Raw genomic sequence first — 44361 nt, forward strand, 5'->3', positions numbered from 1 at the left:
GACAGGGGCGATCAGTCATACCGGACCTGGCGACCAGGAACCCCCTCGACGAGGGAGCGCGAGGAAGGTAACGGGGCGTCATGGCCACACATCGCCGCCGGGCGGCGCTCACGGGGGGCCACATGGCCACACATCGCCCGTCGGGCGGCGCTCACGGGGGCGTCATGGCCACACATCGCCCCGCAGGAGGCGGCCGGGGGCGGGAACGGTCGGACCTGGCCGACGGATCCCGGCCGACCGATCCACAGACGACGACGGGCCGCTTTCGAGGGGAGCGGCCCGTGCTGGTGTCCGGAGGGGGACTTGAACCCCCACGCCCGATAAAGGGCACTAGCACCTCAAGCTAGCGCGTCTGCCATTCCGCCACCCGGACAGGTGCCGTGCGGCGCCGGAGCGCCGCGAGCGGTGGAAAACTACCACGGGTCCCGGGGCGTCCCCGACCGCTCGCCGCCGGGCCGCCCGCCGGCCCGAGCGCCCACCCCGGCGCCCCGCCCTGACGGCCCACCCCGACGCCCCGCCCCGACGCCCCGCCCCGACGCCCCGGCCCGACGCCGCGGCGGGGCCCCCGACGCCCCCGCCGGTAGCGTGCCGGGCATGACGGACCCCACCGGCACGCCGTCCGCCCCCGACACCGGCGCCGCGACCGGCGTCCCCTCCGCGGCGGACGAGGTCGTCGACATCGCGCGCGACCTCATCCGGATCGACACGTCGAACTACGGCGACGGCAGCGGGCCGGGGGAGCGGGCCGCCGCCGAGCACGTCGTCGGCCTGCTCGAGGAGGTCGGGCTGTCCCCGGAGCTCCTGGAGAGCGACCCGGGGCGCGCGAGCGTCGTCGTGCGCGTCCCCGGTGAGGACCGCGAGCGGGGCGCCCTCGTCGTCCACGGCCACCTCGACGTCGTCCCCGCCCGCGCGGAGGACTGGAGCGTCGACCCCTTCGCCGGCGAGGTGCGCGACGGCCTGCTGTGGGGCCGCGGCGCCGTCGACATGAAGGGCATGGACGGGATGATCCTGTCCGTCGTGCGCCAGATGGTTCGCGAGGGCCGCACGCCGCCGCGCGACCTCGTCGTCGCCTTCTTCGCGGACGAGGAGGCGGGCAGCGTCAAGGGGGCGACGCACCTCGCGCGCACGCGTCCCGACCTCTTCGAGGGCGCCACCGAGGCGATCAGCGAGGTCGGCGGCTTCTCGATCGACGTCGCCGGGCAGCGCTGCTACCTCCTGCAGACCGCGGAGAAGGGGATCGCGTGGGTCCGGCTCGTGGCCCACGGCCGCGCGGGGCACGGCAGCCAGGTCAACGGCGAGAACGCTGTCACGCGCCTGGCCGCCGCCGTCGCCCGCATCGGCGCCCACCGGTGGCCGACCGAGCTGCGGCCCTCCGTCAGCGCCTTCCTCGAGGGGGTCCGCGACGTCACGGGCGAGCCGCTCGACCCCGAGGACTTTGACGCGCTCACGCGCACGCTCGGGACGACGGCCAACTGGGTCGGCGCCACCCTGCGCAACACCTCGAACCCCACGCAGCTCGAGGCCGGCTACAAGCACAACGTCATCCCCGGGACGGCGACGGCGCTCGTGGACTGCCGCACGCTGCCGGGCCAGGGCGACCACGTCCTCGAGGTCGTGCGCGAGCTGGCGGGGCCGGGCGTCGACGTCGAGGTCGTCCACGCCGACGCCGCCCTCGAGACCGACATGGAGGGCTCGCTGCCCGAGGCCATGGTGGGCGCGCTGCTCGCCGAGGACCCGGGAGCCCGCGTGCTGCCCTACTGCCTGTCCGGCGGCACCGACAACAAGGCGCTGGCCAAGCTGGGCATCCGCGGCTTCGGCTTCGCCCCGCTCCAGCTGCCGCCGGAGCTCGACTTCGCCGGCATGTTCCACGGCGTCGACGAGCGCGTGCCCGTCGAGTCGCTGCGCTTCGGCACCCGCGTCCTCGACCGGCTGCTGCGCACCTGCTGAGGCGGCGCTACGCGGGGTCGGCGGGAGCGCCGCCGAGGCCGGTCAGCGCCTCCAGCGGCGCGAGCCGGACGACGCCGGTGGCCAGCGCCCGCAGACGGGCGTCACCGCTGACGAGGGCGTCGGCCTGCAGCAGGGCGACGGCCACGACCTCGGCGTCGGCCGTCGCCCACCCGTGCTCGCGGGCGAGGCGCCAGGCGGTCCGCCGCGACACCCGGTCGCCGAGCAGCCGCACCCGCAGCGACGTGAGCTCCTCGAGGAGCGCCATGGCCCGCGTCTCCTCGAGGTGGCCGGCTCGCACCGCGCCGAGGGCCAGGTCGAGCACCTGCGAGCGCAGGGCCGCCGTGCCGACGAGCGGGTGCACGGGGGCGCGACCGGCCTCGAGGAGGCTCAGGACTGCGGGCGCGTCGACGGCGAGGCGCGGCGTCGCCGGCATCTCCGTGGGCCCCGCGCCCACGGCCTCAGGCCGTCCGCTGCATCCGGATGATGCGCCGGCGCAGGACGACGCGCCGCAGCCCGCCGACGTAGAGGCGCACGCCCGCGAGCTCCCACTTGCCGTACTCCGCCTCCTCCGTGAGGAGGGCGCGGGCCTGCCCGCCGGAGGTGCCCCGGGGCAGCACCACCTCGCGGTACTCGAAGGTGGAGGCGCGGGGGCGACCGGGTGCGCGCCCGCCCCGGGCGCCGTCCTCCTCGGGCGCCGAGTGCGTGGGCCGCTCGGAGGGCTGGTCCCCGCCCCGGGGGGTGCGTCGGCTCGCGTCCATCGCCCGACATGGTGCCACGGGGGCGCCCCCGGACCCCCGACGGCACGGCGGGCGAGGGCGCCGGAGCCCGCCCCGCAGGGCGCGCCCGGCCGAGGCGTGCGGGGCGCGGGCGGCACCTGCTCGCACCCGTCGCCGACGACCCTCGCGCGCGGCTACGGTCCTCCCATGAGCACCGAGCCCCGCGCGGCCCTGGCACGTCTCGTCGGGGCGCTCGAGGCGCACCTCGACGCCGTCGAGCGACGTCGCTCCGAGACCGACCCCGTCGTCAAGGACGCCTACCAGTCGCTGTCGGACGCGTTCGAGACCTACGACGAGGCGCTCTACGACGCCTTCGACGAGGTGACGCCCTTCGTGCTCTTCGACGACTCCGACGAGGACGACGACGACCTCGACGACGACGACGACGAGGACGACGACGACGACGAGGACCTCGAGGACGACGACGAGGACCAGGACGACGACGAGGACGACGACGAGGACGACAGCCGCCCGCGCCTGTAGGCGCGGAGCCGTGCGGGCGCCGGCGCCCGCACGAGCGGGCGGCGACGGTCGCCGGGCGACCGGCGTCTAGGGGCGCCCGACAGCCGTCCGGGCCGAGGACACCTCGTCCAGCGCCGCGCGGATCGGGGCCGGCAGCCGCAGGTCCTCGCCCGCGAGCGCGGCGCGCAGCTGCGCGGCCGTGCGGGCGCCCGTGACGGCGCTGGCGACGCCGGGGCGGTCGGCCGCCCACGCGAGGGCGACCTCGAGCGGGGAGCGCTCGAGCCCGTCGGCGGCGGTGCGCACGGCCTCCACGACCCCGCGCGCCGAGGGGTCGAGGTGCGGCTCGACGACGTGCACGAGGTGCGGCGAGGCCGCCCGGGAGTCCGCGGGCAGCGCGTGGCGGTACTTGCCCGTCAGCACGCCGCCGCCGAGGGGGCTGCGCGCGAGCAGGCCCACCCCGCTCGTGGCGGCGGCGTCGCGCAGGTCGACGTCGGCCCAGCGGGCGACCAGCGAGTGCTCCACCTCGACGGCGACGAGCGGCGCCCCGCCGGCCTGCGCCAGGGCGGCGGCGCGGGCGGTCTGCCAGGCGCCGTGCTCGGCGAGGCCCGTGTAGCGCGCGCGTCCGGAGCGCTGGGCCTCCGCCAGGGCGGCGAGGGACTCCTCGACGGGCGCCCCGCCGTCCCCGGGGCCGTCGTCGCCTCTCTCGGCCGCGCTCCGCGCGGTGGGGCCCCGGTCGGTGCCGCCGAGCAGCAGCAGGTCGACGTGGTCGGTCCGCAGTCGCGCCAGGGAGTCGTCGAGGTCGGCGAGGAGGCTGCGCCGCGAGCCGTCGGTGCGGCGCGCGGCGCCGAGCCCGCGGGAGCCGACGCGCAGGGCCAGCACGAGCTCCCGGCGGGGGACGACGTCGTCGAGCAGCGCGCCGAGGAGCTCCTCCGCCTCGCCGGAGCCGGAGGCCGCGGTGCTGACGAGCGTGCCGCCGGCGTCCGCGAAGTCGCGGAGCTGCTCGGAGGCCTCGTGCTCGTCGGTGTCGCGCCCCCACGTCAGGGTGCCGAGCCCGAGCCGTGAGACGCGCAGGCCCGACCGTCCGACGCGCCGGGTCTCCATGGCGCTCGACCCTAGCCGCGGACCGGGCGGGCCCCGGTGAGCCCGGCGGGCGCCGCACCGACCCGTCCGCCGGTGGCGGGCCGTGGGCCCCGGCGTCGCTAGTGTCGGCGCCGTGCGTCTGGGCGTCGACCTCGGTCAGGGTCCGCAGGTCTCGGCCGCGGGGCCCGGTGGTGAGGGCGAGGACCCGTGGGCCCGCGTCCGCCTCGCCGAGGAGGCCGAGCGCCTCGGGTACGCGGTCGCGTGGGCGGCGGAGGCCTACGGCACCGACGCCGTCACCGTGCTGTCCTGCGTCGCCGCGCGCACCACGCGCATCGGCGTCGGCAGCGCCGTCCTGCAGATCCCCGCCCGCAGCGCCGCCATGACGGCGATGACGGCCGCCTCGCTCGACGCGCTCTCCGGCGGCCGCTTCCACCTGGGGCTGGGGGTCTCCGGCCCGCAGGTCTCCGAGGGCTGGCACGGGGTGCGCTTCGACGCGCCGCTGCGGCGCACGCGCGAGCACGTCGAGGTCGTCCGGATGGCGCTGCGCCGCGAGCAGGTGCGCTACGACGGCCGGCACCTCCAGCTGCCCCTGCCCGACGGGCCCGGGCGGGCGCTGCGGCTGTCCGTGCGGCCGCTGCGCGCCGACGTGCCCGTGTACCTGGCGGCCGTGGGCCCGAAGAACCTCGAGCTCGCCGGGGAGCTCGCCGACGGCTGGCTCGGGATCCTCGTGACGCCCGAGCACCTGCCGGACGCGCTGGGGCACCTGGGGGCGGGTCGGCGCCGCTCGGCGCAGCCGGACGCTCCCCTCGACGTCGTCGCGTCCGTCGCCGCCGCGCCCTCGGACGGGGCCTCGGTCGCCGAGGACGACGAGGCGGGGCGCCTGGGAGCCCTGCGGGCCCGGCTCGCCCTCTACGTCGGCGGCATGGGCAGCCGCGAGCAGAACTTCTACAACGCCCTGGCCGTGCGGCTGGGCTACGAGCGGGAGGCCGCCCTCGTGCAGGACCTGTACCTCGACCGCCGGCACCGGGAGGCCGCCGCGGCGGTCCCGCGGGGCCTCCTCGAGGCCACGAGCCTCGTCGGGCCGCCCGCCGCCGTCCGCGACCGCCTGGCCGCCTACGCCGAGGCGGGCGTGACGACGCTCTCCGTCCTTCCCGACGGGCGCGACGGGGCCGTGCGGGTCGCCGTGCTCCGCACGGTCGCCGAGGCGCTCGACGCCAGCGGGGCGGGCTCCTGATGGGGTGGGTCGAGGCGCTGGTCCTCGGTCTCGTGCAGGGGCTCACGGAGTTCCTGCCCATCTCCTCCAGCGCGCACGTGAGCATCGTCGGCCAGCTGCTCTTCGACGGCCGCGACCCCGGGGCCGCCTTCACCGCGATCATCCAGCTGGGCACCGAGGCGGCCGTCGTCGTCTACTTCTGGCGCGACATCGTCCGCATCGTCCGGCAGTGGGCGCTCTCGCTCGTGGGCCGCGTGCCGCGCAGCGACCCGGACGCGCGGATGGGCTGGCTCGTCATCCTCGGGTCCATCCCCATCGGCGTCCTCGGGCTCCTCTTCCAGGACCAGATCGAGACCCAGCTGCGCAACCTGTGGATCACCGCCGTCATGCTCGCCGTCTTCGGCGTGCTCCTCGGCGTCGCCGACGCGCGGGCGTCGACCCGCAAGGACCTGTCCGACCTGTCGGTCCGCGACGGCCTGCTCTACGGGTTCGCCCAGGCGCTGGCGCTCGTCCCCGGGGTGTCCCGCTCCGGCGGCACCATCACCGCCGGCCTGCTGCTGGGCTACCGCCGCGAGGCGGCCGCGCGCTACGCGTTCCTCCTCGCCATCCCCGCCGTCGTCGCCTCGGGCGGCTTCCAGCTCGTCTCCGAGCTGGGGGAGGGCGGCGCCGCGTCGGTCGCGTGGGGGCCGACCGTCCTGGCGACCGCCATCTCCTTCGGGGTGGGCCTCGCCGTCATCGCGTGGCTGCTGCGATTCATCAGCACCCACACCTTCCGCGGGTTCGTGGTGTACCGGCTCGCGCTGGCGGCCGTCCTCGCGCTGCTGCTGCTGACGGGCGTCGTCGACGCCGCGCCCGTGGTGGCGCCGGCCGTCCAGCCCTAGCCGGCGGGCCCTACAGCCAGCCCGACCGCCGGAAGGCGCGGTGCAGCACCAGGCAGACGGTGACCATGAGCAGGAGCGCCGCCGGGTAGCCGTAGCGCCACGCCAGCTCGGGCATGAACTGGAAGTTCATGCCGTAGATGCCGGCGATGACGGTGGGCACGACGGCGAGGGCCGCCCACGCGGAGATGCGGCGGGCGTCGTCGTTCTGCTGCAGGCCCACCTCGGCGAGGTGGGCGCTGTGGACGTCGCCGAGCTGCCGGTCGGTCCCCTCGACCGACTCGGCGGCCTGCTGGGCGTGGTCGGCCACGTCGCGCAGGAAGACCCGGGCCTCCTCGGGCACGAGGTCGAGGTCCTGCTGCCACAGCCGCCGCACGGGCTCGACGAGCGGGCGGGCGGCCCGGATCATCTCGAGCACCTCCCGCTTGAGCTGGTAGACGCGCGCCGTCGTCCCGGCGCCGCGGTCGTCGGGGCTGAAGACTTCCTGCTCCAGGTCGCTGACGTCGACCTCGAGCTCGGAGGCGATGGCGACGTAGGCGTCGACGACGACGTCCAGCACCCCGTGGAGGACGGCGGCGGGGCCGAGCGCGAGGAAGTCCTCGTCGAGTCGCCCGCGGGCGCGCTCGACCACGCCCTCGTCCTCGCGCGAGACGGTGAGCACCCAGCGGTCGCCGAGGACGACGAGCACCTCGCCGGTCTCCACCGCCGAGCGGCTGTCGTCGTAGCGGACGGGGCGCGCGCTGACCAGGACGGAGCCGCCCTCGTCGCCCGGGTAGCGCTCCAGCTTGGGGCGCTGGCGCCCGGTCTCGAGGTCCTCGACCGCGAGGGGGTGCAGGTCGAGGACCTCCGCGTAGCCGGAGAGGTCGCCCTCGCCGGGGTCGGTGTGGTGGACCCACACGAAGCCCGCGCCCTCGGCGCGGGCCCGGGCCAGGGCGTCGGCGGTCTCCGCCGCGCCGGGGACGTGCCCGGGGGGCGGCGGGAGCGACGACGCGCCGGCGCGCGCCGGGACGTCGACGTCGTGCAGGCGGGTGCCGTCGCAGGTGCGGACGATGGCGCTCACGGGCTCCTCCGGAGGGGTCGTGGCCCCGGCCGGGGCTCGGCGCGCGCGAGGGGCGCGGGTCGGTCGGCCCCGGCCGGCGCGGGGCGCGGCCGAGGACGGCGCCTATGGTGGCGCCCGTGCCGACCCTCCTGCTGGTCCGACACGGGCGCACCGCGGCCAACGCCTCGGGCGTGCTCGCGGGGCGGACGCCCGGCGTCGGCCTCGACGACAGCGGCGCCGCGCAGGCCGCGGCCCTCGGGCAGCGACTCGCGGGCGTCCCCCTCGCCCGGGTCGTCGCCAGCCCGCTGGAGCGCACCGTCGCGACGGCCCGCGCCCTCCTCGCCGTCGGCGGGACGGTGCGCCGCCCGCGCCCCGACCTCGTCGAGGAGCCCCGGCTGCTCGAGTGCGACTACGGGGAGTGGACCGGTCGCGGCCTGCGCGAGCTGGCGAAGGAGCCGCACTGGAAGGTCGTGCAGGGCCACCCCAGCGCCGCCCAGTTCCCCGGCGGCGAGTCCCTGCGCGACGTCCAGGCCCGGGCGCTCGCGGCGGTCCGCGAGCACGACGCCGCGGTCGCGGCGGAGCACGGCGCGGACGCCGTGTGGGTCGCCGTCTCCCACGGCGACGTCATCAAGGCGGTGCTCGCCGACGCCCTGGGCCAGCACCTCGACAGCTTCCAGCGCATCGTCGTCGACCCCGCCTCGGTCTCGGTCGTGCGGTACACCCCGCTGCGGCCCTTCGTCGTGCGCACCAACGACACCGGCGGCGACCTCGCGTCCCTCGCGCCGCCGCCGCGGCGCCGGCGCCGGGCGGCGGCGTCGTCCGACGCCGCCGTGGGCGGCGGGGCCGGGGCCTGAGCCGGCCGGTGGCCGGCGCGGGCGCTGGGTAGTCTCGACGGCATGCCAGCGCAGGTCTTCGACTACGACCCGCCGGACCGCTTCGTCGCCGGCACGGTGGGGCCGGCGGGCTCGCGCACCTTCTTCCTCCAGGCGCGGGCGCGCAGCACCGGGCCCGTGCCCGTCGTCGTCTCGGTCGCCCTCGAGAAGCAGCAGGTCGCCACCCTGGCCGAGAAGGTCGAGGAGCTCCTCGACGAGGTGGTGCGCCGCAGCGGCGGCGAGGCGCCCGTGCCCGCGGTCACCCCCGTCGGGGCGGGCGACACCGAGCCGCTCGACACCCCCATCGAGGAGGAGTTCCGGGTCGGGACGATGAGCCTGCAGTGGGACGGCGACCGCGGCGTCGTCGTCATCGAGTGCTTCTCCGTCGAGGAGGACGAGGCCGGCGGCGGCCTGGGGGAGGGGCCCGAGCCCGACGCCCGGTCCGTCCTGCGGGTCTCCCTGTCCGGCGCCAGCGCCCGCGGCTTCGCCCAGCGGGCCTCGGCCCTCGTGGCGGCCGGCCGCCCGCCCTGCCCGTTCTGCCAGGGCCCGCTGGACCCCGAGGGCCACGTCTGCCCGCGCGCCAACGGGTACCGCCGCTGACCGGGGGCGGCGGGACGCACGCGGGCCCGCGGTCCGGCGTCCCGCGCGACGGCGACGCGCTGGCGGACCTGCTCTCGCGCGGCGACCTCGAGGTCGTCGGGCGCATCTCGGGCTCCTCGAACGTCACCCTGCTCGCCACCTGCCGGGACGGCGGCACGGCCGTCCGCTGCGTCTACAAGCCCGTCCGCGGCGAGCGGCCGCTCCACGACTTCCCCGACGGCACGCTCGCCGGGCGCGAGGTCGCGGCCTCGCTGGTCTCGCGCGCGGGTGGGTGGGGCGTCGTCCCCACGACCGTCCTGCGCGACGGCCCCCTGGGGCCCGGGTCCGTGCAGCGCTGGGTGCACCCGCCGCGCGACGCCCCGCTGGACGAGGAGGCGGCCGAGGACGGCGTCGTCGACCCGTACGGCGCCGTGGACCCCGACGACGAGGACGGCGACGACGAGGACGGCGAGGGGCTGCGCCCCCTCGACGACGACGCGGGGCCGGACGAGACGGACGACGACCTCGACGACGAGCACCTGCTGGGCGAGCCCGGCGCCGGGCTCGTCGACGTCGTCCCCCAGGGCGAGGTGCCCGCGGGGTGGCGCGGCGTCCTCGAGGCGTGGGGGCCCTACGGCGAGCCGGTGACCCTCGTCCACGCCGACGACCCGCGGCTGCTGTCCGTGGCCGTCTTCGACGTCGTGGCCAACAACGCCGACCGCAAGGCCGGCCACCTGCTGCTGGGACGCCCCGCGGCCGCGGACCCGGCGTCCGCCGCGGCGCGGGCCGACGGCCCGCCCGTGCACGGCATCGACCACGGCCTCGTCCTCCACGCCGAGGGCAAGCTGCGCACCGTCCTGTGGGGCTGGGCGGGGGAGCCGCTGCCCGACGTCGAGCTCGAGGCCCTCGACCGCCTGCGGGCGGCCCTGCGCGACGGCCTCGAGGACGAGCTGCAGGCCCTCCTCACCGGGCGGGAGGTGCGGGCGCTGCGCACGCGCGTCGACCGCCTCATGCGCGGCGCCGTCATGCCGCAGCCGCCCGAGCACCGCAGCGCGGTGCCCTGGCCCGTCTTCTGACGCACCGGCGGTCCGGCGCGTCCGGAGGCTCCCGCGGCGCCGACTAGGGTCGCGCCGTGAAGTCCTGGTCCTCCCCGCACCTGCCGCACCTGCCGGGCACGGGAGGGCCCGTCTCGCTGCACGACAGCGCCTCCCGCAGCGTGCGCCCCACGACGCCGGGCCCGGTCGCCGGGCTCTACGTGTGCGGCATCACCCCCTACGACGCCACCCACATGGGGCACGCGTCGACCTACCTCGCCTTCGACCTCCTCGTCCGCGCGTGGCGCGACGCCGGGCACGAGGTCCGGTACGTCCAGAACGTCACCGACGTCGACGAGCCGCTGCTCGAGCGCGCCACCGCGACGGGCGTGGACTGGCGCGACCTGGCCGTCCGCGAGACCGACCTCTTCCGCGAGGACATGACGGCGCTGGGCGTCGTCCCGCCGGACGTCTACCTCGGCGCCGTCGAGACGGTGCCGCGGGCGGCCGCGGCCGTCTCCGAGCTCGTCCGCCGCGGCGCCGCCTACCGGGTCGAGGCCACGGGCGACGTCTACTTCGACGTCACCGCCGACGAGGCCTTCGGGGGCGTCAGCGGGTACGACGCGGCGACGATGGCGCAGCTGTCGGCCGAGCGGGGCGGCGACCCGACGACGCCGGGCAAGCGCTCCCCGATCGACCCCGTGCTGTGGCGCGCCGCCCGCGAGGACGAGCCGTCCTGGGACGGCGGCGACCTCGGCCTCGGGCGCCCCGGGTGGCACATCGAGTGCGTCGCCATCGCGCTGGACCACCTCGGGTCCGGCTTCGACGTGCAGGGCGGCGGCTCCGACCTCGTCTTCCCCCACCACGAGATGGGCGCCTCCCACGCCCACGTCCTCACGGGCAGCCGGCCCTACGCGCAGCTGTACGCCCACGGCGGGATGGTGGCGCTCGACGGCGAGAAGATGAGCAAGTCGCGCGGCAACCTCGTGCTCGTCTCCGCGCTGCGCCGCGCGGGGGAGGACCCGGCGGCGGTGCGCCTCGCCGTCCACGCCCACCACTACCGCGACGACTGGCCCTGGACCGACGAGGGCCTGGAGGTCGCGCGCGAGCGGCTGGCGCGCTGGCGGGCCGCCGTGGCGATGCCCCAGGGCCCCGACGCCTCTCGGGTGCTCGACGGCGTCCGCAGCCGCCTGGCCGACGACCTCGACGCCCCCGGCGCCCTCGCCGTCGTGGACGCGTGGGTGGACGCCCAGCTGGCCCAGGACCTCTCGCACGTCCCGGGCGACCCGCAGGGCGACGCCCGGGGCCCGGCGCTGGTGGCCGACGTCGTCGAGGCGCTGCTCGGTGTGACGCTGCGCCTCGGCTGACCGGGGACGCCCAGCCCCGTGCCGGGCCGGGCGTCGGGCCCGGCTCCGCGTCCCCGGTCGGGGCCGGCCCGAGCGGGGGCGAGCCCGCCGCGTCAGGCGGGCGGGCCCGCCGGGCCGCGCCGCGGGGGGCCCTCGTCGCCGCGGCGGCGCAGGTAGCGCTCGAACTCGCGGGCGATCGCCTCGCCGCTCGCCTCCGGCAGCTCGGCCGTGTCCTTGGCCTGCTCGAGCTGCTGGACGTACTCGCCGATCTCCTCGTCCTCGCCGGCGAGCTCGTCGACGCCGCGCTCCCACGCCTCCGCCTCCTCGGCGAGGTCCTCGAGCGGCACGGGCGCGCCGATGACCTCCTCGACGCGACCCAGCAGCGCGAGGACCGCCTTCGGCGAGGGCGACTGCCCGACGTAGTGCGGCACGGCGGCCCACAGCGAGACCGAGGACAGCCCGCGCTCGGCGGCCGCGTCGGCGACGACGCCGACGATGCCGGTGGGCCCCTCGTAGCGCGAGGGCTCCAGCGCCAGGTGCTCCAGCGACGGGGCGTCGCCGGTGCTCGTGATGGGGATGGGCCGCGTGTGCGGGACGTCGGCGAGCAGGGCGCCGAGCGTCACCACGGTGCGGGCGCCGACGGCGGCGGCGCGGTCGAGCAGCTCGGCGGTGTAGGAGCGCCAGCGCATCGACGGCTCGATGCCGTGGACGAGCACGACGTCGCGCTCCCCGCCCGGCGGCCGGGCCCAGGCGAGGCGGGTCGTCGGCCAGGTGATGCGGCGGCGGCCGTCCTCGTCGAAGCCCGTGACCGGCCGGTTCACCTGGAAGTCGTGGTAGTCCTCCGGGTCGAGCTCGCCGAGCGGCGTCTCGCCCCACACGCGCGCCAGGTGGTCCAGCGCCCCGCTCGCCGCCTCGGCGGCGTCGTTCCAGCCCTCGAAGGCCGCGAGGACGACGGGGTCCCTCAGCTCGGGCACCGGGCCCGGCGACCGCTGCGCCTGCTCGCTCACACGTCCTCCTCGTCCTGCCGCCCGCCGCCGGGGCCAGGGCGCCCCCGGCCCACGGGGGCGGACGGCCCCGCGAGCAGCGCGTCCACCCTACGGGCGCGCACCCGGCGCGCCCGCCGACGGCGCCTAGCATCGACGTCCGTGAGCGACCGTCCGCAGCGCCTGCGCGCAGCCCTGGCCGAGCGCGTCCTCGTGGCCGACGGGGCCATGGGGACGATGCTCCAGGCCGCCGCTCCCGGGCTCGAGGACTTCGAGGGCCACGAGGGCTGCAACGAGGTCCTCAACGCGACCCGCCCCGACGTCGTGCGCTCGGTGCACGAGGCCTACCTCGACGTCGGCGTCGACCTCGTCGAGACCAACACCTTCGGCGCCAACTGGGCCAACCTCGCCGAGTACGGCATCGAGTCGCGCATCCGCGAGCTCGCCGCGGCGGGGGCGCGCGTGGCCCGGGAGGCCGCCGACGGCGCGAGCACCGCCGACCACGAGCGCTTCGTCCTCGGGTCGATGGGTCCCGGCACGAAGCTGCCGAGCCTCGGCCACGCGCCCTACGCGCTGCTGCGCGACGCCTACGCCGAGCAGGTGCTCGGGATGCTCGACGGCGGCGTCGACGCCGTGCTCGTCGAGACGGTGCAGGACCTCCTGCAGGCCAAGGCCGCCGTCGTCGGCGCGCGCCGGGCGATGCGCGAGGCGCGGGTCGAGGTGCCCGTGCTCGTCCAGGTCACCGTGGAGACGACCGGGACCATGCTGCTCGGCAGCGAGATCGGCGCGGCGCTCACGGCGCTGGCCGCCCTCGGCGTCGACGGGATCGGGCTCAACTGCGCCACGGGGCCGGCCGAGATGGGCGAGCACCTGCGCCACCTCGCGCGCCACGCCGCGGTGCCGGTGACGGCGATGCCCAACGCCGGGCTCCCCCAGCTGTCCAAGGACGGCGCCTACTACCCGCTCTCGCCGGCCGAGCTGGCCGAGGCGCACGACCGCTTCACCCGCGAGTTCGGCCTCGCGCTCGTCGGCGGGTGCTGCGGCACGACCCCCGAGCACCTGCGCCAGGTCGTGGAGCGGGTGGGCGGGCGCCCGCTCGCGCCCCGCGACCCGCGGCCGGAGCCCGGCGTCGCGAGCATCTACCAGCACGTGCCCTTCGCCCAGGACGCGAGCGTGCTGTCCATCGGCGAGCGCACCAACGCCAACGGCAGCAAGGCGTTCCGCGAGGCGATGGTGGCGGGGGACTGGGAGCGGTGCGTCGAGATCGCCCGCGGCCAGACCCGTGACGGCGCGCACCTGCTCGACGTCTGCGTCGACTACGTGGGCCGCGACGGCGTCGCCGACGTCAAGGAGGTCGTCAGCCGGCTGGCGACGGCGTCGACCCTCCCGCTCGTCATCGACTCCACCGAGCCCGCCGTCATCGAGGCCGGCCTCGAGCTCGTCGGCGGCCGCGCCGTCGTCAACTCCGTCAACTACGAGGACGGGGACGGGCCCGGCAGCCGCTTCGCCCGGATCATGCCGCTGGTGCGCGAGCACGGCGCCGCCGTCGTCGCGCTGACGATCGACGAGCAGGGCCAGGCGCGCACCGCGGAGACCAAGGCCGCCATCGCCACGCGCCTCGTCGAGGACCTCACGGGCACCTGGGGCATGGACGAGGCCGACGTCGTCGTCGACGCCCTGACCTTCCCCATCGCCACCGGCCAGGAGGAGACGCGCCGCGACGGCGTCGAGACCCTCGAGGCGATCCGCGAGATCAAGCGCCGCCACCCGCGCGTGCAGACGACGCTCGGGCTGTCGAACATCTCCTTCGGCCTCAACCCGGCGGCCCGCGCCGTCCTCAACTCGGTGTTCCTCCACGAGGCGGTCGAGGCGGGGCTGGACTCCGCCATCGTCCACGCCGCGCGGATCATGCCGATGGCGAGCATCCCCGACGGGCAGCGCGAGGCCGTGCTCGACCTCGTCCACGACCGGCGGCGCTACGACGACGAGGGCGCCGTCACCTACGACCCGCTGCAGCGGGTGCTCGACCTCTTCGAGGGCGTCGACGCCGCCTCCGTGCGCGCCGACCGCGCCGCCGAGCTGCTGGCGCTGCCGCTGGGCGAGCGGCTGTCCCGGCGCATCGTCGACGGCGAGCGCAAGGGCCTCGACGCCGACCTCGACGAGGCGCTCGCGTCGGGCACGAGCCCCCTCGACGTCGTCAACGACCACCTCCTCGCGGGCATGAAGGAGGTCGGCGAGCTCTTCGGGTCGGGCCAGATGCAGCTGCCGTTCGTCCTGCAGTCGGCCGAGGTGATGAAGGCCGCGGTCGCGCACCTGGAGCCGCACATCGAGGCCGAGGCCGCCGCGAGCGGCACCGCCCGGCAGGCGCGGGCCAAGATCGTGCTCGCCACGGTCAAGGGCGACGTCCACGACATCGGCAAGAACCTCGTCGACATCATCCTGTCCAACAACGGCTACGACGTGACGAACATCGGCATCAAGCAGCCGATCAGCGAGATCATCCGCGTCGCCGAGGAGACGGGCGCCGACGCGATCGGCATGAGCGGGCTGCTCGTGAAGTCGACCGTCGTCATGAAGGAGAACCTCGCCGAGCTCAACGATCGCGGGCTCGCGGCGCGCTGGCCGGTGATCCTCGGCGGCGCCGCGCTGACCCGCGCCTACGTCGAGACCGACCTCGCGGAGATGTACGAGGGCGAGGTGCGCTACGCCCGCGACGCCTTCGAGGGCCTGCGGCTCATGGACGCCATCGCGGCGGCGCGCACGACGCCGGGCGCGAGCGTCTCCGAGACCCTGCCCGCCCTGCGGCCGCGACGTGTGCGCCGCCGCGCCGGCGCCGACGACGAGGGCGGCGGCGTGGCGCTCGCCGAGGGCGAGGACCCGCGCGCGCGGCGCTCGGACGTCGCCCGCGACGTCACCGTGCCCGTCGCGCCGTTCTGGGGGACGCGCGTGGTCAAGGGCGTGCACCTGGCGGACTACGCGTCCTACCTCGACGAGCGCGCCACCTTCCTCGGCCAGTGGGGCCTGCGCGGCGCCCGCGGCGGCGAGGGGCCGTCGTACGAGGAGCTCGTCGAGACCGAGGGCCGCCCGCGCCTGCGGATGTGGCTCGACCGGGTGCGCACCGAGGGCATCACCCGCGCCGCCGTCGTCTACGGGTACTTCCCGTGCTGGTCGGAGGGCCAGGACCTCGTCGTCGCCCACCACGAGGGCGACGGCACGGGCGGCGAACCGGGCACCGAGCGGCTGCGGTTCTCCTTCCCCCGCCAGCGGCGCGACCGGCGGCTGTGCCTGGCCGACTTCTTCCGCGACCGCGACGAGGTGGAGGCGCTGGGTCGGCCCGACGTCCTGCCGCTGCAGCTCGTGACGATGGGCTCGCAGGTCGCCGAGGTGACCGGAGAGCTGTTCGCGCGCAACGCCTACCGCGAGTACCTCGAGCTCCACGGCCTGTCGGTGCAGCTCACCGAGGCGATGGCCGAGATGTGGCACGCCCGGGTGCGCACCGAGCTCGGCTTCGGCGCCGAGGACGCGGGCAACCTCGACGGCGTGCTCGGGCAGGGCTACCGCGGCTCGCGCTACTCCTTCGGCTACCCCGCGTGCCCGGACCTCGAGAGCCGCCGCGACCTCGTGCGGCTGCTCGAGCCGGAGCGGATCGGCGTCGAGCTGTCCGAGGAGCTGCAACTGCACCCCGAGCAGTCGACCGACGCCCTCGTCGTCCACCACCCCGAGGCAAAGTACTTCAACGCCGTCTGAGGGACGCGTCCTCCCTGGGTGAACGAGCCGTCACCTTCGCGTCGTGGCGGCCTCCGGGGGTGGAGGAGGCGTCACCTTCGCGTCCAGGGCCTCGTGCACGGGCCCCGACGGCGTCGGGGAGGGCGCGGCGCGGCTGGCAGACTCGCGGCCATGCCCGCCGAGACCACCTCCTCCGCCGCGGCGAGCACCGGCAGGGGGCGCGAGGGGCTGCCCGACGCCGTCCTGTTCGACATGGACGGCACGCTCGTCGACACCGAGCCGGTGTGGTGGGCGGCGGAGCGGGCGCTCGTCGAGGCCCACGGCGGGGTCTGGACGGACTCCCAGGCGATGGCGCTCGTCGGCAACCAGCTCGAGGTGTCCGCCGAGGTGCTGCGGCGCGAGGGCGGCGTCGACCTGCCCGTGCGGGAGCTCATCGAGGTGCTCGGGGCGCAGGTCGGCGCGGAGCTGCGGCGCGACCCGCGGTGGCGGCCCGGCGCGCACGAGCTGCTCACGGGACTCGCGGAGCGGGGCGTCCCGCTCGCGCTCGTGACGATGTCGTGGCGCTCGATGGCCGACGCCATGCTCGCCCACCTGCCCGACGGGCTCTTCGACGTCGTCGTCACGGGTGACGCGTGCGAGCGCGGCAAGCCGCACCCCGAGCCGTACCTGCGCGCCGCCGCCGCCCTCGGCGTCGAGCCGGCGCGCTGCGTCGCCGTCGAGGACAGCCCGACGGGGCTGGCCTCCGCCGAGGCGGCCGGGGTGCCCGCGATCGCCGTGCCGCACGTCGTGGACCTGCCGGAGGGGCCGGGGCGCACGGTGGTCCCCACGCTGGCCGGGGTCGGGCCCGAGGACCTGCTGCCGCTCGTGGCCCGCCGGGGGAGCACCGCCACCGGATCGTGACCGACGAGTCCGGCGCGGAGGGCTCCCCAGCCGCGCCCGGGCGCACTAGCGTCGCTGCGCCGCCGACCGGACCGGTCGCGGCTTCCCCGAGGTGACGGAGCGACATCCATGGTGCGAGGCATCGGCGGACGGGCCGCGGCCCTGCTGGCGGCCGGGGCGCTGCTGGCGACGGCGGGCTGCGCGGAGAGCCAGCGCGACGACGCGGGCGACGAGGCCACCGGCGACGGCGGGGGCGGCGGCACCTTCGTCTTCGCGGCCAGCTCGGACCCCGTGGTCCTGGACCCGGCCTTCGCCAGCGACGGCGAGACCTTCCGCGTGGCGCGCCAGATGTTCGAGGGCCTCGTCGGCACCGAGCCCGGCACGCCCGACCCGGCGCCGCTCCTGGCGGAGTCGTGGGAGACGAGCGACGACGGCCTCACGTACACCTTCGACCTGCGCGACGACGTGACGTTCCACGACGGCACGACCTTCGACGCCGAGGCCGTCTGCGCGAACTTCGACCGCTGGCACGGCTGGACCGGGCTGCAGCAGAACGAGAACATCTCGTACTACTACAACTCGATCTTCCAGGGCTTCGCCGAGAGCGAGGACCCGGAGCTCGTCGGCGGCCTCTACGACAGCTGCGAGGCGCAGGACGAGCAGACCGCCGTCGTCACGCTCACGCGCCCCTTCGCGGGCTTCATCGCCTCCCTGTCGCTGCCGGCCTTCTCCATGCAGAGCCCCACGGCGATGGAGGAGTACGACGCCGACAACCTCGAGGGCACCGCCGACGACGTCCGCTTCAGCGCCTACGGCACGGAGCACCCCACCGGCACCGGCCCCTTCCAGTTCGGCAGCTGGGAGCGCGGGCAGTCCGTGACCCTCGAGCCCTACCCCGACTACTGGGGCGACGCCGCGCAGGTCGACGAGGTCATCATCCAGACCATCGCCGACGGCAACGCGCGCCGGCAGGCGCTCGAGGGCGGTCAGATCGACGGCTACGACCTCGTGGCGCCCGGCGACGTGGCGGCGCTCGAGGACGCCGGCTTCCAGATCGAGGAGCGCGCGCCCTTCAACGTGCTCTACCTCGGCATGAACCAGGCCGTGCCCGAGCTCGCCGACCCGCGCGTGCGCCAGGCCATCGCCTACGCCATCGACAAGGACGCCGTCATCAGCCAGTCGATGCCCGAGGGCACGACGGCGGCGACGCAGTTCATGCCGGACATCGTCACGGGCTACTCCGACGACGTCGAGACCTACGACTACGACCAGGACCGGGCGCGCGAGCTGCTCGCCGAGGCCGGCCAGAGCGACCTGACGATCGACTTCGTCTACCCGACCGGCGTCTCGCGGCCGTACATGCCGAGCCCCGAGGACACCTTCGTCGCGATCCGCAGCCAGCTCGAGGCCGTCGGCATCACCGTGAACCCGGTGGCGCTGCCCTGGTCGCCCGACTACCTGGACCGCATCCAGGGCACCGAGGACCACGGCCTGCACCTGCTCGGCTGGACCGGCGACTACAACGACCCCGACAACTTCGTCGGCGTCTTCTTCGGCACCCCGAAGAACGAGTGGGGCTTCGACAACCCCGAGCTCTTCACGGCCCTGTCCGACGCCCGCGGCCTCGCGACGGCGGACGAGCAGGGCCCGGCGTACGAGGCGATCAACCAGCAGATCATGGAGTTCCTGCCGGGCGTGCCGCTCGCCTCGCCGGTGCCGTCGCTGGCGTTCGCCGAGGACGTCCAGGGGTACGAGACGAGCCCCGTCCAGGACGAGGTGTGGAACGGGGTGACGGTCAGCTGACCGGAACCCCGCTCCCGCCGGCCGCCGCCCCCCGCGGGGCGGCGGCCGGCGCCGCGCCGGGGGCCCCCGCCCCCGGCGGTCCCGGGAGGCCGGCGTGCTGAGGTTCGTCGTCCGCCGCCTGGCGCTCGTCGTGCCCGTGCTGCTCGGCCTCTCGGTGCTCCTCTTCGCCTGGCTGCGGGCGCTGCCCGGGGACCCGGCGCGCACGCTGCTCGGCGAGCGCGCCACGCCGGCGGCGGTCGAGCGCATCACCGAGGCCTACGGCTTCGACCGCCCCCTGCCGACGCAGTACCTCACCTACCTCGGCAAGCTGCTGACGGGCGACCTGGGGACGTCGTCGCGCACGGGCGAGCCCGTGCTCGAGAGCTTCCTCCAGCGCTTCCCCGCGACGATCGAGCTCGCGGTCGCGGCGCTGCTCGTCGCCGTCGTCCTCGGGATCCCGCTGGGCTACGTGGCGGCCCGCCGGCACGGCAGCGCCCTCGACACGACGCTCGTCGGCGGCTCGCTGCTCGGCACGGTCATCCCGGTGTTCTTCCTCGCCTACCTGCTCAAGCTCGTCTTCGCGGTGCAGCTCGGCTGGCTGCCGACGGCGGGCCGCCAGGACCCGCGCATCGACGCGACGCACGTGACGAACTTCTACGTGCTCGACGGTCTGCTGACGCGCGAGTGGGACGCCTCGTGGGACGCCGTCGTCCACCTCGTGCTGCCCGCGCTGGCGCTCGGGACCATCCCGCTGGCCATCATCGTGCGCATCACCCGCGCCTCGGTCCTCGAGGTGACGGGGCAGGACTACGTGCGCACGGCCGAGGCCAAGGGGCTGGCGCGCTCGCTCGTGCGCCGCCGCCACGTGCTGCGCAACGCGCTGCTGCCGGTGCTGACGACCGTGGGCCTGCAGACGGGCCTGCTGCTGTCGGGGGCCGTGCTCACCGAGACGGTCTTCGCCATCAACGGCATCGGCAGCTACCTCTTCGACTCCATCTCGACCCTGGACTACCCCGTGCTGCAGGGCTTCATCCTCTTCATCGCGCTCGTCTACGCCCTCGTCAACCTCGTCGTCGACGTCGGCTACGGCGTCATCGACCCGCGGGTGCGCGTCTCGTGAGCGGCGTCCACCTGCCCCCGGCCGGCGGCCCTCCGGGCGCCCCGGAGGACGACCCGCCCGCCGGCACGCCGGCGGAGCTCGCGCTCGAGCCGGTCGCCGAGGACGAGCGCGGCACCAGCCTCTGGCGCGGCGCCTGGCGGCGGCTGCGCCGCGACCCCGGCGCCATCGCCGGCGCCGTCATCGTCCTGGCCTTCGCCCTCGTCGCGCTGCTGGCCCCGGTCATCGCGCCGTACGCCCCGGCGGGCGCGCAGTGGGCGAACCAGGTGACGCCCTCCTCGGTGCCCGGGCCGAGCGACGAGCACCTGCTCGGGCTCGACAGCTTCGGGTCCGACCTCTTCACGCAGCTCGTCTACGGCGCGCGGCAGTCGCTCGTCATCGGCGTCGTGTCGACGGTCATCGGGCTCGGCTTCGGCGCGGCGCTCGGCCTGCTGGCCGGGGCCTTCGGCGGCGCCGTCGACGTCGCCGTCATGCGCGTCGTCGACATCATGCTGTCGATCCCCAGCCTGCTCCTGGCCGTCAGCGTCGCCGCCGTCATCGGCCCCAGCCCGACGGCCCTCATGATCGCCATCGGGGCCGCGCAGGTGCCGATCTTCGCCCGGCTGCTGCGCGGCTCCATGCTCGGCCAGCGCAGCAGCGACTACGTGCTGGCGGCCTCCTCGCTGGGGCTGCGACGGCGGCGCGTGGTGATGAGCCACATGCTCCCGAACTCCCTCAGCCCCGTCATCGTCCAGGGCACCCTCACGCTGGCGACGGCGATCATCGAGGTGGCGGCGCTGTCCTACCTCGGCCTCGGCGACCCGAACCCGACCGTCGCCGAGTGGGGCCGGATGCTCGTGCGGGCGCAGGACCGGCTCGCCACCGACCCGCACCTGGCGGTCCTGCCGGGCGTCTGCATCGCCGTCACCGCCCTGGGCTTCACGCTCTTCGGCGAGGCGCTGCGCGAGTCCCTCGACCCCACCTTCCGCCGATGAGCCCGCACCCGCCGTCGCGCGGCGCGGGCGCCCCCGACGACCGGAGCGACGTGCCACCAGCGACCGGCGACGACCCCGTGCGGGGCGCCGCGCCCCTGCTCGAGGTCCGCGACCTCACCGTCGACTTCCTGCGCCGGGGCAGCGAGCCCGCGCGGGCCGTCGACGGCGTCAGCCTGTCCGTCCGCCCCGGCGAGGTCATGGGCCTCGTGGGGGAGTCGGGCAGCGGGAAGTCCGTGACCTCCCTCGCCGTCATGGGGCTGCTGCCGCGGCGCTCGAGCCGCGTGGGCGGCTCCGTCCGCCTCGGCGGCACCGAGCTGCTGGGGATGGCGCCGCGGCGCCTCGCCGGGCTGCGGGGCGACCAGATGGCGATGGTCTTCCAGGACCCGATGAGCTCGCTCAACCCCGTCGTGCCGATCGGGACCCAGGTCACCGAGGTGCTGCGCACGCACACCGACGCCGACCGGGCCGCGGCGCGCGACGAGGCCGAGGACCTGCTGCGGCGGGTCGGCATCCCCGACCCCCGACGGCGGCTGCGGGACTACCCGCACCAGCTGTCGGGCGGGATGCGCCAGCGCGCGCTCATCGCCATCGCCCTGGCCTGCAAGCCGCGGCTGCTCATCGCCGACGAGCCCACGACGGCGCTCGACGTGACCATCCAGGCGCAGGTGCTCGAGCTCCTGCGCCGGCTCGTGGGGGAGACCGGGACCGCCATGCTGCTCATCACGCACGATCTCGGCGTCGTCGCGGGCCTCTGCGACGACGTGACGGTCATGTACTCCGGCCGCGTCGTCGAGACGGCGCCGCGCCGCGAGCTCTTCGCCCGGCCGGCGCACCGCTACACCGAGGGCCTGCTCGCCTCGGTGCCGCGGCTGGACTCCTCGCGGGGGGAGCCGCTGCGGCCCATCCCGGGGACCCCGCGCGACGTGCTGCCGTGGGCTCGGGCCTGCGCCTTCGCCCCGCGCTGCGCCCACGCCGACCGCGCGTGCGCCGACCCCGGGCTCGCCCTGGCCGGTCACCCGCGGCTGCCGGAGGAGCACCTCGCGCGCTGCGTCCACCCCGCCGTGCCCGAGGCGGCGACGACGGGGGCCGGCGCGTGAGCGCGCCGGCGGCCGACGCCGGGGCCGCGCGGCCGGCGGCCGAGGGGCCGCAGGAGGACGACGTCCTCCTGCGCGTGCGGGGCCTGCAGGTGCACTTCCCCATCAAGAAGGGCCTGCTGCTCGACCGCACGGTCGGGCACGTGCGCGCCGTCGACGGCGTCGACCTCGACCTGCGACGCGGGCAGACCTACGGCCTGGTGGGGGAGTCGGGCTGCGGGAAGTCGACCCTCGGGCGCGCCGTCCTGCGTCTCGAGGAGCCGACGGCGGGCAGCGTCGAGCTCGACGGGCAGGACGTCCTGGCGCTGGGCCGGGACGAGCTGCGCGCCCTGCGGCGGCGCATGCAGATGGTGTTCCAGGACCCGATGTCGAGCCTCGACCCCCGCCAGAGCGTCGAGAGCATCCTCACCGAGCCGCTGCGGGCCCACGGCGCGCCGGGCGGTCCGCGGGCGTGGCGCGAGCGGGTGCTGGAGCTCCTCGAGGTCGTCGGGCTCCCGGCGTCGGCCGCCGCCCGCTACCCGCACGAGTTCTCCGGCGGGCAGCGCCAGCGCATCGGCATCGCCCGGGCCGTGGCGCTCTCGCCCGACCTCGTCGTCGCCGACGAGCCGGTGAGCGCCCTCGACGTGTCGGTGCAGGCGCAGGTGGTCAACCTCCTCGAGGAGCTGCAGGAGCGGCTCGGGCTGACCTACCTCGTCATCGCCCACGACCTGGCCGTCGTCCGGCACATCAGCGACGTCGTCGGCGTCATGTACCTCGGCGTCGTCGTCGAGCAGGCGCCGAGCGACGAGCTGTACGCCAACCCGCTCCACCCCTACACGCTGTCGCTGATGTCGGCGATCCCCGTGCCGGACCCGGCCGTCGAGGACGCGCGCGAGCGGATCCTCCTCACGGGCGACCTGCCGAGCCCGGCCGCCCCGCCGTCCGGCTGCCGCTTCCACACGCGCTGCCCGTTCCGCCAGGCGACGCGGTGCCACGACGAGGTGCCGCGGCCCCGCGAGCTGGCGCCCGGTCACGTCGTCGCCTGCCACTGGGCCGAGGAGGTGCGCGACGGGCGCGTGCGCGCCAGTGCGGCGTCGCACGACCCGACGGCCACGAGCGCGGCGGAGGAGGCGCCGGCGCAGCCCTGACCGGCTCCGGCTCCGGCGCTGGCTCGGGCACGGGGCGCCGTCGGACGCGCGGGCGCGACATCCGGGCGCGCGAGCGCGACATCCGGGCGCCCGTGCCGTAGGCAGGGGCCATGTGGAACGACGGGTGGGCCGACCTGGGGCGGGTGCTGGCCGTGGGGGCCACCGCGTACGTCGCGCTCGTGGTGCTGCTGCGGGTCTCAGGCAAGCGGACGCTCGCGAAGCTCAACGCCTTCGACCTCGTCGTCACGGTGGCGCTGGGCTCGACCCTCGCGACCATCCTGCTGAGCTCGGACGTCTCCTGGACCGAGGGCGCGCTCGCGCTCGTGCTGCTCGTCGCCCTGCAGCTCGTCGTCGCCTGGACGACGACGAGGTGGCCGGCCAGCCGTCGCGTCGTCACCTCCGAGCCCACGCTCCTGCTCTGGCGCGGCGAGGTGCGCGAGGACGCCCTACGGGCGCAGCGCGTGTCGCCGTCCGAGCTGCGCCAGGCCGTGCGCGCCAGCGGGGCCGGCGACGTGTCGCGCGTCGGGGCCGTCGTGCTCGAGAGCGACGGGAGCCTGAGCGTCGTCCCCGAGTCCTCGCTCGGGGACGCCTCGGCTCTCGACGACGTCCCCGGCGCCGCGCGGCGGGGCCGACCGGGGCACCGCCGCTCCTGAGACGAGCGACGGGGGCCACGGGCGGAGGGGCCACCGGCGGAGGGGCGCCCGCGGCGGGGGTCCCGGCCGCGCCCGTAGGCTCGGGGGGTGCACGCCCCCGCCGCCCGACCCCAGCCCCCGGCCGCGGGACCGCCGCCCCGCGGCGACCGCGACGGCTGGCGCCTCGGCGCGATCGCGGGGGTGCCCGTCGTCCTGGCGCGCTCCTGGGTCGTCATCGCCGTCGTCGTCACGCTGCTCTTCGCCCCCACGGTCGCCCGCACGGCCCCCGAGCTGGGTGGCGCCGGCTCGGTCGTCGTGGCCCTCGCGTACGCGCTCGTGCTCGCGCTGTCGGTCCTCGTCCACGAGGTGGCGCACGCGCTGACCGCCCGGGCCGTCGGCCTGCCGCCGACCAAGATCGTCCTCACCCTGTGGGGCGGCCACACGACCTTCGCGACGGACGCGACGACGCCGGGCCGCAGCTTCGTCGTCGCCGCCGTCGGCCCCGCCTCCAACGCCGTGCTGGCGGGCGTCGGCGCCCTCCTCGTGCTCGCGACGTCGCCGGGCGGCCTGCCCTGGCTCCTGCTGTCCGCGCTCGCGCTGGCCAACCTCTTCGTCGCCGTCTTCAACGTCCTCCCCGGCCTCCCGCTCGACGGGGGCCGGATGCTCGAGGCCGGCGTGTGGGCCGTCACCGGCGACCGGCTGCGCGCGACGGTCGTCTCGGCGTGGGCCGGAAGGGTGCTCGCCGTCGTGGCCGTCGTCGTGCTCCTCGGCCTGCCGCTGTCGCGCGGGGAGCGCCCGTCCCTCCTCTTCGTGGCGTGGGCCGCGCTCGTGGCCGGGACGCTGTGGACGGGCGCCAGCGCGGTGCTCGCCGACGCCCGCCTGCGCGGGCGCGTGGCCGCCCTGCGCGCGGACGCGCTGGCCGCCCCCGCGGTCGGCGCGCCCCTGCACGCCCACGTCGCCTCCGTCGCCGCGGCCGCCGACGCGGCCGGGGCCTCCGAGGTCGTCCTCCTCGAGGGCGACGGCCGCCCCGTGGCGGTGGTGGACCGCGAGGCCGTCGGGCGCGTGCCCCGCGAGCGCTGGACCTCCGTCGCCGCCACGTCCGTGGCGCGGCCGCTCACGGGCCCGCCGCTGCCGGGCGACGCGGCCGGCCAGCGCCTCGTGCAGCTGCTGGCCGTCGGCAGCGGGCACTCCGAGGCCGTCACCGGCTCCGAGGTCGTCGCGGTCGTCGACGCCGCCGGCCGGGTCGTCGGTCTGCTGCGCGGCGCCGACGTCGTCGCGGCCGCGCGGCGCGGGGGCCGGTCGTGAGCGGCCCGACGGGCGCCGCCGCCCGGCGCGGGCCCCTGCGCGAGGGCGAGCGCGTGCAGCTCACCGACCCTCGCGGACGCCTGCACACCATCACGCTGGGCGCCGGACGCGACTTCCACACCCACCGCGGGCACCTCGCGCACGACGACCTCATCGGCGGGCCCGAGGGCGTCGTCGTCACGAGCACCGCGGGCGTGGAGTACCTCGCCCTGCGCCCGCTCCTCGCCGACCACGTCCTGTCGATGCCGCGGGGAGCCGCGGTCGTCTACCCCAAGGACGCGGGCCAGGTCGTGGCGATGGCCGACGTCTTCCCCGGCGCCCGGGTCGTGGAGGCCGGCGTCGGCTCGGGGGCGCTGAGCATGTCGCTGCTGCGCGCCGTCGGCGACGAGGGGCACCTGCACTCCTTCGAGCGGCGCGAGGACTTCGCCGACATCGCCCGCGCGAACGTGGAGGGCTTCTTCGGCGGCCCGCACCCGGCGTGGACGGTCACGGTCGGCGACCTGGCCGAGGAGCTCGGTGCCGCGGAGGAGCCGGGGACGGTCGACCGGGTCGTCCTCGACATGCTCGCGCCCTGGGAGTGCCTCGACGCCGTGGCGACGGCGCTCGCCCCCGGCGGCGTGCTCATCTGCTACGTCGCGACGGCCACCCAGCTCTCGCGCACGGCGGAGGACCTGCGCGGCGACGGCCGCTGGACCGAGCCGCAGGCGTGGGAGTCCATGGTGCGCGGCTGGCACCTCGAGGGGCTCGCCGTGCGCCCGCAGCACCGCATGGTCGGCCACACGGGCTTCCTCCTCACGTCCCGTCGCATGGCCGAGGGCGTCACCGCGCCGCTGCGGCGTCGGCGGCCCGCCAAGGGCACCGCCGCCGCGACCCCCGGCTCGCGCCCCGTCGGCGGCCCGTCGAGCGACCCGGCGGGCGACCCGGCGGGCGACGGAGGAGCGACCGAGGACCAGGACACCGGTGCGAGCACCGCCTGGGGCGCCGAGGAGGACTGGTCGCCCGAGGCGCTCGGCGAGCGGGCCGTCTCGGCGAAGAAGGTGCGGCGCGTGCGGCGCGACGTCACCGCCCGCCGCGCCTTCCAGCAGGAGCGGGACGCGGCGGACGGGGAGGCGGAGGAGCCGGCCCCCGCCGAGGACGACCACGCCGACGGCGGCGGGGTCGACGCCGAGGACTGAGATAGCGGCTCCGGTGCGCCCCGACCGGCGCGGGCGCCGCCGCTCGCGCCGGGAGCCCGGGTTACCGTCGTGCACGGACTCGAGGAGGCGCGCGTGGACAGCCACTCAGGCACCAGCCGGGACGACCAGCCGGACCCGGGGCGGGACGCCCGCGGGGACCAGCCGCCCGGGCGCACGTGGGGCGCGGCGAGCGCGTCGCGCGTCGCCGCCCTGCAGGACCAGGTGGGCGAGCTCGTGGCCCGCAACGACCGCCTCGCGCGGACCCTCGCGGACGCCCGCGACCAGCTCGTCTCCCTGCGCGGGGAGGTCGAGCGGCTGGCGCAGCCGCCCAGCGGGTACGCCACCTACCTCGGACCGTCGGGGGAGGGCGTGGTCGACGTCGTCCAGCAGGGCCGCAAGATGCGCGTGGCCCTCAGCGCGGCGCTCGACGCCGACGCCCTGGCGCCGGGCCAGGAGGTCGAGCTCAACGAGGCCATGAACGTCGTCGCCGTGCGCGGCTTCGAGCGCACCGGCGAGGTCGTCACCTTCAAGGAGTCCCTCGGGGAGGACCGCGCGCTCGTCGTCGTCCACGGCGACGAGGAGCGGGTCGTGCGCCTCGCCGGCCCGCTCGTCGGGACCCACCTCAAGGCGGGGGACGCGCTGACGCTCGAGCCCCGCTCGGGCTACGTGCACGAGGTCGTCCCGAAGGCCGAGGTCGAGGACCTCGTGCTCGAGGAGGTGCCCGACGTCGAGTACGCGGACATCGGCGGGCTCGCCTCGCAGATCGAGACGATCCGCGACGCCGTCGAGCTCCCGTTCCGCCACCCCGAGCTCTTCCGCGAGCACGGGCTCAAGCCGCCGAAGGGGGTCCTGCTCTACGGCCCGCCCGGGTGCGGCAAGACCCTCATCGCCAAGGCCGTGGCGCGCTCGCTGGCGCGACAGTCGGCCGAGCGGGACGGGCGCGAGGACACGCGTAGCTACTTCCTCAACGTCAAGGGCCCCGAGCTCCTCAACAAGTACGTGGGCGAGACCGAGCGGCACATCCGCATGATCTTCAGCCGGGCGCGCGACAAGGCGAGCGAGGGCCACCCCGTCGTCGTCTTCTTCGACGAGATGGAGTCGCTCTTCCGCACGCGCGGCTCGGGCGTGAGCTCCGACGTCGAGACGACGATCGTGCCCCAGCTGCTCGCCGAGATCGACGGGGTGGAGCGCCTCGACGACGTCATCGTCATCGGCGCCTCGAACCGCGAGGACATGATCGACCCGGCGATCCTCCGCCCCGGGCGCCTCGACGTGAAGATCAAGATCGAGCGCCCCGACGCCGAGGGCGCCCGCGACATCTTCGCGAAGTACCTCACCGCCGACCTGCCGCTGCACCCGCAGGACCTCGCCCACCACGACGGCGACCGCGAGGCCTGCGTGGAGGGGATGATCCGCGCGACGGTGGAGCGGATGTACTCCGAGACCGAGGAGAACCAGTTCCTCGAGGTCACCTACGCGGGCGGCGACAAGGAGGTCCTCTACTTCAAGGACTTCAACTCCGGCGCGATGGTGCAGAACATCGTCGACCGCGCCAAGAAGATGGCGATCAAGGACTTCCTCACGACCGGCGCCAAGGGCCTGCGGGTCGACCACCTGCTCGTGGCGTGCGTGGAGGAGTTCAAGGAGAACGAGGACCTGCCGAACACCACCAACCCCGACGACTGGGCCCGCATCTCCGGGAAGAAGGGCGAGCGGATCGTCTACATCCGCACCATCGTGCAGGGCAAGAAGGGCTCCGAGGCCGGCCGCTCGATCGACACGGTGGCGAGCCCGGGGCAGTACCTGTAGCGCCCGCCCCGGCCCCGCCCGCGCCACGGCGTACGGGGGCGCGCCACCGCACGGCCCCCGCCCGCACGGGCGGGGGCCGTGCGCGTCAGCGGGAGGCGCGGCGGGCCGACCAGGAGGCGAGGGGGCGCCAGCCGAGCAGGAGCAGGGCGAGCACGACGACCGTCACGACGACGAAGGACGGGGCGGCGCCCTGGCCCGTGAGCAGCCGGAGGACGACGCCGACGACGACGGCGCCCGCGAGCACGAGGACGCCGGCGGGCACGACGCGGGTGGGGTCGCGGTGCACGCGCGGCAGCGCCCACGCCAGCAGGACGCCCACCCAGAAGGGCAGCGCCGTCCCGGCGACCTGCAGCAGGCCCGTGCCCTCGACGTGGCTGGCCCGGCCGACGCCCGCGAAGACGAGGACGGCGAGGAGGTCGACGGCGAGCGCCGCGGCCGGGGGCCGGACGGGCGCGCCGCCGGGGCGCGCGCGCCCCACGACGGGCCTCGAGGGGCCGTGGCTCGAGGAGCGGAGGTCCGAAGGGCGGGGCTTGCGGGAGGGCCCGTGCGGGCGTCGCCGGCTCACGGGCCCCACCGTAGGCTCGCGCACGATGAGCAGCGCCGAGGACCCCGCGAGCAGGACCCCCGACGGCGGCGGCCCGTGGGGCCGCGACGGCGGCGTGCGCCGCGTGATGGGCCTGGAGACGGAGTTCGGGATCAGCGCGCCGGGCGAGGCGCAGGCCAACCCCATGCTCCTGTCGGGCCGGGTGGTGCACGCCTACGCGGCCCCCGACCCGTCGTCCGGCGGCCGCGGCACCCGCTCGCGCCGGGGCACGCGCTGGGACTACGCCGACGAGGCGCCGCTGCGCGACGCGCGCGGCTTCGAGCTCGACCGGGCCCGCGCGCACGCGAGCCAGCTCACCGACGTGCCGCCCGACGTCGCCGCCTCCCAGAGCGCGACCGCGGGGACCGGCCTGCACGTGGCCGAGGAGCTCGAGGACGCGGGGCTCGCGAACACCGTGCTCACCAACGGCGCGCGCCTGTACGTCGACCACGCCCACCCCGAGTACTCCGGCCCCGAGGTGACGACGCCGCGCGACGCGGTGCTCTGGGACCTCGCCGGCGACGAGGTGGCCCGCGAGGCCATGCGCCGGATCGCCGCCTCGCCCGGGCTCGGGGACGTCGTCCTCTACAAGAACAACACCGACGGCAAGGGCGCCTCGTACGGCACGCACGAGAACTACCTCATGCCGCGCTCGACGCCCTTCGCCGACGTCGCGCGGGCCCTGGTGCCCTTCTTCGTCAGCCGTCAGGTCGTGACGGGCGCGGGCCGGGTCGGCCTCGGGCAGACGGGGGAGCGCAGCGGCTTCCAGCTGAGCCAGCGGGCCGACTTCTTCGAGACCGAGGTCGGCCTCGAGACGACCCTCAAGCGCCCGCTCGTCAACACCCGCGACGAGCCGCACGCGACGGCCGACCGGTGGCGGCGCCTGCACGTCATCGTCGGCGACGCCAACCTCTCGCCCGTCGCCACCCTGCTGAAGACGGGGACGACGTCGCTCGTCCTCGCCATGGTCGAGGCGGGGGAGATGCCCGACCTCGCCCTGGCGCACCCCGTGGCCTCGGTGCGCGCCGTGAGCCACGACCCGACGCTGCGCCACCTCCTCGAGCTGCGCTCGGGGGAGCGGATGACGGCGGTCCAGCTGCAGTGGCGGCACCTGGAGGCCGCGCGCGCCTTCGTCGGGCGCCGCCAGGGCGACGCCGTCGACCCGGACACGGCCGAGGTGCTGACGCGGTGGGAGCGGGTGCTCACCGACCTCGAGGCCGACCCGATGCGCTGCGCCCGCCAGCTCGACTGGGTGGCCAAGCTGCGCCTGCTCGAGGGCTTCCGCTCCCGCGAGGACCTCACGTGGGACGCGGCGCGCCTCGCGCTCATCGACATCCAGTACGCCGACCTGCGCCCCGAGCGGGGCCTGCACGCGCGCCTCGTGGCGCGCGGGGCGGTCGAGCTTCTGCACGAGCCCACCGAGGTGGCGCGCGCCGTCGTCGCGCCGCCGGAGGACACCCGCGCCTGGTTCCGCGGCGAGTGCGTGCGCCGCTACGGCGACGAGGTGGCCGCCGCGAGCTGGGACTCGGTCATCCTCGACGTCGCCGGCCGCGCCTCGCTGCAGCGGGTGCCGATGCTCGAGCCCCTGCGCGGCACCCGGGCGACGACCGGCGCGCTGCTCGACCGCTGCGCCACGGCCGCCGAGCTCGTGCACGCCCTCACCGGGGGCCGTCCGGCGGGCTGAGGCGTCCGGGGCGCCCGCCGGCGACGTCGGGGGGCGCCTACCATCGCGGTAGCCGGGCCGCCGGCGCCGCCCCGCGGGGCCGCCGGCGGGCGGGGTCCTCGAGGGGCGGGAGCAGCCATGGCAGCGCAGGAGCAGCGTCAGCACGAGCGCCGCGACGACGAGCCGGAGGACGCGCCGGCGCCCGCGCCGGCCGCGTCGGCGACCACCTCGAGCAGCGACGCGGAGGTCGACGACCTCCTCGACGAGATCGACGACGTCCTCGAGGCCAACGCCGAGACCTTCGTGCGCTCGTTCGTCCAGAAGGGCGGCCAGTAGGCGCGGCTCTCGACGGGCGCCCCGTGGCGCCCGTCAGGGCTGGACCCGTGGCGCCCGCGTGGCGGCCTCGCCGCGCCCGCGGGGCCGCCGGGGCGACGGGCCGCCGTCGGAGGTGCTGGCTAGGGTCGCTCGGGTGATGCCAGCCACGCCCGCGCCCCAGCCCCCCGGCGGCCGGCTCCCCGCGGCCTTCCACGTGCCGGGGGCGGCCTCCTTCACCGACTTCGTGGGCAGCCACGACCCGTCGCTGCTGCCCGGGCGCCGCCCGCTGCCGCAGGGGGCGCTGCCGCCCGAGCTGGACCCGCCGCACGGCACGACCATCGTGGCGCTCACCTACCCGGGCGGCGTCGTCATGGCGGGGGACCGGCGGGCCACGGCCGGCAGCATGATCGCCCACCGGGAGATCGAGAAGGTCTTCCCCGCCGACACCCACTCGTGCGTCGGCATCGCCGGCACCGCCGGCCTGGCCGTGGAGATGGTGCGGCTCTTCCAGGTCGAGCTGGAGCACTTCGAGAAGATCGAGGGCGCGGTGCTGTCGCTCGACGGCAAGGCCAACCGGCTCTCGACCATGGTCCGCGGCAACCTCGGCCTCGCGATGCAGGGCCTCGCCGTCGTGCCCCTCTTCGCGGGCTACGACCTCGCGGGCCGGCGCGGGCGCATCTTCAGCTACGACGTCACGGGCGGGCGCTACGAGGAGCGGGGCCACCACTCCGTCGGCTCCGGGTCGGTCTTCGCGCGCGGGGCGCTGAAGAAGCTGCACCGCCCGACCCGGGGGGTCGACGAGGCGGTGGCGACCGCGCTGGAGTCGCTCCACGACGCCGCCGACGACGACTCGGCCACCGGCGGCTCCGACCTCGTCCGCGGCATCGTCCCCGTCGTCGCCGTGGTCGACGAGGCGGGCTACCGGCGCGTGCCCGACACGCGCGTCGCCGAGGTGGTCCGCGGCGTCCTCGACGCCCGCACCGCCCAGCACGAGGAGGACCAGCGCCCATGACGCAGCAGTTCTACGTCTCGCCCGAGCAGGTCATGCGCGACCGGGCGGACTTCGCGCGCAAGGGCATCGCCCGGGGCCGCTCCGTGGTCGTCCTGTGCTTCGACGCCGGCATCGCCCTCGTCGCGGACAACCCGTCGCGGGCGCTGCACAAGGTCAGCGAGATCTACGACCGCATCGCCTTCGCCGCGGTCGGCAAGTACAACGAGTTCGAGAACCTGCGCGTGGCCGGCGTCCGCTACGCCGACCTGCGCGGGTACTCCTATGACCGCGCCGACGTCACCGCCCGCGGCCTCGCCAACGCCTACGCGCAGACCCTCGGCAGCGTCTTCACCACCGAGAGCAAGCCGCTGGAGGTGGAGATCGTCGTCGCCGAGGTCGGCGCCTCGGGCGAGGGCGACCAGATCTACCGGCTGACCTACGACGGGTCCGTCGCCGACGAGCGCGGCGCCGTCGTCATCGGCGGCGCCGCGGACGCCCTCGCCGGGGTGCTCGCCGAGGGCTGGCGCCCCGACCTGCGGCTCGCCGACGCCCTGGCGCTGGCGCGGCGCGTCCTCGCGACCGACCCCGCCGACCCGGCCGCGGGCCCCTCCCGCGACCTGCCCGCCTCCTCGCTCGAGGTCGCGGTGCTCGAGCGCGGGCTGCCGCGGCGGTCCTTCCGGCGCGTGCAGGGCGACCTGCTCGAGCGGCTGCTGTCGGACGACGACCCCACGGTGGACGCCCCCCGCACCCCCGACCTGCTGGCGCCCGCCGAGGCGCCGGGCCACCCGGGGCTGCCGGAGGACGCGCCGCCCGCGCCCCCGTCGGAGGCCGCCCCCGAGGAGGGGTGAGGGCGGACCGGCCCGACCGCCCGTCCGTCGTCGGGCCCGCGACGTAGGGTCTCGCCATGGATCGACGCATCCTCGGCCTCGAGACCGAGTACGGCGTCACGTGCGTCGCGGAGGGGCAGCGGCGCCTGTCGGCCGACGAGGTCGCGCGCTACCTGTTCCGCACCGTCGTCGCCTGGGGCCGGTCGAGCAACGTCTTCCTCCAGAACGGCGCCCGGCTGTACCTCGACGTCGGGTCCCACCCGGAGTACGCCACGCCCGAGTGCGACGACGTCCAGCAGCTCGTCGTCCACGACCGGGCGGGGGAGCGCATCCTCGAGGGGCTCGTCGGCGACGCCGAGGCAAGGCTGGCCGACGAGGGCACCACCGGGGAGATCTTCCTCTTCAAGAACAACACCGACTCGGCCGGCAACTCCTACGGCTGCCACGAGAACTACCTCGTGCCGCGGGCCGGCGAGTTCAGCGCCCTGTCGGACGTGCTCATCCCCTTCCTCGTCACGCGCCAGGTGCTCGTCGGCGCGGGCAAGGTGCTGCAGACGCCGCGGGGGGCCACGTACTGCTTCTCCCAGCGCGCGGACCACATCTGGGAGGGGGTCTCGAGCGCCACGACGCGCTCGCGCCCCATCATCAACACCCGCGACGAGCCGCACGCGGACGCCGAGCACTACCGGCGCCTGCACGTCATCGTCGGCGACTCGTCGATGGCCGAGCCGACGACGATGCTCAAGGTCGGCGCCGTCGACCTCGTCCTGCGCATGCTCGAGGCGGGCACGCCGCTGCGGGACATGGCGCTGGAGAACCCGATCCGCGCCATCCGCGAGGTCAGCCACGACCTGACCGGGCGCCGCCCGCTCCGGCTGGCGAGCGGCCGGCAGGTGAGCGCCCTCGACGTGCAGGGCGAGTTCCTCGAGCGCGCCCGCTCCTTCGTCGAGCGCGGCGACGCGGGGGAGACGACGAGCACCACCAAGGCGGTGCTCGACCTGTGGGAGCGCGGGCTGCGCGCGGTCGCGACGCAGGACCCGACGCTGGTCGACCGCGAGCTCGACTGGGCGGTCAAGCAGCGCCTGCTCCAGCGCTACATGCGCAAGCACGACCTCACCCTCGCCAGCGCCCGCGTCGCGCGCCTGGACCTCGCCTACCACGACGTCTCGCGGCGCCGGGGGCTCTACCACCAGCTCGCGGCCCGGGGTCTCGTCGACCGGCTGACGACCGACGACGAGGTCGACGAGGCCACGACGGCGCCGCCGCAGACGACGCGCGCCCGCCTGCGCGGGGACTTCGTCCGCGCGGCCACGGAGCACGGTCGCGACTTCACGGTGGACTGGGTGCACCTCAAGCTCAACGACCAGTCGCAGCGCACGGTCCTGTGCAAGGACCCCTTCGCCGCGGTGGACGAGCGGGTGGAGCGGCTCATCGAGAGCATGTGAGGGCGCCGAGCGGCCGTCGGCCGGCGAGCAGCGGTCGTCCGCTCGCCCAGGGGCCGCCCAGCGGTGGGCCAGGCCCGCCGCAGACCTGCGCGCTACGGTCGGGGGCACTGCCGGTCACCACCGGTCCGACCGCCGGGACGACCGGCACGACGAGAGGTCCTCGTGCGACACCTGCGACACCCCCGCACCCTGACGGCCCGGGCCGCCCTCGCCGTCGCGCTGCCGGCCCTCCTCGTGGCCGGCTGCGGTGACGACGCCGCGCCCGCGCCGGACGACGACGCGCTCTCCCGCGTCGAGGTCGTCGGCGACGACGCCGCCCCCGAGCTCGAGGTCGACACGCCGGTCACCATCGCCAGCACGACCACCGAGGTCGTCGACGAGGGCGACGGCCGGGTCGTCGAGGAGGGCGACCTGGTCGCGCTCGACGTCCTCGCGGTGGACGGCGGTGGCGGCGACGTGCTCCAGACGACGTTCGGCACGGAGCAGCGCCTCGTCCTGCAGGCCGACCCGACGACGACCGTCCAGGGCCTCGTCAGCGGCGTGGTGGACCAGACGGTGGGCTCGCGCGTCCTCGTCGGCGTCAGCCCCTCCGACTTCGGGGCCGACGCGCCGGGCGCGCCGACGCCGACCGCGGGCAACGGGTCGGTGCTCCTGCTCGTCGACATCCTCGACGCCTCCCCGGTGCTCGACGGCCCCGAGGGCGCCGAGCAGCCCGCTCCCGAGGGGCTGCCCGCGGTGACCGAGGGCGAGGACGGGGAGCTGTCCGTGGCGACGCCGGAGGGCGACCCGCCGGCGGACCTGCGGGTCGAGACGCTCGTCGAGGGCGAGGGCGACCCGGTGGAGGCCGGGGACACGGTCGTCGTCGACTACACGGGCGTGCTGTGGAGCGACGGCAGCGTCTTCGACTCGAGCCGGGGCGCGGACCGTCCGCCCTTCTCCTTCACGCTCGGCCAGGGCGCCGTCATCCCCGCCTGGGACGAGGGCCTCGCGGGCGTGCCCGTCGGCAGCCGCGTGATGGTCGTCGCCCCGCCGGACCAGGCCTACGGCGACCAGGAGACCGGCAGCATCCCGCCCGGCTCGACGCTGGTGTTCGTCGTCGACGTCCTGGCCGCGGAGAGCACGCAGCGCTGACGCGCGCCCCGTCCCGTCCTCGCCCGCGCGAGGACGCCCCACCGGTGGCCCGCCGCCGCCGCGCACGAGGTCGGTGCCCCCGCACCGACCACCGCCGACCAGCAGGAGGACGCACCCATGGCCGACAAGCCCGTCGTCGACATCCCCAGCACCGAACCGCCCACCGAGCTGGAGCTCGAGGACCTCGTCGTCGGTGAGGGCCAGGAGGCCGTGGCCGGCACCACGGTGGCGGCGCACTACGTCGGCGTCTCGTGGTCGACGCGCCAGCAGTTCGACGCCTCCTGGGACCGGGGCCAGCCCCTCACCTTCCAGCTGGGGGCCGGGCAGGTCATCTCCGGCTGGGACACCGGCATCCAGGGCATGCGCGTGGGCGGCCGCCGCCGCATCACCATCCCGCCGCACCTCGGCTACGGCGACCGCGGTGCGCCTCCCGTCATCGCACCGCGCGAGACGCTCGTCTTCGTGGTGGACCTCGACGGGGTCTCCTGACCGTCTGAGCAGCACGTGACGGCAGCGCCTGACCGTCCGGGCAGCACGAGGACGCCCCCGGCCCCTGTGGCCGGGGGCGTCCGTGCGTCCACAGGCGCTCGAGGAGCCGGCGTCGTCCACAGGCGTCGTCAGTCGCGGAGGCGTTGTCGGACCCGACCCCTAGTATCGTACACATGTTCGAGGGCGAGAGGCGGGGTGAGAGCGGCGACGACGCGGCCTCGCCGCGCGCCGGTCGGGGCGCGAGCTCTCGTGACGGCATGGGCGGTCCTGCCGCGGACCAGGACGGCGGCGCGGTCGAGCTCGCTGGCGAGGTCGGTCGCGTGCGGTCGGCGGTGCGAGCGGGGGCGCTGGGTCGGGTGCGGGCGGTGGTCGCGCTGGAGGCGGCGCGGTCGGTGGCGTGGGCGGGGCTGCTGCGGCAGGTCGCGGCGCTGGTGGAGGAGGTGTCGGTGTCGGGTGGGCCGGCGGCGCCGGTGGCCGACGGCGGCGGGTCCGGCGCCGGTGACCGCGCGGCAGGTGCGGTCGATGTCGCAGTGAGGTCGGCCGGCTCCAGCGCGGGGTCGGTGCCGACGTCAGGGTCGGGGCGGGACGCGGGTCTGGCGTTCGAGGCCGCCGCGGCCGAGCTCGCGGTCGCGCTGGTGGTGCCGCTGCGCCGGGCGCAGGACCTGGTCGCCGAGGCCCTCGCGGTGACGACCCGCCTGCCGGTGACCCTGGCCGCGCTGGAGGCCGGGAGGATCGACCCCCAGCGCTCCCGCCTGGTGGCCGAGGAGACCGTCGCCCTGTCCCCGGTGCACGCCGCGAAGGTCGACGCGGCCCTGGCCGACGACCTCGGCCCCCTCACCGTCCCGGCGCTGCGGGCGCGGGTGCGTCACCTGGTCGCGACGACCGACCCCGAAGCGGTGCGCCGCCGGGTGCGGCGGGCCACGTGCGCCCGCGGCGTGCGCCTGTTCCCGGTCGACGACGGGATGGCCCAGCTGGTCGCGACGGGCCCGGTGCTGGACCTGGCGTGCGTGTTCGAGCGCCTGACCACCACCGCCCGGGCCCGCGCCGGGGAGCACGGGCGCACCGACCCGCACGCCGCGACCACCGCCGGCCTGGACCCCCTAACTGTGGGCGACGGTGCCGCCGCCGGGCTGCCCGACCGGCGCGGCATCGACGCCCGCCGCTTCGACGCCCTCGTCGACCTCACCACCACCACCGACCTGCCCACCAGCACCGGCCTGGTCGCCGGCGCTGGTGCCGGTTCCCGTGCGGGTGCTCGCGGCGGGGCGACGGCCGGTGCGGACGCCGCCGGGACCGGGCAGTCGGCCTCGGCCATCAGCACGGTCACGTCCCGGGCGCGCAGCCCCCACGGCCCGCAGGTCACCGTGGCCCTGACCAGCCTGCTCGGCCTGGACGACGACCCCGCCCAGCACCCCACCCTCGGACCCGTCCCCGCGGTGGCCGTCGCCGAGCTCCTCGCCGCCGGGCACCGCTTCCGCCGCGCCCTGACCGCACCGGTCACCGGCCACCTCGCCGGCCTCGACGGCCACCTCCTCACCCTCGACACCACCACGGCCAAGCCGCTACCCGGTCCGTCGAGGAAGGGCCCCCGGACCACACCCGCCCGACGGGGACGCGCCGGGGCGATCACCGTGCGCGTCGACACCCCCGAGGGACCGGACGACCCCGCGCCACCACCGACACCACCGGCGCCAGAACTGACGCCCGCAGCCGCCGCCACAGCGCCGTCGCTGCCGTCACTTCGTCCGACCGGGCCGGCGAAGGGCCCCTCGTCGACCTCGCGGCACACCTCGCTGCGCCGCGCGGCCCGACGGTCCGCCTGCGCCTACGCCGCCACGACCGGCGGACCCGGCCCCTACACGCCCACCGACGCCTGCGCCCGCTGGGTGCGCACCCGCTCACCCCGCTGCCAGGCCCCCGGCTGCCGCACGCCCGCGACCCGCTGCGACCTCGACCACCGCACCCCCCACGCCACCGGCGGACCGACCTGCCCGTGCAACCTCGACGTCCTCTGCCGGCGACACCACCTCGCCAAGCACCACCACGGATGGACCGCCGTCCCGACCTCCGACGACCCCACAGACTCGGGGCTCACCTGGACCACCCCGCTCGGGCAGGTCATCCACGTCCCCGCCCAGCCCCTCCTGCCGCGCCCCGCGCCCCGCACCACCGACGACACCGGGGAGCAGACCACGGCCGACGACGCGGCCGCCGCCGCCCACGAGGACCACCTCCTCGGCGGACCCCGCTACCCCCACCGCGACAACGCCGCCCACGACCTCGACCGCCTGCACGCCGAGCTCGCCCGGCAGCACGCCGAGGCCCAGCCCCAGCGGCACGACACCGAACCAGGCGGTGGCGGAGGCGCGGGTGGTGACCGCTCCGGCGACGACCCGACCGGCCCCACGGGCGGAGCAGGCGGATGGGGCGACGACGCTCCTCCGCCCTACTGACCGCCGGCCGTGAGGCGCACGCGCGCGACCACGCCCGTCCACGTGCTCGACGGCAGCGGGGACGCTGGGCGAGGAGCCACGAGCGACGTCACCGCGCGGTCGCCGCCCACCGCCCGGCCGCGGCGGCGGCGAGGAAGGGGGCGGCGTCCTCGTCGACGCCCCGACCCATGGTCGACAGACGGACCGGGCTGGTCGCCAGGGCCTCGTCGAGGTCGGCGACGTCCACCTCGACGAGCTCGTGCCGGCCGGCGAGCGCCGCCGCCTGCTCCCGCACCCGCGTGCCGAGGTCCCCCGGGAGGCGGGGGACCACCACCTCCGCCCGCGCGAGGGCGATCCGCCCGTAGGCGGTCAGCGAGTGGTGCGACACGCCGCGGTGGCGCTCCCGGGCGTCGGCGCCCGAGACCCGCAGCGAAGCCACCGGCCGCCCACCGAGAACGGAGACCGCGTTGACCGCCTCCCCGCACGCGACGCCCGAGAAGCCCCAGCGCGTGCCGGTGCCCAGGTTGCCCGGTCCCTGCGCGACGACGACGAGGTCGGCGCCGAGCACGTGCTTCGCCGCGAGGAGCCCGGTGTGCAGCGTCACCGCCTCGGCGTCCCCGCCGAAGGCCTGCCCGGTCGTCACCACGGCGTCCACCCAGCCCGACGCCCGCAGCCCGGCCGCGGCCCGCGAGAGCGCCGCCGGCAGCGCGCCCCCGTCCGTCATGACGTAGACGCAGCGGCCGGGCGCCAGCCCCAGCTCCGCACGCTCCGCGCGCCAGCCGGCGAGGACGGCCGGCAGCGCCGAGTGGAGGTCGGCGACGACGACGGGCAGCCCGTCGAGGTCGTCGGCGTCCACGAGCGCGGCGTGGGCGGGGGACTCCTGCTCGTCGACGCCGAGCACCATCGCCTGCAGGGGCGTGTACCTCGCCTTCACGAGGTGTCCCGGCGCGGGCGGCGGGTCCGCCGGCAGCCGGCCCGGCACGGCGACCACGCCGGCCGAGCCCCCCGTCCCGAGGCCGCGCGCCAGGGCCGACACCGACAGGAGCACCTCGTCGCCCACCTCCGGGGTGCCGACGAGGTCGACGAGCGCGGTCGCCCGGACGAGCGGGCCCTCAGCACCGCCGGTATCGGCGGCGTCCGGGCCGGGCGCGGCACCGGCAGCGGTCGTCCCGGCGCCGTCCGCGCCGTGGGAGCCCGCCTCGTCGCCCTCCACGTCGGCGGCACCGCCGACCCGGGGGAGGGGAGAGTCGAGACGGACCCGGACCTCGCGGACGCCCGGCCAGTCCCGCACGACGTCGCGCACGCGCCCCCGGCGCCAGTGGACGGCCGCACGACGTCCCGCCTCGAAGCTCTCCGGCCCGCCGTCCTCCCCGGCCGGCGCCGCAGCCGACGCCCCGGCCGGCGCCGCAGCCGACGCCCCGTCCGACGCCGCAGCCGACGCCCCGTCCGACGCCGCGGCCGCGGCACCGGGCGACACGCCCACCCGGCTCTCCGTGACGTCCCGTCCTGCCGCGCCGTCCCGTCCCGCACCCGGCGCGCGCCCCTCGTCCTCCACACCGTCGACGCTACGGGTCCGCCCCGCCGGGGAGGCGCCCCGACCACGGCCTGTCCCTGATCACGGCGTCCCCTGATCACGGCGTCCCCTGATCACGGCGTCCCCTGACCACGGCGTCCCCTGACCACGGCGTCCCCTGACCACGGCGTCCCCTGACCACGGCGCGCGCCGGCCACAGCTGCGACCTCTGGGCCGAGCACCGACCTGCCAGGCGCTCTGACGGGCTCGGGGGCGGCCTGTGGCGACCTCCGGGGCGGGCCGACGCGCCTCGGGTAGCGTCGCGGCGTGGCTCCAGCCCAGCGCACCGAGCGCCTGCTCAACCTCGTGATCGCGCTGCTGTCGACCCGTCGCTGGCTCCGCAAGGAGCAGATCCGCCAGGCCGTGCCGCAGTACAGCGAGGCGACGAGCGACGAGGCCTTCGACCGCATGTTCGAGCGCGACAAGGAGGAGCTCCGCGACCTCGGCGTCCCCCTCGTCACGGGCACCGACGCCGCGTGGTTCGACGACGAGGCCGGCTACCGCGTGGACCGCGACGCCTGGGAGCTGCCCGCCGTCGACGTGACGCCCGCCGAGCTCGCCGTCCTGGGCCTCGCCTCCCGCGTGTGGCAGCAGGCGAGCCTCGCGGGCCCGGCCTCGCGCGCCCTCGTGAAGCTGCGCGCGCTGGGCGTGGAACCCGACGAGTCCTCCCTCGTGGGCGTCGAGCCGCGGGTGCGCACGAGCGAGCCGGCCTTCGGACCCCTGTACGCCGCCACCCGCGACCGGGCCCCCGTCACCTTCCGCTACCGGACCGGGCGGACGGGCGAGACGGCGCGCCGCCGCGTCGAGCCGTGGGTCATCACCTCCTGCTACGGGCGGTGGTACCTCGTGGGCCACGACCTCGACCGGGAGGCGCCCCGCGTCTTCCGCCTCGACCGGGTGTCCCCGGGCATCACCCGCACCGGCGGGACGGCGAGCGTGCCGGTGCCCGAGGACCTCGACGCCCGCGCCCTCGTCCGGGGACGCGACGGCGCGCCCGCCGAGCGGACGGCGCGCGTCCGGCTCACCGGCTCCGCCGGTGCCGGTCTGCGCCTGCGAGCCGGCGCACCCGCCGACGCCCACGAGGTCGAGGTGCCCTTCGCCGACGTCGACGAGCTCGCCCAGGAGGTGGCGCCCCTCGGCGCCGAGGCGCGGGTCCTCGACCCGCCCGACCTGCGCGACGCCGTCCTGGCGCTCTGGCGCGGAGCCCTCGCCGCCCACGAGCCCGGGCACCAGTCGGGGCAGCCCGGGCACCATTCGGGGCAGCAGACGGGGCAGCAGACGGGGACGGGCCACGAGGACGGTCGCACCGGCGCACCGGCCGCCGCGGCGGGCGGGGGCGCCCGGTGAGCCCCGCCCGGACCGGCGGGGCCGGCGGCGGGCGCGCCGCCGGGCCCGGCGCCGTCGCCCCCGGCGCGGGGGCCGGCGACCGGCTCTCCCGGCTCCTGGCGATGGTGCCGTGGCTCCTCGAGCGCCAGGGCGTCGCCCTCGAGGACGCCGCCCGGCACTTCGCCATCTCCACCGACCAGCTCGTCGCCGACCTCGAGCTCCTCTTCGTGTGCGGGACGCCGGGCCACATGCCCGACGACCTCATCGAGGCGGAGTGGGAGTCGGGGCACGTCTACCTCGGCAACGCCGACGCCATCGCCCGCCCGCTGCGCCTCGGGCAGGACGAGGCGCTGGCCCTCCTCGTCGGGCTCCGCACGCTGGCGGACCTCCAGGGGGTCGAGGACAGCGCCGCCCTCGAGGGCGCGCTCGCCAAGCTCTCGGCCGCCGCCGGGGACGCCGCGGCCGCGGCCGGCTCCGTCCAGCTCGACCTGGCCGCCGGCGCCGACCCGGGGGTCCTCGCCGTCGTCCGCGGGGCCCTCTCCCGAAGCCGGCGCCTGCACCTGCGCTACCTCGTGGCCACGCGCGACGAGACGACCGAGCGGGACGTCGACCCGATGGAGCTCGAGTCCCTCGACGGCCGCTGGTACCTGCAGGCGTGGTGCCACCGGGCGCAGGGCGTCCGGCGCTTCCGCCTCGACCGGGTCCTCGCCGCCGAGGAGCTCGACGCGGACGGCACGCCGCCGCCGGAGGCCGTGGCCCGCGACCTCGGCAGCAGCCTCTTCGCCCCCGGCGACGAGGTGCCCCTCGTCGTCCTCGACCTCGACGCCGGCGCCCGGTGGGTGGCCGAGTCGGTGCCCGTCGAGGACGTCACGGAGCGCCCCGACGCCCCCGGGGGCGTGCGGGTGCGGCTGCGGGTGGCCGACGACGGCTGGCTGCGCCGCCTCGTGCTGCGGCTCGGCGGTGCGGCGCGCGTGGTGTCGCCGCCCGCGCTGGCCGACCAGGTGGCCGCGGCCGCCCGGGCGGCCCTCGCCGCGGCCGAGGGGTACGACGAGGACGAGCGCCCGGACGACGGGGACGAGCGGCGGGCCGACGGCGACGGCGGGCCCGGCCCCGCCCGGCACCGCGGCTAGGGTCGCCCCGTGACCTGGTGGATGTGGGTGCTCCTGTGGCTGGTGCTCGTCGTCGGCGCCGCCGTGGTGCTCCTGCGCCTCGGGCTCGGCCTGTGGCGCAAGGGGCTCGCCGGCCTCGCCGAGGTCGAGCGCGCGAGCCAGGTCGCCGCCGAGCTGTCCGAGCAGGTGAGCCGCCTGCAGGCGGAGAAGCCCCGCGAGCCGGTCGTCACCACGGCCTTCGACGACCCGGTCGCCCTGCGCCGGGAGCGCACCCAGCGGTTGGCCCAGCGGACACGCGCGCGTCGCCGACAGGCCGGGCGGGGGAGTCGTACGCTGGGCCGGACGACGACGCGCGCCGCCCGCACCACCGACTGAAGGGTTCCGCCATGCTCCGGGACATCTCGCTCTGGCAGGTCCTGATCCTCGTCGGGATCATCGTCATCCTCTTCGGCGCCAAGCGGCTCCCCGACGTGACGCGCAGCGTGGGCAAGTCCCTGCGCATCCTCAAGACCGAGGTCAAGAGCCTGCGCGACGACGACGAGGAGGCCAAGCCCGCCGCCGCCGAGCCGGAGCAGCGCCCCGCCGCGCAGCCCCTCGAGGGGCGCGCCGTGGACGAGGCCCGTCGCGAGCAGCGCGACGAGCAGCACCGCGCCTCCTGACCCGTGGCGCTGCGGACGCCGAGCCGCCGCCGGAAGGACCCCGAGGGGCGCATGCCCCTCGGGTCGCACCTGCGCGAGCTGCGGAACCGGCTGGTCTGGTCGGCCGTCGCGGTGCTGCTCGGCGCCGTCGCCGGGTGGTTGCTCTTCGACCTCGTCTTCGGCCTCCTGACGGTCCCGCTGACGGAGGCGGCCCGGGAGGCCGGGCGCGAGGACGACATCACGACGAACATCGGCAGCGTGACGGGCGCCTTCGACCTCAAGGTCAAGGTGTCGATCTTCACGGGCCTGCTCGTGTCGAGCCCCGTCTGGCTGTGGCAGCTGTGGGCCTTCGTCACGCCGGGCCTCACGCGCCGCGAGAAGCGCTACACCGTCGGCTTCGTCGTCGCGGCCGTGCCGCTCTTCCTCAGCGGCGTGGCGCTCGCCTACGTCGCCCTGCCGCGCGCGGTGTCCTTCCTCGTGGACCTCACGCCCGAGGGCACCGTCAACATCATCGACACGTCGATGTACATCGGCTTCATCATGAGGATCCTGCTCGCCTTCGGGGCGTCGTTCCTCCTGCCCGTCGTCCTCGTCGCCCTGAACTTCGTGGGCCTGCTGCCCGCCCGGACGATCCTCGCGGCGTGGCGGTGGGTCGTCGTCCTGGCCTTCGTGCTCGCGGCCGTCCTCACGCCCAGCCCGGAGCCCACGGCGATGTTCTTCCTCGCCATCCCCCTGTGCGCGCTGTTCTTCCTCGCCATCGGCGTCGCCGCGATCAACGACCGCCGCCGGCGCCGCCGGGACGAGCGCGACGGCTACGCCGGGTTGTCCGACGACGAGGCGGCCCCGCTGTGAAGCTCCCGACCGCGAGCTCCCCGGCTGTTCGCGGCCCCGCCGCGGGGACCGCGGCGCGAGGCCTCCCGGGCGCGCCGCTCGCGACGGCGGCCGGGTGAGCGCCGCGGACCCGCTGGTCTGCCTCCTCACCAACCCCGTCTCCGGCGCCGGTCGGGGGCGGGGGGCGTCCGAGACGGCGCGCCGCGAGCTGGCGCGCCTCGGCGTCCGCGTCTTCGACGCCACCGGCAGCTCGGCCTCGCGGTCCCTGCGCCGGGCCCACGTCGCCGCCGAGGGCGCCGACGCCGTCGTCGTCGTCGGCGGGGACGGCATGGCCCACCTGGGCGCCGAGGTCGCGGCGGCGCACGACCTGCCCCTGGGGCTCGTGCCCGCGGGCACCGGCGACGACGTCGCCCGCGGTCTGGGGCTCGCCGGCCGCGACCCGGCGCAGGCCGTCCGCCGCGTCGTCGCGGCGCTGCGCGAGGGCCGCACCCGCGGCGTCGACGTCCTCGCCGTGGAGGGCGGGGACGGGGCGGGCTCGCCCGAGCGCAACGGCTCGCCGCGGCCGCCGGACGGCGGCGACCGCGAGCGCGTCGTCCTCGGCGTCGTCTCCGCCGGCTTCGACGCCCTCGTCAACGAGCGCGCCAACGGCTGGCGCTGGCCCCGGGGGCGCGCCCGCTACGTCCTCGCGGTGGCGCGCGAGCTGCCCGTGCGGCCCCGCACGACGTACCGGCTCGTCGTCGACGGGGTGCCCGAGACGCGCGACGCCCTGCTCGTGGCGCTGGCCAACACCTCGAGCTTCGGCGGCGGCATGCGCATCGCCCCCGACGCGGACGCGGGGGACGGGCACCTCGACCTCGTCGTCGTCGACCCGCTGCCCGCCCTCGAGATCGCGCGCGTCTTCCCCCGGGTCTTCTCCGGCGGCCACGTCGACCACCCGGCGGTGAGCGTCCGGCGGGCGCGCAGCGTCGAGGTGGCCGTCGTCGAGGAGGACCGGGAGGACGAGCGGCGGGCGGGCGCCGGGCTGCCCGTCTACGGCGACGGGGAGCGGCTCGGCACGCTGCCCCTGGCGGTGCGGGTGCGCCCGAGGGGGCTGCGGGTCCTCGCCTAGAGCGTGTCTCTCTACGGCTTGAGCCAGGTGAGGATGGCGGCCAGGACGACGCCGCCGCGGTAGACCAGGGC

40 protein-coding genes and 1 tRNA gene are annotated in these 44361 nt (G+C 76.7%); 33 read left to right on the forward strand and 8 right to left on the reverse strand.

Features of this window, described 5'->3' with window-relative positions:
* Positions 1-285 precede the first annotated feature (285 nt).
* Positions 286-373: transfer RNA gene (locus Q0789_RS14485), tRNA-Leu, on the reverse strand.
* A gap of 221 nt (positions 374-594) precedes the next feature.
* On the opposite strand from Q0789_RS14485, the gene Q0789_RS14490 reads away from it, so the two are divergent.
* Complete coding sequence (locus tag Q0789_RS14490; protein ID WP_298806421.1) at positions 595-1947, forward strand: M20/M25/M40 family metallo-hydrolase; 1353 nt, start codon at positions 595-597, stop codon at positions 1945-1947.
* 7 nt (positions 1948-1954) lie between these two features.
* Here the strand turns inward: Q0789_RS14490 and Q0789_RS14495 are convergent, their stop codons facing one another.
* A complete protein-coding gene (locus Q0789_RS14495) occupies positions 1955-2401 on the reverse strand; it encodes a hypothetical protein (RefSeq protein WP_298806423.1) in 447 nt (148 codons plus the stop codon).
* A 4-nt stretch (positions 2402-2405) separates the two neighbouring features.
* Positions 2406-2705 carry a DUF5703 family protein gene (locus Q0789_RS14500; RefSeq protein WP_171202653.1) on the reverse strand — a complete coding sequence of 100 codons (300 nt, stop codon included), beginning with the start codon at positions 2703-2705 and terminating at the stop codon, positions 2406-2408.
* 165 nt (positions 2706-2870) lie between these two features.
* Between Q0789_RS14500 and Q0789_RS14505 the strand changes: the two genes are divergently transcribed.
* Positions 2871-3206: a primosomal protein gene (locus Q0789_RS14505; protein ID WP_298806425.1), complete on the forward strand. Its 336-nt coding sequence runs from the start codon at positions 2871-2873 to the stop codon at positions 3204-3206.
* 66 nt (positions 3207-3272) lie between these two features.
* Here Q0789_RS14505 and Q0789_RS14510 read toward each other — a convergent pair whose 3' ends face one another.
* Positions 3273-4286, reverse strand: coding sequence for an aldo/keto reductase (locus Q0789_RS14510; RefSeq protein ID WP_298806427.1), 1014 nt, complete (start codon positions 4284-4286; stop codon positions 3273-3275).
* A 112-nt stretch (positions 4287-4398) separates the two neighbouring features.
* Here Q0789_RS14510 and Q0789_RS14515 point away from each other — a divergent pair, with 112 nt between their 5' ends.
* Both Q0789_RS14515 and Q0789_RS14520 read left to right on the forward strand, forming a co-directional pair.
* Positions 4399-5499 carry an LLM class F420-dependent oxidoreductase gene (locus tag Q0789_RS14515; protein WP_298806430.1) on the forward strand — a complete coding sequence of 367 codons (1101 nt, stop codon included), beginning with the start codon at positions 4399-4401 and terminating at the stop codon, positions 5497-5499.
* On the forward strand, positions 5499-6359 hold the full coding sequence (locus tag Q0789_RS14520) for an undecaprenyl-diphosphate phosphatase (protein ID WP_298806432.1): 861 nt from the start codon (positions 5499-5501) through the stop codon (positions 6357-6359). Before Q0789_RS14515 ends, Q0789_RS14520 begins: the two co-directional genes overlap by 1 nt.
* Before the next feature lie 10 nt (positions 6360-6369).
* On the opposite strand, the gene Q0789_RS14525 is transcribed toward Q0789_RS14520, so the two are convergent.
* A complete protein-coding gene (locus tag Q0789_RS14525; RefSeq protein ID WP_298806434.1) occupies positions 6370-7416 on the reverse strand; it encodes a magnesium and cobalt transport protein CorA in 1047 nt (348 codons plus the stop codon).
* A gap of 116 nt (positions 7417-7532) precedes the next feature.
* Between Q0789_RS14525 and Q0789_RS14530 the strand changes: the two genes are divergently transcribed.
* The 4 genes from Q0789_RS14530 to mshC all read left to right on the forward strand — a co-directional run bounded on the left by Q0789_RS14530 (position 7533) and on the right by mshC (position 11247).
* Complete coding sequence (locus Q0789_RS14530) at positions 7533-8249, forward strand: MSMEG_4193 family putative phosphomutase (RefSeq protein WP_298806436.1); 717 nt, start codon at positions 7533-7535, stop codon at positions 8247-8249.
* Positions 8250-8291: 42 nt separating this feature from the next.
* Positions 8292-8867, forward strand: coding sequence for a DUF3090 domain-containing protein (locus tag Q0789_RS14535; RefSeq protein WP_171204050.1), 576 nt, complete (start codon positions 8292-8294; stop codon positions 8865-8867).
* A gap of 338 nt (positions 8868-9205) precedes the next feature.
* Positions 9206-9922 (forward strand): SCO1664 family protein, encoded by a 717-nt coding sequence (locus Q0789_RS14540; protein ID WP_298806440.1) that lies wholly within the window; start codon positions 9206-9208, stop codon positions 9920-9922.
* Positions 9923-9978: 56 nt separating this feature from the next.
* A complete protein-coding gene (gene mshC / locus Q0789_RS14545; protein ID WP_298806442.1) occupies positions 9979-11247 on the forward strand; it encodes a cysteine--1-D-myo-inosityl 2-amino-2-deoxy-alpha-D-glucopyranoside ligase in 1269 nt (422 codons plus the stop codon).
* A gap of 92 nt (positions 11248-11339) precedes the next feature.
* Here mshC and Q0789_RS14550 read toward each other — a convergent pair whose 3' ends face one another.
* Entirely contained in the window at positions 11340-12233 is an 894-nt protein-coding gene (locus tag Q0789_RS14550) for a PAC2 family protein (protein WP_298806444.1), read from the reverse strand.
* Positions 12234-12371: 138 nt separating this feature from the next.
* Between Q0789_RS14550 and metH the strand changes: the two genes are divergently transcribed.
* The 11 genes from metH to arc all read left to right on the forward strand — a co-directional run bounded on the left by metH (position 12372) and on the right by arc (position 27829).
* The gene (metH, locus tag Q0789_RS14555) at positions 12372-15956 is read left to right on the forward strand and encodes a methionine synthase (RefSeq protein ID WP_298806446.1); all 3585 of its coding nucleotides are present in this window, start codon (positions 12372-12374) and stop codon (positions 15954-15956) included.
* A 150-nt stretch (positions 15957-16106) separates the two neighbouring features.
* A complete protein-coding gene (locus Q0789_RS14560) occupies positions 16107-16835 on the forward strand; it encodes an HAD family phosphatase (protein WP_298806451.1) in 729 nt (242 codons plus the stop codon).
* A gap of 108 nt (positions 16836-16943) precedes the next feature.
* The gene (locus Q0789_RS14565) at positions 16944-18617 is read left to right on the forward strand and encodes an ABC transporter substrate-binding protein (protein ID WP_298806453.1); all 1674 of its coding nucleotides are present in this window, start codon (positions 16944-16946) and stop codon (positions 18615-18617) included.
* Positions 18618-18711: 94 nt separating this feature from the next.
* Entirely contained in the window at positions 18712-19716 is a 1005-nt protein-coding gene (locus Q0789_RS14570) for an ABC transporter permease (RefSeq protein WP_298806456.1), read from the forward strand.
* Positions 19713-20687, forward strand: coding sequence for an ABC transporter permease (locus Q0789_RS14575; protein ID WP_298806458.1), 975 nt, complete (start codon positions 19713-19715; stop codon positions 20685-20687). Before Q0789_RS14570 ends, Q0789_RS14575 begins: the two co-directional genes overlap by 4 nt.
* Complete coding sequence (locus tag Q0789_RS14580) at positions 20684-21784, forward strand: ABC transporter ATP-binding protein (protein WP_298806460.1); 1101 nt, start codon at positions 20684-20686, stop codon at positions 21782-21784. Before Q0789_RS14575 ends, Q0789_RS14580 begins: the two co-directional genes overlap by 4 nt.
* Before the next feature lie 68 nt (positions 21785-21852).
* Positions 21853-22908, forward strand: a complete 1056-nt coding sequence (locus Q0789_RS14585; protein ID WP_363325985.1) for an oligopeptide/dipeptide ABC transporter ATP-binding protein — start codon at positions 21853-21855, stop codon at positions 22906-22908.
* 110 nt (positions 22909-23018) lie between these two features.
* Complete coding sequence (locus Q0789_RS14590) at positions 23019-23561, forward strand: DUF421 domain-containing protein (protein ID WP_298806463.1); 543 nt, start codon at positions 23019-23021, stop codon at positions 23559-23561.
* Between the two features lie 87 nt (positions 23562-23648).
* A complete protein-coding gene (locus tag Q0789_RS14595) occupies positions 23649-24845 on the forward strand; it encodes a site-2 protease family protein (protein ID WP_298806465.1) in 1197 nt (398 codons plus the stop codon).
* Entirely contained in the window at positions 24842-26020 is a 1179-nt protein-coding gene (locus Q0789_RS14600; protein WP_298806467.1) for a tRNA (adenine-N1)-methyltransferase, read from the forward strand. The genes Q0789_RS14595 and Q0789_RS14600 overlap by 4 nt, the downstream gene beginning before the upstream one ends.
* A gap of 210 nt (positions 26021-26230) precedes the next feature.
* Positions 26231-27829: a proteasome ATPase gene (gene arc, locus Q0789_RS14605; protein WP_363325986.1), complete on the forward strand. Its 1599-nt coding sequence runs from the start codon at positions 26231-26233 to the stop codon at positions 27827-27829.
* A gap of 85 nt (positions 27830-27914) precedes the next feature.
* Here arc and Q0789_RS14610 read toward each other — a convergent pair whose 3' ends face one another.
* Positions 27915-28307: a DUF3054 domain-containing protein gene (locus Q0789_RS14610; protein ID WP_298806471.1), complete on the reverse strand. Its 393-nt coding sequence runs from the start codon at positions 28305-28307 to the stop codon at positions 27915-27917.
* Positions 28308-28500: 193 nt separating this feature from the next.
* Between Q0789_RS14610 and dop the strand changes: the two genes are divergently transcribed.
* The 8 genes from dop to Q0789_RS14650 all read left to right on the forward strand — a co-directional run bounded on the left by dop (position 28501) and on the right by Q0789_RS14650 (position 37726).
* Complete coding sequence (gene dop, locus Q0789_RS14615) at positions 28501-30096, forward strand: depupylase/deamidase Dop (protein ID WP_366917747.1); 1596 nt, start codon at positions 28501-28503, stop codon at positions 30094-30096.
* A gap of 117 nt (positions 30097-30213) precedes the next feature.
* The gene (locus Q0789_RS14620) at positions 30214-30411 is read left to right on the forward strand and encodes a ubiquitin-like protein Pup (protein WP_298806474.1); all 198 of its coding nucleotides are present in this window, start codon (positions 30214-30216) and stop codon (positions 30409-30411) included.
* Between the two features lie 136 nt (positions 30412-30547).
* The gene (gene prcB / locus Q0789_RS14625; RefSeq protein ID WP_298806476.1) at positions 30548-31402 is read left to right on the forward strand and encodes a proteasome subunit beta; all 855 of its coding nucleotides are present in this window, start codon (positions 30548-30550) and stop codon (positions 31400-31402) included.
* On the forward strand, positions 31399-32229 hold the full coding sequence (gene prcA, locus Q0789_RS14630) for a proteasome subunit alpha (protein WP_298806478.1): 831 nt from the start codon (positions 31399-31401) through the stop codon (positions 32227-32229). The genes prcB and prcA overlap by 4 nt, the downstream gene beginning before the upstream one ends.
* 56 nt (positions 32230-32285) lie before the next feature.
* Positions 32286-33653 (forward strand): Pup--protein ligase, encoded by a 1368-nt coding sequence (gene pafA / locus Q0789_RS14635; protein WP_298806480.1) that lies wholly within the window; start codon positions 32286-32288, stop codon positions 33651-33653.
* A 162-nt stretch (positions 33654-33815) separates the two neighbouring features.
* Positions 33816-34784, forward strand: coding sequence for an FKBP-type peptidyl-prolyl cis-trans isomerase (locus Q0789_RS14640; RefSeq protein ID WP_298806482.1), 969 nt, complete (start codon positions 33816-33818; stop codon positions 34782-34784).
* A 117-nt stretch (positions 34785-34901) separates the two neighbouring features.
* Positions 34902-35273, forward strand: coding sequence for an FKBP-type peptidyl-prolyl cis-trans isomerase (locus Q0789_RS14645; RefSeq protein ID WP_298806484.1), 372 nt, complete (start codon positions 34902-34904; stop codon positions 35271-35273).
* A gap of 257 nt (positions 35274-35530) precedes the next feature.
* On the forward strand, positions 35531-37726 hold the full coding sequence (locus Q0789_RS14650; protein ID WP_298806486.1) for an HNH endonuclease signature motif containing protein: 2196 nt from the start codon (positions 35531-35533) through the stop codon (positions 37724-37726).
* 88 nt (positions 37727-37814) lie between these two features.
* Here the strand turns inward: Q0789_RS14650 and Q0789_RS14655 are convergent, their stop codons facing one another.
* Positions 37815-39008, reverse strand: coding sequence for a DUF3866 family protein (locus tag Q0789_RS14655; protein WP_366917748.1), 1194 nt, complete (start codon positions 39006-39008; stop codon positions 37815-37817).
* Between the two features lie 537 nt (positions 39009-39545).
* Between Q0789_RS14655 and Q0789_RS14660 the strand changes: the two genes are divergently transcribed.
* The 6 genes from Q0789_RS14660 to Q0789_RS14685 all read left to right on the forward strand — a co-directional run bounded on the left by Q0789_RS14660 (position 39546) and on the right by Q0789_RS14685 (position 44290).
* On the forward strand, positions 39546-40625 hold the full coding sequence (locus tag Q0789_RS14660) for a YafY family protein (RefSeq protein WP_298806490.1): 1080 nt from the start codon (positions 39546-39548) through the stop codon (positions 40623-40625).
* Positions 40622-41734, forward strand: coding sequence for a YafY family protein (locus tag Q0789_RS14665; protein ID WP_298806492.1), 1113 nt, complete (start codon positions 40622-40624; stop codon positions 41732-41734). Before Q0789_RS14660 ends, Q0789_RS14665 begins: the two co-directional genes overlap by 4 nt.
* A 9-nt stretch (positions 41735-41743) precedes the next feature.
* Positions 41744-42088, forward strand: a complete 345-nt coding sequence (locus tag Q0789_RS14670; protein WP_298806494.1) for a hypothetical protein — start codon at positions 41744-41746, stop codon at positions 42086-42088.
* Between the two features lie 11 nt (positions 42089-42099).
* The gene (gene tatA / locus Q0789_RS14675; protein WP_298806496.1) at positions 42100-42372 is read left to right on the forward strand and encodes a Sec-independent protein translocase subunit TatA; all 273 of its coding nucleotides are present in this window, start codon (positions 42100-42102) and stop codon (positions 42370-42372) included.
* 51 nt (positions 42373-42423) lie between these two features.
* Positions 42424-43203, forward strand: a complete 780-nt coding sequence (tatC, locus tag Q0789_RS14680; protein WP_298806498.1) for a twin-arginine translocase subunit TatC — start codon at positions 42424-42426, stop codon at positions 43201-43203.
* 94 nt (positions 43204-43297) lie between these two features.
* Entirely contained in the window at positions 43298-44290 is a 993-nt protein-coding gene (locus Q0789_RS14685) for a diacylglycerol kinase family protein (RefSeq protein WP_298806500.1), read from the forward strand.
* Positions 44291-44361: the final 71 nt, after the last annotated feature.

Source organism: uncultured Pseudokineococcus sp. (assembly GCF_947499845.1).
In the GTDB taxonomy this organism is placed as follows: Bacteria; Actinomycetota; Actinomycetes; order Actinomycetales; family Quadrisphaeraceae; genus Pseudokineococcus.

Bases quoted from the DNA above. Each gene is read 5' to 3' on its own strand.
- Q0789_RS14645 (WP_298806484.1), top strand. From the start codon at position 34,902: ATGGCCGACAAGCCCGTCGTCGACATCCCCAGCACCGAACCGCCCACC.
- Q0789_RS14490 (WP_298806421.1), top strand. From the start codon at position 595: ATGACGGACCCCACCGGCACGCCGTCCGCCCCCGACACCGGCGCCGCG.
- Q0789_RS14500 (WP_171202653.1), bottom strand. From the start codon at position 2,705: ATGGACGCGAGCCGACGCACCCCCCGGGGCGGGGACCAGCCCTCCGAG.
- Q0789_RS14650 (WP_298806486.1), top strand. From the start codon at position 35,531: ATGGGCGGTCCTGCCGCGGACCAGGACGGCGGCGCGGTCGAGCTCGCT.
- Q0789_RS14560 (WP_298806451.1), top strand. From the start codon at position 16,107: ATGCCCGCCGAGACCACCTCCTCCGCCGCGGCGAGCACCGGCAGGGGG.
- pafA (WP_298806480.1), top strand. From the start codon at position 32,286: ATGGATCGACGCATCCTCGGCCTCGAGACCGAGTACGGCGTCACGTGC.
- Q0789_RS14520 (WP_298806432.1), top strand. From the start codon at position 5,499: ATGGGGTGGGTCGAGGCGCTGGTCCTCGGTCTCGTGCAGGGGCTCACG.
- Q0789_RS14510 (WP_298806427.1), bottom strand. From the start codon at position 4,286: ATGGAGACCCGGCGCGTCGGACGGTCGGGCCTGCGCGTCTCACGGCTC.
- tatA (WP_298806496.1), top strand. From the start codon at position 42,100: ATGCTCCGGGACATCTCGCTCTGGCAGGTCCTGATCCTCGTCGGGATC.
- Q0789_RS14565 (WP_298806453.1), top strand. From the start codon at position 16,944: ATGGTGCGAGGCATCGGCGGACGGGCCGCGGCCCTGCTGGCGGCCGGG.
- Q0789_RS14590 (WP_298806463.1), top strand. From the start codon at position 23,019: ATGTGGAACGACGGGTGGGCCGACCTGGGGCGGGTGCTGGCCGTGGGG.
- Q0789_RS14505 (WP_298806425.1), top strand. From the start codon at position 2,871: ATGAGCACCGAGCCCCGCGCGGCCCTGGCACGTCTCGTCGGGGCGCTC.
- prcB (WP_298806476.1), top strand. From the start codon at position 30,548: ATGCCAGCCACGCCCGCGCCCCAGCCCCCCGGCGGCCGGCTCCCCGCG.
- tatC (WP_298806498.1), top strand. From the start codon at position 42,424: ATGCCCCTCGGGTCGCACCTGCGCGAGCTGCGGAACCGGCTGGTCTGG.
- prcA (WP_298806478.1), top strand. From the start codon at position 31,399: ATGACGCAGCAGTTCTACGTCTCGCCCGAGCAGGTCATGCGCGACCGG.
- Q0789_RS14535 (WP_171204050.1), top strand. From the start codon at position 8,292: ATGCCAGCGCAGGTCTTCGACTACGACCCGCCGGACCGCTTCGTCGCC.
- Q0789_RS14620 (WP_298806474.1), top strand. From the start codon at position 30,214: ATGGCAGCGCAGGAGCAGCGTCAGCACGAGCGCCGCGACGACGAGCCG.
- dop (WP_366917747.1), top strand. From the start codon at position 28,501: ATGGGCCTGGAGACGGAGTTCGGGATCAGCGCGCCGGGCGAGGCGCAG.
- Q0789_RS14580 (WP_298806460.1), top strand. From the start codon at position 20,684: ATGAGCCCGCACCCGCCGTCGCGCGGCGCGGGCGCCCCCGACGACCGG.